The sequence below is a fragment of the Candidatus Neomarinimicrobiota bacterium genome (assembly GCA_021157965.1).
GTDB lineage: Bacteria > Fidelibacterota > Fidelibacteria > Fidelibacterales > Fidelibacteraceae > Fidelibacter.
The window spans coordinates 57672-115342 of sequence record JAGGVO010000012.1; the positions used below are offsets into that span (position 1 = coordinate 57672).

General features: G+C 45.3%; 51 protein-coding genes and 1 tRNA gene (2 of these 52 cut by a window edge). 23 read left to right on the forward strand and 29 right to left on the reverse strand.

Annotation, left to right across the window (positions count from 1 at the left end; all coding sequences use genetic code 11):
* The 6 genes in view from bamD to J7K63_01410 are tightly spaced (at most 5 nt apart) and all read left to right on the forward strand, a layout consistent with a single transcriptional unit that may run on beyond the window.
* A protein-coding gene (bamD, locus tag J7K63_01385) for an outer membrane protein assembly factor BamD (protein MCD6233677.1) crosses the window boundary here: on the forward strand, positions 1–8 show its final stretch. 751 nt of this gene lie to the left of the window's left edge; only the last 8 of its 759 coding nucleotides appear in the window; its start codon lies beyond the left edge, outside the window; its stop codon occupies positions 6–8.
* Between the two features lie 5 nt (positions 9–13).
* Positions 14–601, forward strand: coding sequence for a nicotinate (nicotinamide) nucleotide adenylyltransferase (gene nadD, locus J7K63_01390; protein MCD6233678.1), 588 nt, complete (start codon positions 14–16; stop codon positions 599–601).
* A complete protein-coding gene (locus J7K63_01395; protein ID MCD6233679.1) occupies positions 594–1544 on the forward strand; it encodes a calcium/sodium antiporter in 951 nt (316 codons plus the stop codon). The genes nadD and J7K63_01395 overlap by 8 nt, the downstream gene beginning before the upstream one ends.
* Positions 1541–2284 carry a class I SAM-dependent methyltransferase gene (locus J7K63_01400; GenBank protein ID MCD6233680.1) on the forward strand — a complete coding sequence of 248 codons (744 nt, stop codon included), beginning with the start codon at positions 1541–1543 and terminating at the stop codon, positions 2282–2284. The genes J7K63_01395 and J7K63_01400 overlap by 4 nt, the downstream gene beginning before the upstream one ends.
* On the forward strand, positions 2277–2930 hold the full coding sequence (locus J7K63_01405) for an ATP-binding cassette domain-containing protein (protein ID MCD6233681.1): 654 nt from the start codon (positions 2277–2279) through the stop codon (positions 2928–2930). Before J7K63_01400 ends, J7K63_01405 begins: the two co-directional genes overlap by 8 nt.
* A complete protein-coding gene (locus tag J7K63_01410) occupies positions 2930–3814 on the forward strand; it encodes an ABC transporter permease (GenBank protein MCD6233682.1) in 885 nt (294 codons plus the stop codon). Before J7K63_01405 ends, J7K63_01410 begins: the two co-directional genes overlap by 1 nt.
* Positions 3815–3881: 67 nt before the next feature.
* Here the strand turns inward: J7K63_01410 and J7K63_01415 are convergent, their stop codons facing one another.
* From J7K63_01415 to metH, 11 genes are all read right to left on the reverse strand, one after another.
* On the reverse strand, positions 3882–4154 hold the full coding sequence (locus J7K63_01415; protein ID MCD6233683.1) for a co-chaperone GroES: 273 nt from the start codon (positions 4152–4154) through the stop codon (positions 3882–3884).
* 16 nt (positions 4155–4170) lie between these two features.
* A complete protein-coding gene (locus J7K63_01420; GenBank protein MCD6233684.1) occupies positions 4171–4416 on the reverse strand; it encodes a glutathione S-transferase N-terminal domain-containing protein in 246 nt (81 codons plus the stop codon).
* Positions 4417–4499: 83 nt separating this feature from the next.
* The gene (locus J7K63_01425) at positions 4500–4757 is read right to left on the reverse strand and encodes a hypothetical protein (protein ID MCD6233685.1); all 258 of its coding nucleotides are present in this window, start codon (positions 4755–4757) and stop codon (positions 4500–4502) included.
* Positions 4747–5334 (reverse strand): sigma-70 family RNA polymerase sigma factor, encoded by a 588-nt coding sequence (locus J7K63_01430; protein ID MCD6233686.1) that lies wholly within the window; start codon positions 5332–5334, stop codon positions 4747–4749. The genes J7K63_01425 and J7K63_01430 overlap by 11 nt, the downstream gene beginning before the upstream one ends.
* Before the next feature lie 43 nt (positions 5335–5377).
* Positions 5378–6247, reverse strand: coding sequence for a phosphate butyryltransferase (locus J7K63_01435; GenBank protein ID MCD6233687.1), 870 nt, complete (start codon positions 6245–6247; stop codon positions 5378–5380).
* Positions 6248–6254: 7 nt separating this feature from the next.
* Positions 6255–7307 (reverse strand): butyrate kinase, encoded by a 1053-nt coding sequence (gene buk, locus J7K63_01440; GenBank protein MCD6233688.1) that lies wholly within the window; start codon positions 7305–7307, stop codon positions 6255–6257.
* Positions 7308–7486: 179 nt separating this feature from the next.
* Positions 7487–7903: an OsmC family protein gene (locus J7K63_01445; GenBank protein ID MCD6233689.1), complete on the reverse strand. Its 417-nt coding sequence runs from the start codon at positions 7901–7903 to the stop codon at positions 7487–7489.
* Between the two features lie 13 nt (positions 7904–7916).
* Positions 7917–8567: a thioredoxin family protein gene (locus J7K63_01450; GenBank protein ID MCD6233690.1), complete on the reverse strand. Its 651-nt coding sequence runs from the start codon at positions 8565–8567 to the stop codon at positions 7917–7919.
* A 101-nt stretch (positions 8568–8668) separates the two neighbouring features.
* Positions 8669–10351, reverse strand: a complete 1683-nt coding sequence (locus J7K63_01455; GenBank protein MCD6233691.1) for a D-aminoacylase — start codon at positions 10349–10351, stop codon at positions 8669–8671.
* 2 nt (positions 10352–10353) lie between these two features.
* Complete coding sequence (locus J7K63_01460) at positions 10354–11754, reverse strand: HAMP domain-containing histidine kinase (protein MCD6233692.1); 1401 nt, start codon at positions 11752–11754, stop codon at positions 10354–10356.
* A gap of 371 nt (positions 11755–12125) precedes the next feature.
* On the reverse strand, positions 12126–15512 hold the full coding sequence (metH, locus tag J7K63_01465; GenBank protein MCD6233693.1) for a methionine synthase: 3387 nt from the start codon (positions 15510–15512) through the stop codon (positions 12126–12128).
* Positions 15513–15683: 171 nt separating this feature from the next.
* Here metH and glgP point away from each other — a divergent pair, with 171 nt between their 5' ends.
* From glgP to J7K63_01480, 3 genes are all read left to right on the forward strand, one after another.
* Positions 15684–18233, forward strand: a complete 2550-nt coding sequence (glgP, locus tag J7K63_01470; protein ID MCD6233694.1) for an alpha-glucan family phosphorylase — start codon at positions 15684–15686, stop codon at positions 18231–18233.
* Between the two features lie 180 nt (positions 18234–18413).
* Positions 18414–19583, forward strand: coding sequence for a HAMP domain-containing histidine kinase (locus tag J7K63_01475; GenBank protein MCD6233695.1), 1170 nt, complete (start codon positions 18414–18416; stop codon positions 19581–19583).
* A gap of 2 nt (positions 19584–19585) precedes the next feature.
* Complete coding sequence (locus J7K63_01480) at positions 19586–20800, forward strand: ROK family transcriptional regulator (GenBank protein ID MCD6233696.1); 1215 nt, start codon at positions 19586–19588, stop codon at positions 20798–20800.
* A 276-nt stretch (positions 20801–21076) separates the two neighbouring features.
* On the opposite strand, the gene J7K63_01485 is transcribed toward J7K63_01480, so the two are convergent.
* The 6 genes from J7K63_01485 to J7K63_01510 all read right to left on the reverse strand — a co-directional run bounded on the left by J7K63_01485 (position 21077) and on the right by J7K63_01510 (position 26714).
* On the reverse strand, positions 21077–21490 hold the full coding sequence (locus tag J7K63_01485) for a hydrolase (protein ID MCD6233697.1): 414 nt from the start codon (positions 21488–21490) through the stop codon (positions 21077–21079).
* 100 nt (positions 21491–21590) lie between these two features.
* The gene (locus J7K63_01490; protein ID MCD6233698.1) at positions 21591–22178 is read right to left on the reverse strand and encodes a 3'-5' exonuclease; all 588 of its coding nucleotides are present in this window, start codon (positions 22176–22178) and stop codon (positions 21591–21593) included.
* Between the two features lie 316 nt (positions 22179–22494).
* Positions 22495–23337, reverse strand: a complete 843-nt coding sequence (gene ablB, locus J7K63_01495; GenBank protein MCD6233699.1) for a putative beta-lysine N-acetyltransferase — start codon at positions 23335–23337, stop codon at positions 22495–22497.
* On the reverse strand, positions 23334–24671 hold the full coding sequence (ablA, locus tag J7K63_01500; GenBank protein ID MCD6233700.1) for a lysine 2,3-aminomutase: 1338 nt from the start codon (positions 24669–24671) through the stop codon (positions 23334–23336). Before ablA ends, ablB begins: the two co-directional genes overlap by 4 nt.
* 1009 nt (positions 24672–25680) lie before the next feature.
* Positions 25681–25762, reverse strand: a tRNA-Leu gene (locus tag J7K63_01505).
* A 34-nt stretch (positions 25763–25796) separates the two neighbouring features.
* A complete protein-coding gene (locus J7K63_01510; protein ID MCD6233701.1) occupies positions 25797–26714 on the reverse strand; it encodes an EamA family transporter in 918 nt (305 codons plus the stop codon).
* A 240-nt stretch (positions 26715–26954) separates the two neighbouring features.
* Between J7K63_01510 and mraZ the strand changes: the two genes are divergently transcribed.
* From mraZ to ftsZ, 14 genes are read left to right on the forward strand one after another with little or no spacing between them, the layout of a single operon-like run.
* Positions 26955–27413, forward strand: a complete 459-nt coding sequence (gene mraZ, locus J7K63_01515; protein MCD6233702.1) for a division/cell wall cluster transcriptional repressor MraZ — start codon at positions 26955–26957, stop codon at positions 27411–27413.
* 18 nt (positions 27414–27431) lie between these two features.
* Positions 27432–28358: a 16S rRNA (cytosine(1402)-N(4))-methyltransferase RsmH gene (gene rsmH / locus J7K63_01520; protein ID MCD6233703.1), complete on the forward strand. Its 927-nt coding sequence runs from the start codon at positions 27432–27434 to the stop codon at positions 28356–28358.
* Positions 28355–28687, forward strand: coding sequence for a hypothetical protein (locus J7K63_01525; protein ID MCD6233704.1), 333 nt, complete (start codon positions 28355–28357; stop codon positions 28685–28687). The genes rsmH and J7K63_01525 overlap by 4 nt, the downstream gene beginning before the upstream one ends.
* Positions 28684–30744, forward strand: a complete 2061-nt coding sequence (locus tag J7K63_01530) for a PASTA domain-containing protein (protein ID MCD6233705.1) — start codon at positions 28684–28686, stop codon at positions 30742–30744. The genes J7K63_01525 and J7K63_01530 overlap by 4 nt, the downstream gene beginning before the upstream one ends.
* Positions 30741–32201: a UDP-N-acetylmuramoyl-L-alanyl-D-glutamate--2,6-diaminopimelate ligase gene (locus J7K63_01535; protein ID MCD6233706.1), complete on the forward strand. Its 1461-nt coding sequence runs from the start codon at positions 30741–30743 to the stop codon at positions 32199–32201. The genes J7K63_01530 and J7K63_01535 overlap by 4 nt, the downstream gene beginning before the upstream one ends.
* The gene (gene murF, locus J7K63_01540) at positions 32191–33558 is read left to right on the forward strand and encodes a UDP-N-acetylmuramoyl-tripeptide--D-alanyl-D-alanine ligase (protein MCD6233707.1); all 1368 of its coding nucleotides are present in this window, start codon (positions 32191–32193) and stop codon (positions 33556–33558) included. The genes J7K63_01535 and murF overlap by 11 nt, the downstream gene beginning before the upstream one ends.
* Positions 33555–34658, forward strand: a complete 1104-nt coding sequence (locus tag J7K63_01545) for a phospho-N-acetylmuramoyl-pentapeptide-transferase (GenBank protein ID MCD6233708.1) — start codon at positions 33555–33557, stop codon at positions 34656–34658. The genes murF and J7K63_01545 overlap by 4 nt, the downstream gene beginning before the upstream one ends.
* Before the next feature lie 5 nt (positions 34659–34663).
* The gene (murD, locus tag J7K63_01550) at positions 34664–36010 is read left to right on the forward strand and encodes a UDP-N-acetylmuramoyl-L-alanine--D-glutamate ligase (GenBank protein MCD6233709.1); all 1347 of its coding nucleotides are present in this window, start codon (positions 34664–34666) and stop codon (positions 36008–36010) included.
* Positions 36007–37140, forward strand: a complete 1134-nt coding sequence (locus tag J7K63_01555; protein ID MCD6233710.1) for a cell division protein FtsW — start codon at positions 36007–36009, stop codon at positions 37138–37140. Before murD ends, J7K63_01555 begins: the two co-directional genes overlap by 4 nt.
* A complete protein-coding gene (locus tag J7K63_01560; GenBank protein MCD6233711.1) occupies positions 37067–38263 on the forward strand; it encodes a UDP-N-acetylglucosamine--N-acetylmuramyl-(pentapeptide) pyrophosphoryl-undecaprenol N-acetylglucosamine transferase in 1197 nt (398 codons plus the stop codon). The genes J7K63_01555 and J7K63_01560 overlap by 74 nt, the downstream gene beginning before the upstream one ends.
* Entirely contained in the window at positions 38260–39648 is a 1389-nt protein-coding gene (locus J7K63_01565) for a UDP-N-acetylmuramate--L-alanine ligase (protein ID MCD6233712.1), read from the forward strand. Before J7K63_01560 ends, J7K63_01565 begins: the two co-directional genes overlap by 4 nt.
* Positions 39638–40390, forward strand: a complete 753-nt coding sequence (locus tag J7K63_01570) for an FtsQ-type POTRA domain-containing protein (protein MCD6233713.1) — start codon at positions 39638–39640, stop codon at positions 40388–40390. The genes J7K63_01565 and J7K63_01570 overlap by 11 nt, the downstream gene beginning before the upstream one ends.
* Before the next feature lie 4 nt (positions 40391–40394).
* Positions 40395–41660: a cell division protein FtsA gene (gene ftsA / locus J7K63_01575; GenBank protein ID MCD6233714.1), complete on the forward strand. Its 1266-nt coding sequence runs from the start codon at positions 40395–40397 to the stop codon at positions 41658–41660.
* Positions 41661–41676: 16 nt separating this feature from the next.
* Positions 41677–42894 (forward strand): cell division protein FtsZ, encoded by a 1218-nt coding sequence (gene ftsZ / locus J7K63_01580; GenBank protein ID MCD6233715.1) that lies wholly within the window; start codon positions 41677–41679, stop codon positions 42892–42894.
* A 100-nt stretch (positions 42895–42994) separates the two neighbouring features.
* Here the strand turns inward: ftsZ and J7K63_01585 are convergent, their stop codons facing one another.
* The 12 genes from J7K63_01585 to J7K63_01640 form a co-directional block, all read right to left on the reverse strand.
* Positions 42995–43186: a 50S ribosomal protein L28 gene (locus tag J7K63_01585; protein ID MCD6233716.1), complete on the reverse strand. Its 192-nt coding sequence runs from the start codon at positions 43184–43186 to the stop codon at positions 42995–42997.
* A 55-nt stretch (positions 43187–43241) separates the two neighbouring features.
* Positions 43242–44147 (reverse strand): hypothetical protein, encoded by a 906-nt coding sequence (locus tag J7K63_01590; protein ID MCD6233717.1) that lies wholly within the window; start codon positions 44145–44147, stop codon positions 43242–43244.
* Positions 44148–44170: 23 nt separating this feature from the next.
* A complete protein-coding gene (locus J7K63_01595) occupies positions 44171–45049 on the reverse strand; it encodes a DUF58 domain-containing protein (protein MCD6233718.1) in 879 nt (292 codons plus the stop codon).
* A gap of 3 nt (positions 45050–45052) precedes the next feature.
* Positions 45053–46048, reverse strand: a complete 996-nt coding sequence (locus tag J7K63_01600) for a MoxR family ATPase (protein ID MCD6233719.1) — start codon at positions 46046–46048, stop codon at positions 45053–45055.
* The gene (locus J7K63_01605; protein MCD6233720.1) at positions 46049–46576 is read right to left on the reverse strand and encodes a tetratricopeptide repeat protein; all 528 of its coding nucleotides are present in this window, start codon (positions 46574–46576) and stop codon (positions 46049–46051) included.
* An 84-nt stretch (positions 46577–46660) separates the two neighbouring features.
* A complete protein-coding gene (locus J7K63_01610; GenBank protein MCD6233721.1) occupies positions 46661–48520 on the reverse strand; it encodes a BamA/TamA family outer membrane protein in 1860 nt (619 codons plus the stop codon).
* A gap of 8 nt (positions 48521–48528) precedes the next feature.
* The gene (locus tag J7K63_01615) at positions 48529–52350 is read right to left on the reverse strand and encodes a translocation/assembly module TamB domain-containing protein (protein ID MCD6233722.1); all 3822 of its coding nucleotides are present in this window, start codon (positions 52348–52350) and stop codon (positions 48529–48531) included.
* A 107-nt stretch (positions 52351–52457) separates the two neighbouring features.
* Positions 52458–54383, reverse strand: a complete 1926-nt coding sequence (gene dnaK / locus J7K63_01620) for a molecular chaperone DnaK (protein ID MCD6233723.1) — start codon at positions 54381–54383, stop codon at positions 52458–52460.
* A gap of 117 nt (positions 54384–54500) precedes the next feature.
* On the reverse strand, positions 54501–55601 hold the full coding sequence (locus J7K63_01625; protein ID MCD6233724.1) for an iron-containing alcohol dehydrogenase: 1101 nt from the start codon (positions 55599–55601) through the stop codon (positions 54501–54503).
* On the reverse strand, positions 55592–56299 hold the full coding sequence (locus J7K63_01630) for an ABC transporter ATP-binding protein (protein ID MCD6233725.1): 708 nt from the start codon (positions 56297–56299) through the stop codon (positions 55592–55594). Before J7K63_01630 ends, J7K63_01625 begins: the two co-directional genes overlap by 10 nt.
* 3 nt (positions 56300–56302) lie before the next feature.
* Complete coding sequence (locus J7K63_01635; GenBank protein ID MCD6233726.1) at positions 56303–57520, reverse strand: ABC transporter permease; 1218 nt, start codon at positions 57518–57520, stop codon at positions 56303–56305.
* Positions 57513–57671, reverse strand: partial view of an ABC transporter permease gene (locus tag J7K63_01640; protein ID MCD6233727.1) — the 3' end only. The gene runs 1050 nt beyond the window's last position; only the last 159 of its 1209 coding nucleotides appear in the window; its start codon lies beyond the right edge, outside the window; the stop codon is at positions 57513–57515. Before J7K63_01640 ends, J7K63_01635 begins: the two co-directional genes overlap by 8 nt.

The following is a 57671-nucleotide window of genomic DNA, read 5'->3' on the forward strand; positions in this document are numbered from 1 at the left end:
GGAAGTAAATTCCATGAAACTCTGTTTATACGGCGGATCTTTTGATCCCGTTCATAACGGTCACCTCTTTTATGCCCGTAAGGCTCTGGAGCAACTTGCGCCGGATCAAATGATCCTTATGCCCGTGAACCGCTCTCCTTTTAAAAAGGAAAATCCCGCAGCAGGGAAACACCGGCTGGCAATGCTCAGACGGGCTTTTGCGGAGATGGAAAACGTCCATATCAGCACCTGGGAGCTGGAAAAACCCGGCCCGTCCTATACAATTGACACAGTTTACTATCTTATATCCCTTTATGATGCCGTAGAAAAATTATACATTCTTGCCGGTATGGATCAGATGGCAGCAATTCAAAAATGGAAGGATATCGATAAGATGCTGACTTTGGGCGTATCTTTTGCCGTCTTTCCCAGAAAAGGCTATTCTTTTTCAGATATCCATCCCGATTTTCGTCCCCATTGTGTAACAATTGACGGGCCCGTTGTGGATATCAGCGCCTCTGCCTTGCGGGAGAAAATCCGCAAGGGAGAAAATGTGGCAAATCTGATTCCTGAATCTGTTCTGAACTATATTCAAGAAAACAACCTGTATTCTCATGCCTGAACTTGTCCACCAACTGATACTTTTTGTTATCGGCATCGTGCTGCTCTATTACGGAGCAGATTTCTTGGTCCGTGGCGGAGCCAATATTGCCCGGATTTACGGGGTGAAACCCATGATCATCGGGCTTACCATTGTTGCATTCGGGACATCCATGCCTGAATTCCTGGTTGGAACTGTGGCTTCTATCAAGGGACAGTCGGATATTGCCATCGGCAATGTTGTAGGCAGCAATATTGCCAACATTGCACTGATTCTGGGACTTTCGGCGCTTTTCTCGCCACTGGTGATCCACTATAAGATGATCCGTAAAGAACTCATATTCCTCCTTATATCATCCCTGGTTTTTATATACTTTATTCGGGACGGCGTGAATTTCCGGGAAGGAGTCCTCTTTATATCTATTCTTGTAGGATATACCACTTATCTGGTCTTGCACCCCGAAGAGGTGCCGGTTGTAGAAAAGCTGCCGGAAAAAACGAATTCAATACTGATAAACTTATTCTTCATCATAATCGGTATCACAGGACTTACCTTCGGTTCGGACTGGCTGGTAAGCTCTGCAGTTTACATTGCACAGCTTATTAAAATCCCGGATATCGTCATCGGGATGACCATAGTGGCTGTGGGGACATCCCTTCCGGAACTGGCGGCCAGTGTGATGGCTGCGGTGAAGAAAGAGACAGATATTTCCGTTGGAAATATCATCGGTTCTAATTTATTCAATATGTTTTTTGTCATCGGCGGAATCGGGCTCTTCAAATATGTTCCCGTAAACCCGGTGATATTTACTTTTGAAATCCCGGTCATGCTGGGACTTGTAATTATACTCTTTCCCATGATTATCTTGCGAAAAGGATTAAACCGGTATTGCGGCATTATTCTTTTGCTGATTTATTTTACTTTCAACTTCTATCTTTATATGACCCGGCATCTCTCCCTATGAGCCACCCACTTCATATCATTCCGCCTTACAGCCGGTCTGCAGATTTTTATGACGAGCTCATGGCGGATATTGATTATAAAGGATGGGCGGAGTATTTACTGGATCTTTCAGCGGAACTCAATATTCAAACGGATGCCATCATTGATTTCTCCTGCGGTACGGGCACCCTTTTGCACCACCTGTCCGCCGGGGCCCGGCGAATCCGTGGATTGGATATCTCAAAATCCATGATCCGTCAAGCGAAAGAGAAATACCCTGAAAATGAATGGTTTGTCGGTAATATGATGACAACCTTCATGCCGGACAATTTTACCCTGGGGCTTAATCTCCATGACTCCCTGAATTATATTAAAGACACGGATGTTTTGAAACATTACATCCATCGCATGCAAAAATCTTGTAAACCGGGACAAAGTTTGTTTTTTGATTTTGCTCTGCCGGCTCTGATAAAGCGTTACTTCATCAATCAGGATGAAATAAAAAAAATGGGGAACGGTGACATTGTCCACCGACACCATGACTATTTGGAATCAGAAAATCTTTGCCTTACATATCTGGAAATCACGCACATGGGCCGACAGGTTATTGAAATCCATCAACAGCGGATCTGGCCATTTCATGAATTAAAAGAAATGTTCATTGGATTACCGGGTCAGAATCTCTTATTTTTAGAGGAATTTTCATACCTGGAGGCACATGAACAATCTGAACGCTTACTGGTGGTAATCACCCATGATTGAGTGCAGCAAGCTGACTGTCAATTTCGGAAACGGTGAAGGTATACGGAATATCACAACCCAATTTTACGAGGGGGATTTCACGCTTCTCCTGGGACCTACGGGGTGTGGTAAATCCACCCTGATGCGTGTGATATACATGGATATTCAGCCAACCAAAGGTTATATCAGAATCCGGAACTGGGACAGCCGGAAAATCAGCAAGCGGCAGATTCTGAAACTCCGCCGGGGCATTGGAATTATCTTTCAGGATTTTCGCCTGATTGAAAATCTGAATGTTTTTGAAAATGTGGCTTTGCCCCTGATCATGACCGGTCATTCCCGAAAATCCATCCATGAAAGAGTAAGTGTGATCCTTGACGAAGTGGGCCTTCTGGGAACATGGCGTCAGAAAGCCGGATCTCTGAGCGGCGGTGAGAAACAACGGGTTGCCATCGCCCGGGCAATTGTAAAAAACCCTTTTCTCGTCCTTGCCGACGAACCGACGGGCAATCTGGACCCGGAAGCCGCCAATACCGTTTTTGAATTATTGAAGAAAATAAATGCCCTGGGAACGTCGGTGATCATGGCCACCCATAATTACACCCTCATTGAAGATACGGATTACCGCCGAATTTATATGGAAAATGGAAGTCTGGTGGATTTGTAATGCGCCTATCATTTATTTTGAAACAAACCTTCATCAATTTGTGGACCGCCCGCCTGCCGGCACTGGTAGCAATATTCACTATCGGCATATCTTTGAGCATTGTCATTGGTATGGGACTTCTGGGATACAAGGCCTTTACATCTTTTGATTTATTCCAGGACAAATTTGAAATCGAGGTTTTTTTATATCCCAATCTGAAAAGAGATGAAATCACACGCATTCAGAACGAACTGGCGGAAATCCATCAAATAAAAATGATTAATTACATTTCCAAGGATGAGGCTGCCCGGATTTTCAAGGAAGAGTTCGGGGAGGATATTCATGATATTCTGGACGAAAACCCTCTTCCCCCTTCTTTTCACATTAAGCTCTATAAACAAATGACTCATCCGGATATTGTTGAAAATGTGGCCAAACGCATTTCAGAACTCCGGGGCGTTGATGATGTAAAATATCATAAAGAAATTTTAATCCTGATGGAAAAGTATTTTCGCCTGATGACACTTGTGGGGACAGGAATTATCATTTCCCTGATTATTGCCATGAATATCCTTATCCGAAACACCATTAAACTTTCCGTCTATGCCCGGAGAAAACAGATTGCCATTCTACAACAGTTGGGAGCCGGCGGTTTGTTTATCCGTCTGCCCTATATTTTCGAAGGAATTCTTGAAGGAGCTCTGGGAGGAGCTTTTGCCGGCGTTCTCCTCCATCTTTCCTTTCAGGTTATCAATTTTTCTGTCCAGTATATTTTTGACATTTCCCTGGCCTTTTCACCCTTTATCTGGACCTTTTCCATCAGTGTCGGAGCCCTCATGGGCATGTTCTCCAGCAGTCGGGCTGCCAAAAGCTTCATGTACCTCTTCGCCAGAGAAGACTATTAGTTCAGAACTCAATTCATCATTTAAAAAAAAAGGGTGCTTCAGCACCCTTTTTTTGTTCATCCTAAGATCAGTCCTCTATGATTGCAAGAATATCACTCCGCTGGAGAAGAATATATTCCTTATCATCCAACTTGATCTCTTCTCCCGCATACTTTCCATAGAGCACCTTGTCACCGGGTTTGACGAGTTCTTTCAGCTCTTCGTCTGTCCCCACTTCAATAACGGTCCCCAGATGCTTTTTTTCTTTTGCCGTATCAGGGATGATAATCCCGCTGGCTGTCTTTTCTTCCTGGGGTGCTGTTTCTACAAGCACGCGATCATCAAGTGGTTTGATTTTCATGAATTTCCTCCGACTCTCATGTTTTGAGATTTAACATTTTATTTATTTTCGGTCTGTCAAAACCTACAATGGGTCTGTTGTTTATCCATAACTGGGGCACTCCCTGTTGCCCGCTTTTCCGCATCATATCCTGGGCTGCCTTTGTGTTGCGGCTTACATCCACTTCCTTGAACCGAATCTTCTTCTCCATGAGATACCGCTTCACCTGTTTGCAATAGGTACATGTCGGGGTTGTAAAGACAATCACTCGCTTTTGTTCCATAGCACTCCTACAATCCGGTCCTGTCAAATAGCATGGTATTAACTACAAAATATAACAAGGACCATGTTTTTTTTCAATTTTTTTCACTCCCTGAAATCCTCGAGTTTCAGGACATTTAGAAGCCGCAATTCCATCTCTTCGTCCATATCCTTCTCATTGTCCACTTCACGGTACATTTCAATGGTTTTTTCCACAGAATTGTAGAAGAAATGGCAATCGGGACACTTTTCCAATTCGACGGCAATTTCCTTACAGACTTCTTCATCCATATCCTGGGACAGGCCGAGACAGAGTTTTTCGAAGGGTGTTAACTGTTTTTTTTCGGTTTTTTCATTTTCCATTGAACTGACCTTCCTGAAAATATTTTTGCAGATTCTGTCTGAGATAATAGCGGGCCCTCATCAGGCGGACTTTGACATTGGATTCGGTAAGATCCAGAAGTTTTTGGGTCTCGATGGTGGAAAGGCCCTCCAAATCCCTCAGAATGAAAACGGAGCGGTAAATGGCCGGGAGCTCCTTTACGGCATTGTCAAGCAATTTCCGGAACTCTTCATTGGACATGAGCTTGCGATTGAAAGCCGGCCATTCTGACAGGTGTTGTCCGTGAATCGATTCTATATCCGGATCGGACAAGGACACCATGGCATTCCCCTTGTTCCTGTCCCTGAGTTTCTGAAGAGAAATATTCATGGTGATCCTGTACAGCCAGGTAAAAAACTGGGACCGCCCTTCGAAGGTATGAAGTTTCCGCAGGGCTGTAAGAAAGGTTTCCTGCATCACGTCTTCAGCATCTTCTTTATCCCGCATCATCCGCAAGGCCAGATTGAAAATTTTTTTTTCATACCTCAGGACAAGCCGGGCCTGGGCTTTCCGGTCTCCGTTCTGTGCTTTTTCAATGAGCTCAAGTTCGTTTTCCACATTTCATCCTTTTTAGATGATTTTTATCAGGGAGGTTACAGGCTTATAAAAGGCTTAACACAATAGAGTTTAATTTTGTTTCGGCTGTATCGGAACGGGACAGTACAATCACGGGGACAGACGCATTGAGAATAAGTCCGCCGGCTTTTGCTTTCTCCAGAAAGATCATTTGTTTGATCATAAAATTTGCCGGAGTGATATCGGGAAAAATGATGACATCCACCTTTCCGGAAATTTGTGATTGAATTCCTTTCTTCCGGGCGGCATTTTCGGATAATATGACATCCAATGCAATAGGTCCCTCAGCCAGATATCCCTTTTCCGTATATTCCCGGGCCAGTTCAAAGGCATCGCCTGTAGCCGGGATTTTGGGATTAACTTTTTCAATGACTGCCGCAAAGGCGATTCTGGGCTTACGTCCCAGAACCTTTTCAGCATAAGCAACCGTACTTGCTGTAATCTCTCGTTTGGTTTCCAGATCCGGCGCAATATTTATGCCGCCATCCGCCGCAAAGAGCAGCCGGGGATAAGCCGGTGTGTCGCAAACCGCCACATGGGATAAAACTTTCCCGATCCGGAGGCCTTTTTCCTTGTCCAGAAGAGGTTTCATGAAATCCGCCGTGGGAATATCCCCTTTCATAATCAAATCCCCCCCGCCTCTACGGATATCCTCTACCGCAGCTGCTGCTGCTTCAACCGGCGACAGGGAATGATATACGGCAGAAACCTCCAGCTTGTGCTGTTCCGACTTCTTCTCAATCAGTGCGCGGTTTCCGAAAAGACGCAGTCGGATAAATCCTTGCTCAACTGCCTGTTTGAGCCCTTCAAAAACAGAATCCGCCTCCGGATTCACCACATTGCAGTTTTTTGGTTCCCGGGTTGACACCCGTTGATATAAATCGTTAAATCTCATGATATCCTCACATGTAATCCTGAACAGGAATATCTCCCTTCAGTGCTCTGAATCCTCCGTCTGCCATCGCTTCCAATTCATTCTCCCCGGGGATAATATGAATATTGAACATGGAAAAATGATCCTGTAGCCGACGGGTAATATATAAACAATGGGCCAGGCCACCCGTGATCAATACTGCTTTCACCACAAAGTGACAGGCAGCCAGCATGGCCCCGATTTCCTTTTCTATCTGATAAATCATGGCATCCATAATCAGTTGGGCATATTTATCCCCTTCCTGAATCCGTCTTACCACTTCCCGGGCATCATTGGTCTTTAAATAGCCCTTTAATCCGCACTCCCGGGAGAGATAATGATCCAGCTCTTTCCGTGTATAGTCGCCGGAAAAAGCCAAATCCAGCAAACCACTGATAGGCAACGCCCCTGCCCTTTCCGGTGAAAAAGGTCCCATTCCCAGCAATCCGTCGTTGACATCCCGGATCTTCCCCATTTTCAGGGCACAAATGGAAATACCCCCGCCCAGATGGGCAACTACAAAATTTTCTTTTTCAAGAACTTCCCCATATTCGTCACACCATTTTCTGGCCGTGGCTTTGATATTCAGGGCATGGCTCCGGCTGCGGCGCCTGATCTCGGGGACACCCGATATCCGGGAAATCTCATCGAATTCATCCACACTCACAGGATCGATAATCCACGCCGGAACTTTGTACAATTCTCCGAAATAATGAGCCAACAATCCTCCCAGATTGCTGGCATGGTTGGAATATCTGCATTCCCGGAGATCAGAAAGCAGCTTCGGCGTAATTTTATACACGCCGCCTTCCATGGGCTTCAAAGGGGCACCCCGGCCAACAACGGCGGCCAAATCGGATAAATCGATCTTTTCTAAAAAACGTTTCAGCAAATCCCGACGATAAGCGTATTCCTGCACCACGTTTTTTCGGGCATATTCCTGCTCCACAGGCACGGATATTTCATCTATTTTCCCCTCGGGGGTAAATAAACCCGCTTTTGTGGATGTCGAACCGGGACTGATTGTGAGTATCTTTTTCATAAAAATCTCTCCCCTGATTCAAACATAAGTTGCCTGATTTCTCCTTCCTGTCAAAAAAACAGATTAAGCTTGCAACTGTTCAAATAATATCATTACTCTTCTCTCATTAAATATATATAATATTTTGATAAAAAAGAAAGATTTTCTTTCCCTTCAAGTCATCCTTGTTATGCTTTTGCCTATGGGTTCAGAAGATACTCTGACGTAATCTCCGCTGTTTTACTCAACATGGCATTCACACTGCAATACTTGCTTTCACTGAGTTCGATAGCACGGGCAATGGCCTTGTCGGAAAGTTCATTCCCCCAGAATTTGTAAACCATGTGAATTTTTGTAAAGACTTTGGGATGTTCACCTGCCCGTTCCGCTTCGATATCTATGGCAAATCGGTCATAATTCATACGTTTTTTTCGCAATATGGATAATACATCCATGGCTGTACATCCGCCAAGAGCTTCCAGAACCAGTTCCATGGGACGTGTCCCGGCATTAAAACCATGTAAAGACTCGTCAGCATCAAGAGCAACCCAATGGCCTGAATCGCCCTTTGCCATAAATGTCAAATGATCGGCAAGACCCTGCAATGTTACTTTCATCCGTACCTCCAGATTATTTTTTTAGATTTTGTATGATTGTGTAAATGAACTGTTCTTCCGGCAAAGCGCCTTCGAGATCGAAAAAATGATTGACAATTGTTTTGGGTACCCCCTTGACCCCTGCTTCATTCCCCAGTTCAGGAAATTCCGTCACTTCAATCATATCCGCCCGGATATGAGGATTGAGAAAGGCCATCTTATGAATGAGACGGACAACTGATGAACAATAAGGACAGGTTGGCGTGATATAGGTTTTAATATGAAGGGGCGTTTCAATACGTTTGATCTGTCGGATCAAATCTTCCGTTAACCCTGTCCGTCTCTTGGAAACAACAAGAACCGCCCCCAAAAGGGAATGGAATTCATATCCCCCGGGCATCCCGTAAAACCGGATGCCGGTATCCTTCCGGGATTTGTCCAGGAGAGCAATTGCCGGAACACGCTCAATGCCCAGTTTCCCGATTTCATCGGCATCTTTGTCAATATCGTACACATCTACCCGGATTTTTTTGGAAATTTCTGCAAATTCCATAACTAATTCGCAGGTATCACGACAATACCGGCACAATGTGTCACGTTTTACAAAGATAAGCTGAACCGGGTCTTCCAAGCCGGAAAAATGTGTTCTGAGTGTACGTTTGTCGCTTTCTGAAAAAAATCCCAAAAGTCTTTCCTGAATCTGGTTTTTTAGTGGATACAGAAGTCCCGACGTTACAATGTTGAAAACTAAAGGTTTAATCTGCAAGCTAACAGATTATCTGTAAATCAGCTTTTATGCCTGAGAATTTTCCCGGGATGTTCACCGGTGTGTTTACCTTCCCGGATAACGGGTACACCGCCGACAAAAACATAGGGAATCCCATCGGGATACTGGTGAGGATTCAAATATGTGGCATTATCCTGCACCGTTTCAGGATTAAAGAGAACCAAATCAGCCACATAATTTTCCCGGATGAACCCCCTGTCCGTCAGACCAACTTTCAGAGCGTTCAAGGCAGACATTTTTCTTACGGCTTCCGGAAGGGTAAGCACCTTTTCATCCCGGACAAATTTGGCCAAAACCCGGGGGAATGCCCCATAAGAGCGGGGATGGGGTTTGCCCTTGAAAAGAGGACCATAGGTAGCTCTGACCGAACCGTCCGAGCCGATGCTCACAAACTTCGCCTTGAGAACTTTTTTCAGATTACCTTCTTCCATAGCAAAACCTATGGTTGAAACATCAGCCTTAAAATCAATCAGAAGTTTTCTCACGGTTTCGTAAGGGTTTAATCCCAGGGCAAGGCTGATATCCTGTAATGTCCTGCCTTCAAAATCCTTACCGCCTGTACCCCGGCAGGAGCTGATAAGCACACGCTCCCAGCCGCCGATCCGCTCACCCCGGCCGACGACATAATTTCGGACAAGTTCTTCATTTTCACGGTTTTTTAGTCTTTCAATCATCTCTTCCGTGGTTCCCTGGCGTGCCGAAACCGGCAAAAAGGCCGAAAGTCCCGTAGACCATGCAATATAGGGATAGCGATCAGCGTGGACAGGGATTCCTTCCTGGCGGGCTCTGCTAATCCTGGAAAGCATGGCATCCACTTTGTGCCAGTTATTCTTGTTGCAGGCTTTTAAATGGGATATCTGAAGTGAAACCCCGGCCTGACGGGAGATATTCAGGGCTTCCTCAATGGCTTCTTCCACCCGGTCATCTTCGCTCCGCATGTGAGTGGCGTACAATCCGCCAAATTCAGCCACTGTTTTGGACAAGGCGATGAGCTCCTCTGTATTGGCATAGCTCCCCGGGGCGTATTCCAATCCTGTCGAAAGTCCCAGACTCCCCATCTCAAGTGTATGGGCCAGAACCTTCTTCATGACTTTCAATTCATCGGCTGTGGGAGCCCTGTCGTATGATCCCATCACGGCATTCCGCAAAGTACCATGACCTGTCAGAGTCATGTAATTCACAGATGTCCCGCCCTTTTCAATGGCACTGAAAAAACCATCAAGATCCTTCCAGGATTCATCAAGTTGATACTGCTCCAGGAGTCTTTTTCGCAATTTTTCCACATCCGCCTTCGTCAGGGGAAAAGGGGATGCTCCGCAATTTCCCGAGACGTCCGTTGTAATGCCCTGGCGGATTTTCCCTTCGGCATTGGGATTTACCAGCAATTCAAGATCGGTATGGCTGTGTATATCCACAAATCCCGGGGCTGCCACAAGGTCTTTTCCGTCAATTTCTATATGGGCGGTGGCATTTTTAAGGGATCCTATAGCGATAATTTTTCCATTTCGCAAACCGATATCCGCTGTGTATAAATCTTTCCCTGTTCCATCAGCAATCCGGACATTCCGGATGAGAATATCCAGCCGGGAACGGACAGAACAGCCCAGTGCCAGTCCGCCTGCCGTCAGAAAACTCGTTTTAATAAAATCCCTCCGTGTCCATTGACCAGCTGACCGTTTCATATTCAATCTTCCGCTTTTTTATTCACACTTTTCTGATTTAAAACCTTTTCGGGTTCCGTGATTTTTGGAAAGGTAAAAATGAAACAGGTATTCCACTCCCTACAAGATTCTGTCCTTACCCTTCCTCTGTACCGTAAAGTGATTTTCTGAATAATAAACAAGCCAAGCCCGGAATAGGCTGTTTCACCAAATTCAAAATTTTCGTCAAACACTTTATCCCGAATCTCATCCGGTATGGGCTCCCCGTTATTGGCGACCTTGAAAATCACGGAATCATCGTCTTCTGAAATCTCGAACATCATGTCAGTGGCCTTTCCATGGCGAATTGCATTGGATACAAGATTGTTCAGAAGAAAACCTATCAGGTCATCGGCATAGATATATCCCTGGCCGTGACATATAAAAGACAAGTCTTTATAATCCTTCATCACGCGATAAACGGCCTCTGCCAGGGAAACCGGCCAGAGCTTGTCGGGATCATGCACGATCTTTTCGGCTTTTTTCATCCGGTCAATCATCCGGATGCCACGCTCCGAAGCCTCTGCAATGCTGTCAAGCATCTCTTTATTCGATGTTCTCTTATAAAGGGATGTGGCAGATTTTGTAACGGTAAAGATATTTGCCAAATCATGCAGGAAGATTTTGTACATGTGGTAGAGAAATTCTTTCTGGTTTTCAATAGTTATTTCATAGTTCTTTCTCCGGTTGATTCTCTCAAAAATCAGAAGCACCCCTTGCTGCCGGCCTTCTTTATCTTTCACGGCAGTACTCCGTACTTCAAACCACTCACCAGCATAAAAATCCCCGGAGAAAAAGTCCCCTTGCATACTTTTTGCCAGAAAGTACCGAATGCCGTTTTCAGAATCCGGGATGGCCAGTTCATGGATAGACATGCCCGGTTGAATAGATTGCCGGGTTACACGATGAAAAAAATCCTTTCCCATCTCATTAAAAGCGTCAATTTTCCCATCCTTTTTCAAAAAAACAAATCCGAGTCCCGCCGATTCAAAAAACGCATTTATCTGATCAATCAGCCACATTACGGATTCGTTCTTTTTTATCACTTTACGCTGCAAACCCATAAAATTGTTTTTCAATTCTGAAAAGCGGTTCAAAAGATCCCCTTTATCGGCAGTGCAAATGAGGGCTATGTGATCTTCTGTTTTGACACCAATAAATTGGACGGTTCCGGGTACATCCCTGAGGTTCACATCCCGATTCACCGCAGCTCCATGGCTGCTCACTTCACGGTAAAAGTGGAACAACCTGGTTCTATCTTCAACAAGTTCTTCCAGATTTATCAAATCTTCAGATATCATGCCCTGATCGTTCCGAAGTATTTTCCGAATCTGCCCTGTCTCACTTGTCAGCACTGCAAAATGAATTGTATATTGCTCCTTCATAATTCATAACCATTCTGTTGCCGGCTTTAAAGTCATTCGCGCATTCCGGGCAGTTCAAATTCAATACAAAAGAAAGCCACTTCACTTTTTTTCGATGTATGAATCCCATTCAGGCATAATCTCCCGAATAATATGCTGTCACTGATCTTACTGATTTACCATAATCGTCCGCTGTATGCCGGGACGCACCAAACACTCGCTAATAGAGGTACAAAAGGTTTATCATCCCATACAGAACCTTAAGCTGCCGGACTTTATCCCGGTCTGTATAGATCCCGCTTTCTGATACTTCCCATCGTCATGGAAAAATTCCTTTCCTGTACAAAGTAATAATACTATTTATCATCCTTAAATTCGAGCTCTTTTTATAATTATATATTAAAGTATTTTGCCTTTGGATGGAGCAGAATCAGGGCTGTTGTGGAGCATTCAGGTATCAGTTGATAACCCGATGTCAGGCTGACACCGATTTCAGAAGCCTTAAGGAGTTCGAGAATCATCTTCTGGCTTTCCAGCTCCGGTGCCATGGGATATCCCGGACTGATCCGGATTCCCTGGAAAGTTCCGGGTTTCCGGTGTTTTTCCGCTTTTTGTTTGTCCAGTCCCAGTTCGTGGCGTATCAGGGCATGATTTTCCTCGGCCAGGGCTTCGGTTAATTGCATTAAGAGGCCATGATAGAAAAAATATTCGGCATAATCATGAGATGCGTACAACCGGCGGCTGTAACGGACAGCCTCATTCCCCAGGGTTACACACTGAATGGGCATAAGTCCGTCCTGATGCGGCGAATAATAATCTGCTGCGGACAGGCACTCCCCTGCCTTTTGCCTGGGAAAGGTCAGCTGAAATGATTCGGAACTACCGGGGAGGTGTACTGAAAGTACATCTTCCGATATTTTCCGAACCGGGCAACAGGCATAAACCACCCCGGGACAGAAAGATTCCCGGATTTCATCCCGGCAGAGCATCTCCCGTAAACGTTCTTCCCCTTCCTGTTTCAGAAAAGCTTCGTAATCCTCACGGGACATCTTACCTTTGCGTAATTGCCATTGGAACGTAAACAGGGTTTTGCGATTCAGATAGTTCACAAGCGAGTCAATATCTATCTTTTGTCGGATACGTACTCCATCAAAAGGCGGAGATGGGTAATCATAGAAAGAAATCTCTGCTTTACGGCATCCTTCCTTTTTATATAAAATCTTATCCCCCTTGTCTTTATCCCGGCGGATATTTTTCGCTTCAATCTTTTCATCCAGAGAATTCAGGATAGACAAGCCCTGAAATGCATCGGCGGCATAAAAAACCATTCCCTCATAAACCGGTGCCAGTTCTTCACGCACAAAGGATTCTGTCAGGGCTGCACCTCCAAGCAAAACGGGGATGGTGATATGGTGTTCTTTCAGAACCATCAGAGTGTTTTTCATTTCAAGGGTCGACCGGACCAGGAGTCCGCTCAGTCCAAGGGCATCGGGTTTAATAGTTTGAACAGCATTCAAGACAGCCTCGGGAGACTGTCGGATGCCGATATTGTGGACAATAAAACCGTTATTGGATAAAACCACATCCACCAGATTTTTCCCAATGTCGTGAACATCCCCCCGCACAGTAGCCAGAACTATCGTGCCCTGAATCATTTTTTCGTTTTTATCCATGAAGGGTTTCAGGATATCCACGGCTTTTTTCATGACTGATGCCGATTTCAGGACAAAAGGGAGCTGCATTTTCCCGGATCCGAAAAGCTCACCGATTTCCTTCATGCCCGGTAAAAGGATATCATTGATAATATTCAGGGGGGATTTTTTATCCTTTAATACCATCAACAGCTTTTCCAGTCCGGCGGAATCCCCATGGAGAAGTTTTTTTTGCAGGTTCTCCTCCGGTGTCAACTCAACCTGTGTGGTAAAATCTACATTCGGAATGTTTTCACCGCCTGCCTGAATCAGATGAATCAGGGGGTCTCCGGCTGTAGTATCATTGTAAATCAGTTTGCGGCATAAGGCCAGTAACGATTCGGGGATATCTGAAAGAGGCATGATTTTTCCGGGATGGATGATCGCTGCATGCATTCCTGCCCGGACAGCCTCATAAAGCATCACCGAGTTCAACATGTGCCGGATGCGGGGTTTCAATCCGAAGGAAACATTGCTTACCCCCAGAAGCAAATGTACTTCCGGAAAAGAATCTCTGATATCTTTTACGGCTCTGAGGGTTTCCACCGCCGTATTCCGGTCTGCATCCTCCCCGCTTCCCAGGGTAAATGTAAGGGTGTCAATAAACAAATCCTCTCTGCGGAGTCCGGCCTTTTCCGCCAGAGCAATCATTCGGCCGGCAATGGCACTCTTCCGCTCGGCCGTTTTAGCCATCCCCTCTTCGTCAATCGTCAGGCAAATCAACATGGCTCCGTATCGTTTACAAAGGTTGGCCATGGAAAGGAAAGTCTCTTCCCCGTTTTCCAAGTTGGCCGAATTGACAATGCAACGTCCGGCGCAGTGTTTCAGGGCTGTTTCTATAACCACAGGATCGGTACTGTCAATTTGAAGGGGAAGGCGGCATTCCGTATTCAAACGGCGAAAAAAATACACCGTATCCTTTTTTTCGTCCCGTCCAACGACGGAAAGGGAGACATCCACAACATGGGCGCCTTCCTGTTCCTGAGCGTTCACAATGGACATCATGGCATCCCAGTCTTCCCGAAGTAATGCTTTTCTGAAAGCCCTGGAACCATTGGCGTTAGCCCGTTCACCAATCAGTAGGGGAGCAGGTTTCACACGGATTGCCTGGTTTTGATACAGGGATGAGACGGCAGTCTCGCGGGATATCTTCCGGAAGGGAATCTTCCGGCCGGTTCCCACTTTTTCAGAAATACATCGGATATGACGGGGTGTGGAACCGCAACAACCGCCAACAATGGAAGCACCCATATCCCGGACAAAAACCTCGATTTCCGAAGCCATCGTTTCCGGCTCCAGCTCATAAACAAAGCGTCCCTTTTTGTGAACCGGCAATCCGGCATTGGGCATGGCAAACACTGGAAAAGGGGATAATTCGGCCATCAGGCGCACATGAGAACGCATTCCCACAGGCCCTGTGGCACAATTGAGTCCCAAAGCAGACAGCGGATATGGAGACAAAGCCGTCACCACTGCCGGAATATCAGATCCGGCCAGCATTGTGCCGTTGGATTCAATCGTGACAGAAACAATCAGAGGAATGTCCGGGGCAACATCCAGAATAAGACGTACCAGGGTCTTGACATGAAGCAGATCCTGGGCAGTTTCAATGATCAACAGATCCACACCTCCGTCTGTCAGTCCCAGAATCTGCGGTTTATAGGCTATGTAGATGTCATCGGGACTTACATGATTCAAGGAGGGCATGCGGCTTCCGGGTCCCACCGATCCGGCAACCAGGCAAAAATTCCTCTTGTCCTTCATTGCGTCGACTGCTTTTCGAGCCCGTTTCGCCCCTTCCAGATTCAGTTCGTAGGTCCGGTCATCCAAACCGTGTTCTTTCAAGACAAGGGTATTGGCTCCAAAGGTATTTGTCTCAATAATATGTGCACCGGCATCGAGATACTGCCGGTGAATGGATTCAATGAGATCCGGGCGGGAAACATTCAGAATCTCAGGACATCCTTCGTAACCGGAGTAATCCTCCGGCATCAGGCCGGCATCGTCAATCAGGGTCCCCATGGCTCCATCTATAATACAAACACCCCGGGTAAGATACTCATGAAAGGCTTTTCTGCTGATCGTCATACCACCTCGTTTTCTTTTTTTAATTTACCGTAATCCGGGGAAATGAAAAACAGGCAATCACGGTTCCGGAATCTTTTCTCAGGGTTTCTCTGATATTCACTCATATTTGGGTGATATTTTTCTTGTCACCATCCGTAAACTCCAATAATTTCCCTCGCAAATGGAGGAATCATGAAAAATTTTCGCAGGATAACTGTTCAAAGTTTTGTCCCCGAAGAGCTTCAGGAGCTGAAGCAATTCAGTTACAACTTATGGTGGAGCTGGAAACCCAATGCCCAGAAACTTTTCCGGACATTGGGGAATGAACTCTGGTATGACGTTGAACACAATCCTTTAAAACTTTTAAAATATTTGAGTCAAAACCAGTTCAATACAAAGGCAAACGATCCCGAATTTCTGGACATGATGAAGTCGGTTATGGATGAATTCAATCATTACATGTCCCGGAAGGACACCTGGTTTGACAAGACATACCCTGAAAAAAAGGATTTCCTGGTTGCCTATTTTTCAGCAGAATTCGGCATTCATGAAAGTGTACCGGTTTACTCCGGTGGTTTGGGGATTTTGGCTGGTGACCACTGTAAAAGTGCCAGTGATCTGGGCATTCCCCTGGTTGGTGTGGGAATGATGTACAAACAGGGTTATTTCAACCAACAGATAGATGGGGACGGGAACCAGGAGAATATGTATCCAAGTTATGACTTTGGAGAAATTCCCATACAACTGACCCGGGACGAGAAAGGAAACCCCCGTAAAATTTTCATCAATTTACCCGGCCGGAAAGTTTATGCCCAGATCTGGCGTATGCAGGCCGGGAGGACATCCATCTACCTTTTAGATACGGATATTCAGGAAAACCTGCCGGAAGACCGGATTCTTACATCCCAGCTGTACGGTGGAGATCATGAAATGCGGATCACCCAGGAACTGCTATTGGGTATCGGAGGTGTCCGTGCCTTGCGTTTACTGGGTTATAAGCCCTCTGTCTGGCACATGAATGAGGGGCATTCAGCCTTTCTGGTCCTTGAAAGAGTCCGGGAACTGGTTGACCAGGGCATTGCATTCGATGTGGCCAAAGAAATCGTATCCAGCAACTCCATTTTCACCACCCATACACCTGTTTCGGCAGGACACGATGCCTTCGATGAAGCACTGATGCATAAATATTTTGATCATTGTTTCCAGAATTACGGATTGGACTGGAATACCTTTTTTATGCTGGGGCGGGATGTCAACAAAAACTTCAGCATGACGGTCCTTGCCATGAAGATGGCAAAAAGCTGCAACGGTGTGAGTCGTCTTCACGGTGAGGTAAGCCGCCGTTTGTGGAGTGATGTATGGAAAGATATTCCGTTATGTGAGATTCCCATTACCCATGTGACCAACGGCATCCACACGGAAACCTGGGTCTCCCGGGAATTCAGAAAGCTCTATAATGAATACCTGGGTGACGACTGGATTTTAAGAATAGATGATCCCGAGATGTGGAAAACAGTCAACGACATTCCGGCAGGGCGGATTTGGAATGTTCACAAGACCCGAAAACAGCGTCTTGTGGATGTAGTAAAGCAGCGGATCAGAAACCGGGACCAGCGGAATGGTGTCCCCCAATACATTACAGATCGGGCCCTGGAAAACCTGACGCCCGATGCTCTTTTTGTGGGATTTGCCCGGCGTTTCGCTACCTATAAGCGGGCAACCCTTCTTTTCCGGGATATTGAACGTTTAAAACGCCTTGTGTCCAACCGGGAAAAACCGGTCATCTTTTTCTTTGCCGGGAAAGCCCATCCTGCAGACCGTCCGGGACAAGCTCTGATCAAGGAAATTTACCATATCAGTATGAGTGAACCGTTTCTGGGGAAAATTTTCATCCTGGAAAATTACAATATGACCCTGGCCCGCTATCTTGTTTCAGGAGTGGATATCTGGCTGAATAATCCCCGGCGTCCCCGTGAAGCCAGCGGTACATCCGGTGAAAAGGTCACCGTAAACGGCGGTATCAATTTTTCAGTCCTTGACGGCTGGTGGGTGGAAGGATTCAACGGAAAAAACGGGTGGACCATAGGTGAACCGAAAGAATATGCCAACAACGACATTCAGGACAGTGAGGACAGTGCCAACCTGTATTATACATTGGAGAATGCCATTATTCCCGAATATTTCGAACGCTCAAACGGGGATCCTTATTCGGAAACCTGGGTCCGTCGTATGAAAGAATCCATTCGATCCATAACACCGGTGTACAGCACTCACAGGATGGTGAAGGACTACATGAATAACCTTTATAAACCAGCTTTTGAACACAAGCAACTTCTAACTGTTGACAATTATAAAAAAGCAAAAGAGTTGGTTCATTGGAAGCAGAAAATTTCTAATGCCTGGAAGGATGTCTGGGTTACGGAAATCAACCCGGTTGAAGAATTTATCAATACATTGCACATGCAAATAACCTGTGATGTCATACTGGACGGACTGAATCCCGAAGATGTAAAAGTGGAAGTGTATCTGGTTAAGGAATACCAGGAAAATCAACCGCCCGTATCTGTTGTGGAATTGAAACTTAAGGAAAAAAACACCGAAGGAAGATGCGTTTATTCCGGAACGGTGGAAATTCCAAAAGCAGGGACCTACAGATACAATGTTCGGGTAAGACCCTGGCACAAAGACCTGCTGCACCCCTTTGAAACGGGGATGATCCGCTGGATGCAGATCGTTAGTTAGCTCTCGTCCAATATAAATGATAATCCGGAAACAGAAGTTAATAAAAAAAAACGGCAGGCTGGAAAGCCGCCGTTTTTTATTTTATCCCTGATTCCTAAATCCAATTTTATTTTTATTTTTTTCAATGCTATAAATTTGTATAATTAATATATGACAATACATTAAAAAAGGTTCGCCCTCATGACAAAAAACACTGTCAAGATTCATTATCCATACCGTGAACGGAGCTCGAAAAATGAGCTGAAATTTCAGATATCTCTTTTTGATCAAAAAAATGAGTTTACAAAACCGCTGAACTATATTTTGGAGATTGTCGCGATCTTAAATCAGAACCGGCAGATTGTCTATGCAAACGATAAATTTAAAGCATTAATAAATTCTACGGGCGATTCCAGTGACGTATTTGGATTAAGACCGGGTGAATATTTAAAATGTACCCATGCTATGCATTCAGAGTTTGGATGCGGAACCACGGATTTCTGTAAGTATTGCGGTGCCAACCAGGCGATCAGGAAGTCTTTAGACGGGAAGCACGAGCTACAGACTTGCCGTATCATGCGTGAAGATGGGGGTGCCTGGGAATTACAGATAAGAACCTACCCATTTATTTTTCATGGAGAAAACTTTGTGTTTCTTGCGGCCCTGGATATTAGCCATGAATCCAGACGCCGCGCTCTGGAAAGAGTATTCTTTCACGACTTAAAAAATACAGCCGGCAGCATCCGTGGTTTTACTAAAATGCTTGTGAATGACCGGTTTAAACCTGAAAGAAAAACTGAATTTCGGGAGATCTTACAACGTTTGGGTTACCAATTGATTGATGAAATTGAATCCCAACAGCAAATTCTGGCGGCGGAGGAAAATATATTAGAATGTAATATAGAAGAAATCCATATTCCCGACTTTCTATTCATGTTACGGGAAAATTTTATTCATCTCCCTTTGGCTGAAAACAAAGAAATCAAAATAGACCCTACACCCGATTCGTTTACCATGCAAACCGATAAAACCCTTTTACGGCGGGTACTTGGTAATTGTATAAAAAATGCCCTGGAGGCGGTTTCCAAAGAGGCCGAAATTACACTAACTGCTACCCGGAAAGATGAGCAGGTTTCATTTGCAATACACAATCCCGGGGTAATGCCTGAAGCCGTGAAGCGACAGATATTCCAACGCTCATTTTCCACAAAAGGTCCCGGCAGGGGATTAGGAACTTACAGCATCCGTTTATTCACGAAAAAATATCTAAATGGATCTGTACATTTTACAAGCCAGGAAGATATGGGAACAACTTTTTACATAACACTTCCTCTTTCCCTGAGAGAAGCACGTGAAAAGAATAGGTTGTAAGATTGAATGCTGAACAAAAAGGCCGTCCCAGTTATTTATATCATTTGAATCAATCACGTATATTCAGGCTCATCCGGTCAAGCGGAAAAATTTCCAGGAATCAGCTTGCCCGGAAAACCGGTCTGAGTATCCCCACGATCAGCCGATCCCTTCAGAATCTGAAAAATTTAGAATTGGTTGTTTCTTCCGGAAGCCGGGAATCCGGTAAAAAGGGGGGGCGCCCGCCGCAACTGTTCCATTTCCCGGCCACTCAAAATTATGCTATTGGTATAGATCTTGAGAAAGAGACTTTATCCTGTATCCTGGCGGATATGTCCGGGAAAATCCGGGAGTTTATCACAATGGAAACACCGGCCGGAGCAACGGTGGAGAATGTGAACCAAAGGATCATGCAATGTATCGAGGAGATGCAAAATAAAATACCTTCCAAGGGGCTGTTGAGAGGAGTGGGATTATCGGTTCCGGGACTTGTCAACAGGCAGGAAGGAATCCTCACGTACTCCCACACCTTTGGCTGGAAAGATATTCCCCTGGTCTCCCTTATCCGAAGAACAACCCGTATCCCGGTCTTTTTGGATAATGAGGCGAATCTTCTTTCTCTGGGTGAACTCTGTTTCGGATCAGGAAAAATATATAAAAATTTTATATGTATCGATATCCGTTATGGCATTGGATGCGGTATTGTGTATCAGAACAGGCTGTTGGATATCCCCGGGGAGCTGGGACAAATTTGTTTGGATGACCTTACGGGAGACAAAAAAGGATTGCCACGATTAACACTGGAAGACAGGGCGTCGGATCATGCTGTTCTGCAAAAAGTCGAAGCAATGCTTCAACAGGGAACAACATCCTCATTTCTCAATTCATTTACCGGACCTTTGACACTGGATAAATTCAAAAAGGCGCTGCAAAAAAATGATCAGGCAGCACAGACAATCTTCAATCAGGCCCTGTCAGACTTGGGTATTGCCCTGGCCTTTCTGGTAAATATCTTTCATCCCGAAGCCTTTATTTTTCATGGTCCGTTGACAGAAAATAATCCTTCTTTTTATACACGGTTACGGGAAGTCATTGACCATTGCTCACTCAGTCCGTTTTCTGCGACTCTGGATTTAAAACCCGCCTGTTTTCAGAATATGGGAGGTGCCGTTGGGGCCGTAGCCCTGGTGTTACAAGAACTCCTCAATCTGAACCCTGACTTTTTTTCCAAATCCTGACAAAGATATAACGAATTATATCCCTAAAAGAGAAGTCCCGGTACAAAGACCGGGACCGGGGAGAGAGAGAAGCATGATGAAAGAAAAAAATGACTGTTGCAAAACCGGAAAGAGTGGCATCCGGCACATCATTATCTTTCAACAATTGTAAAGTAAACATTTCACCAGGTATAATACAAGGATATTTTTTTGATTATTCAGGGTTTTTTCAAATTTTATGAATTTTCAAGCAATTTTAAAGAATAATAACAACAAAATATCGAGAAATTCCATTTATTAGCGAAGGTGGTCAAAAATACGTCTTAAAATATTCCGTTTGATATTCTTTTTATACAGGAATTCCATGTCGTAATCTTCCGGATGGAGTAACTGAAGTATCTCGGTCCATGACGGCAATCCACCAATATTTCGGTCATCAATATAAATCTCGGCATTAATTTTTCGACCGATATTTTTTCCCCTGTTTTCTCCGGGATAACTTTCATTTACAGCCCAGAATTCAATACCTTTCTTTTTACAGTATTCCACAGCTTCCGCCAGGCTCTCTCCTGTCCGGTAAGTCCATAAAATAAGTTTGTGTCCCTTCTTCTGTAATATTTTCAGGGATTCAAAAGCATAGGGTATTTCTTTTCCTATCGCCGGATAACGGTGTTCAACCAGTGTCCCGTCAAAATCCACTGCAATGTTCATAGGAACTCCACTTTTTTTCAGAATTTATATAACCCAGATTTATTTCGCAATTACGGTTCAGTCGATATATTAAATCATTTCAATAAACCGACATGATGGGTCACTTGCGTTTTGCAGACAATTTTTGAGCCTGCCTGACAGTTATTTTATCCCAGCCGGGTTGTTTTAGAATCATTTCCAGTATTAAAGCTGCTCCCACAGCATCATAGTAGGCATCATGGGGATGTCCGTTGGGACAGATTTTTCTCACGGCTTCAGTGAGATTCAGCATTTCAAGCAAATATTCCAGGTTATATTTTAGCAGTCCCGGCCACACCTGCCGGCTCAGATTAAGAGTATCTATCCAAATCCCGTCCGAATGGGCAGGGAAGACATTTCCCAAAATTTTTTTTTCTGTTCCCGTATTATGAGCCGCTAAAATCTGATTATCAATAAAAGGGCGTATTTCATGCCATAATTCAACCAGCCGGGGAGAACGTTCCAACAAATGCCGTATACGGGCATGACGGCCAGGAACATAAGGATTAATCGGCCGATCTCCTACGTGCAGAAAACGATTAAGGCTTTTTTCCCGGTTTGCTTTCCCTTTTTCCAGGACTATAAGCCCAATTTGCCAAGGTTCATCCGGGTAATCTGCCACCGACCCCGTTGTTTCAAAATCGAGGACCGTTATGTTGCTTTCTTTCAATAACACTTTTTTTTTTGAGTTTTGAGTTAAGCTTTAAGTTTTGAGTCTTGAGTTCAAAATCATCGGATCATAACCTCTTGAACCCATAAACAGCGAACGAAGTAAGCTCTCACCTCTGAACGTCTCAACCTCTGAACGTCTCAACCTCTCAACGTCTCAACCTCTGAACGTCTCAACCTCTGAACGTCTCAACTTCTCAACGTCTCAACTTCTCAACGTCTCAACCCCTCAACGTCTCAACCTCTGAACGTCTCAACCTCTGAACGTCTCAACCTCTCAACGTCTCAACGTCTCAACGTCTCAACCTCTCAACGTCTCAACCTCTCAACCCCCTATACCACACATTCATACTCTCAATCCCTTTCCCAATTCGTGTATTATTTATCATCGTCCCGCAATATTCATAACCGAGGCGGGAGAAAGTGATATTCATGCCGAAAGACACGGCCCGTGCTATTGTGTAGGCTGTTATAAAGCCCTCTTTCGAACAGAATTTCTCCATTTCCTTCAACAGATGTCTTGCCAGAGAGTGTCCGCGATAATCAGGCAGTGTGGCAAAATCCGTCATTTCTACAAAAGCGTGATCCCGGTACATTTCAGCGGAAGAAGCAGCAATAATCTTTTCTCCATTATGAACCATAAAATATCGGTTGTGTCCCGATTCCATGGATTCCTTCAAAAAACCAGGATTTCCAACAGGAAAGGGGTATTCCGGAAAAATGGCCTGATATACCTTTGCGAGTTCAGGAAGTTCCTTTTCTTCTGCCATCCGAAGGGTAAAACCCTTTTTCAGCGAAACCGGGGCTGGTTTAACCGCTTTTTCCTGAGCCGTTCGAAGTACTTTATTTAAGTGCTCTTCCCGTTTGAGTTTCTTCCGCCGGTCAGAGAGAAAATATCCTAAAAAAAACCCTTTCTCTTTACCGGCGTATAAATCCGGTATCACGGCTTCTGTTAAAAATCCCCTGTCAATAAAAGGCTGGACTGCCTTTTCGGGAATCCTGACAAAAACCTTGGTATAGTGTTTGAGCCGGGCTAATTCAAGCAGGGAATCGGCAATGAATTCAGGATCATCCCCTCCCCATTTCATGAGATAAATCCGGTCATTATATGTCCCGTGCTGAATCAGGGATTTCCCGATATATTCCGTTTTATCCGTCATTGGGCATCCTCTGCCGTTCCATCCTCATCATTCCTTCTGCTGAATCTTTCATTATCCTGTGGGATAAGTGAATAGGTATCATCATCATAAATTAAGAGTTTTTCGATACCGATGAATTTACTTTCATCGGCTTCTTCCAATTTGAGCTGAAGTTTACAATCCTCACAATTTCTGTCACAAAAGACGGGGTTATAACTGTCCGGTTCCTTATAAGAACAGATCACCCCTTCATAATTCCTGAGGACCACCTTATTGGTTCCCCAGGAAATGAGATAATTCGGCATAACAGGGATTTTACCTCCGCCACCGGGGGCATCAATCACATAACGGGGTACAGCAAAACCACTGGTATGACCAATCAGACTTTCAATAATTTCAATGCCTTTACTGACCGGTGTCCGGAAATGGGATAATCCTTCGGACAAGTCGCATTGATAGAGATAATAGGGACGGACCCGGTTTTTGACCAGTTTGTGAACCAATTTGCGCATAATCCTGGGACAGTCGTTAACCCCGGCTAAGAGTACACTCTGATTTCCCAGGGGAAATCCTGCGTCCGCCAACTTATGCAACGCTTCCCGAGCTGAAGCAGTTACCTCCCTGGGGTGGTTAAAATGTGTGTTAATCCATAATGGCTGATGCTTTTTCAACATTGCCACAAGTTCATCCGTGATTCTGTAGGGTAAAACAACCGGAACCCGGGTACCGATACGGATCACTTCAACATGTTCAATCTTTTCCAATTCTGTTAAGATCCAGTCCAGATACGTGTCATTCAGCATAAAAGGATCGCCTCCGGATAAAAGGACATCCCGCACGACGGGTGTATTGGCAATGTAATCAATACCCTTTTGTATCTGGGCACGATTAGGAATAGAATCCACATCCCCTACTTTCCGCTTCCGTGTACAGTGGCGGCAGTACATGGAGCAGGTGTTACTGATATGAAACAAGACCCTGTCAGGATAACGATGAGTAATTCCTTCCACAGGACTGTCCATATCCTCTGCAAGAGGATCGTGCATATCATACTGTTCATGCATTAATTCGGATGGACTGGGGAAGGATTGCATCCACACCGGATCGTATTCCCGATCATCCGTATCAATCAGGGATAGATAGTATGGAGTTATGGATAATGGAAACCGGGTTACTGTTTCATCCAGTTCTTTGCGCTCTTCCGGTGTAAATTTAATTCCCAATAATGTTTCAAATGTATCAATATCCCGAACAGAATGACTGAGCTGCCATTTCCAGTCCTTCCATTTTTTTAATTCAACATTATCCGCAATTTTTCCGGCAAGTTCTTTTTGATGTTCATTGAATATGCTCATTTTTCTTTCCTTCTGAATAAATCCAAAATGTCGCCTGGAAATTTTATTCTAATTGACCTGTTTTTCTTTCAAACCCTATAACACATAAATATAATCATATTTTTCTAAGGATTCAAGGAAAAACCAGCCATTCGTCAGCATTCGGTTTAATGGGTATTTGGATGGTCGGAGCCGCTTGGAAAAAATGTATTTACTATCTCCGTCGTCATAGAAATCCTGAAGAATTGTTTCAACCCGGTACCCGTTTTTCAGATAGAATTCACTTGCTGGATATTGTCATCTGAAATACCAGGAGAAGCATCCTCCCGAAGGGGCTTAAAAATGTATAATCCGGGGATAAAATCCTGGGGAAAAGGGTACGTATAAGCCAACGGTGATGGAAGGCCGGCCAAAGGATTCACTCCAATAAACTCCGGTTCTTCTTCATTATTTCGTACATCAACTTCTCCTCCGTCCCGGCATTCCAGAAGACTCCAGGCTTTCAGTGCCAGTTCGGAGCAGGTTATAAATATACTTTCTTCGGGAATTCTGTAACGGACAAAATCCTTAAAATTCTTTTTTTCACCAGGCCGTAAACTTCGCCGGTTGCATCCGGCAAAAACAAATTTCCATAACGGCAGGAAAATACAAAGGGCACTTAATAATAAAAACTCAGAGTGAATGAACAGGTTTATTTCGTATATAAAAAGGAAGAATTCCCGGATAATCCAGTTGAAAGTTAAAGTTCAACAGTCATAAACACCAAATATGCACTATTTTACTAATATATCATTTTAAATATTATTTTGCCTGTAAACTCAAGCCGGGTTATTTTATCCCTGGGGGTGCATTAACATTACCTTTTTCATATATTATAATCTACATCCCCGACACAAAACGTTCTTATCAACGTCATTCCTAAATGCGACACCACACTACACACTCAAAACTCTAACTCTGCACTCTCACGGTTACCGGGCAGGCTGCTGAAAACAGACGTATCGAGGTACAGCACTCATAACTTCTTTTGTACAGCCGGGGAGACTTGAACTCCCATGCCTTACGGCACCAGATCCTAAGTCTGGCGTGTCTGCCAATTCCACCACGGCTGCAAATCGTGGGAATTTAAGGGATTTCAGACAGGTGTCAAATTGATTTCCCCGTTTCGGAAGGGGGAATGGCCGGAGGCGGAGCACAGGAATTCCGACTGGCAAGGAGAATACCTCCGCCGATAAACAGCATCCCAAGAATAGTATTTATTTTGAGTGTTTCATAGCCTACAAGCACACTGATAAGCACTGTTGTGGGAGGCTGGGCTGAAACCATGAGCCCAAGGTGAGAAGCATCCAGATGTCTAAGAATATAATAATATAATATGTATGAAATGCCACTTGTAAAGAGACCCATATACAAAATACCAAGAATTGCCAGAAGAGAAACATTGCTCCACGGCACCGCCAAAACCCGGGGGAGTCCCAACGGTGTATAGACAAGCATGGCGCCGGCTAAAACCAGGTAAGTAATTTTAATGGGACCATACTTTTGAACCATTGATTTCCCAAATGCCGTATAGGATGCCCAACTCAGGGTTGCTCCCAGAATAATCACATCACCAATAAAGATTTCCCGGTTAAAAACAAAAAGACTTATCCCTACAACAATACCCACGCCGGTGATTGCCAAAAGAGCAGACAGGACCTTTCTTTTTTCAGGGTGCCCTTTTCCCGAGAGCCAGTCCATAAACATGACCCAAACGGATGTTGTGGCATAAATGAGGGATATATGGCTCGGTACTGTATGTTTCAGGGAAAGGATAAAAAGGTTCTGGTTCAGAAGAATCCCTGTGCCCATCAGGAAAAGAAGGAGTTTCCAGTCTTTCCAGTCAATAACCACCCGTTCTCTCCGGATATGAAGAATAACCCATAAAACAAGAAATGCCAGAATGTACCGAAGGTAGACAACAGCAAAGGAATCCAACTCCACGGCTGCCTGTTTGCCCGCAATGGTTGTAAAGGATGCTAAAAACGTCATCCCTGCTGTTGCAAGAATTACCCGTGTTTTCATGGTGTGAAATTACAAAACACAGGGACAGAAACACAGAAGCCAATCACAATTTATGTTTTGGCCCATATTTATAGTTATCATACGATATCTTTCAAGCTTAATTAATAGTCTTATTAAATAGTAAAAAGAATACTCAATTTTTTTCTTGATTTAATTCAAGCCATTGTGTATCATTGTGTGAGAAAGTGGGTGATTTTCCCTTAATGTGGGTTGAGAGTTCCAAAAGAGGGTAAACGGCAAATGCATATTGATTTTATCGGGCAATATCCTTATACCGTTGATTCAAAGAATCGAATCAACATACCCTCACGGTTCCGGAAAAAATTATCGGAAACCGGCATTTCCACCATGGTCATTACACGGGGTATGGACGACCCCTGCATTCTGGTCTATCCAGAGCCTTTCTGGCAGGATATGATCCGTAAACTCAGCGAAAAGCTGTCATCAATTAAACAGACACACCGGCTCTTCCTCCGTCAGATCACACGTTTTGCCGCTGAATGTCCCCTGGATTCACAGGGCCGCATCATTCTCACACCGGCACTGATGGAATATGCAGGCATTACCCGTGACATCATGATTGTCGGGACTCTCAATAAGATCGAGCTCTGGGATCCCGCAACCCTTGAGTCCTTCGAACAAAGTCACTCTCTGTCTGAAGAAGATTTTACAACGTTAGCGAACGACATCCTGCTTTAAGCCGGAGGTGACATCTCAATGACTGATTTCGGACACATCCCTGTCCTGCTACATGATTCCATGAATCTTTTAATCACTTTACCAAAGGGGATTTATGTTGATGCCACATCCGGACTGGGAGGTCATACTGAAGAAATGGCAAAACGACTATCCCCGCAGGCACGTCTCATCGCCTTTGATGTGGATCCCGATGCCCTGGCCATCAGTTCGGAAAAACTGAAAAAATATTCAAATATTGAATTTATACAACGTAATTTCCGCTATATCAAAGTGGAATTGACGCGTTTGGAAGCCCTGCCTGTTCAGGGCATTCTCTTTGATCTGGGTTTATCGAGTCTGGAGATTGACAATCCTGCAAAGGGTTTTAGTTTCACACAGGAAGGTCCTCTGGATATGCGGATGGATCCGTCCCTTCCCGAAAGTGCTGCCCATTTAATCAATACGGCAACAGAAAAAAGGTTAAAAGAGATCATCCGGGCATACGGAGAAGAGCGCTTTGCAGGCAGGATAGCACGGATGATTGAAGAGGCAAGGGAAAAAGTCCCTTTTAAAACAACCCGGGACCTGGAATTGGTTGTACGACAGGCTGTTCACGGCCCTTATCAGGTAAAATCCCTCGCCCGTGTATTTCAGGCCTTTCGTATCGCCGTGAACAGAGAACTGGAAGCTCTGGAAAAAGCACTGCCGGATGCCTTCGAGTGTCTTGCCCCGGGAGGCAGACTGGTGGTTATTGCATATCATTCTCTGGAAGACCGCCTGGTCAAGACCTATTTTAAAGACCTTTGCACTGATTGTGTGTGTCCCCCTGAGCAGCCGGTCTGCACCTGCAACCATGTTCAAAAAGCCCGGTTTATCCAAAAAAAGGCTCTGACACCCACAGAAGATGAAATCAGGGCAAATCCACGAAGTCGAAGTGCCCGTCTGAGGTGTATCGAAAAGTTATGACATCGCGAAAACGTCAAAAGAAAGTACAAAAGCAAAGCAGACAATCTGTATCAGCCTTTGTAGGAAGCTGGAGCTTTTTACTGAGTCTTGCCTTTCTGATTCTGACAGTCTGGCCTCTTATGCATCTCTTCCTGATGAACGAAATCAAAGAAGCCCAATACCGTATTGATGCAATCAGAAATAACATCACCCGGATCCAGCAGAGCATCATTGAAATCGACAGTGAGATAGCCCGCCTGTCCCGGGCAGACAGAATTAAACAAATTGCCGTACACCAGTTGGGCATGGTGGATTCCCAGCCCACAGTTGATGTGATAGAGGTGGAATGAAGGGCGAAATAGACACACGAAAGCAATTTTGGGCCCGTTCCTGTTTCATTGCCGTTTTCGTGATTGGCACATTTTTCGTAATTCTGCTGAAATTGGTTGAAATTCAACTGATGGATATCTACAACTACCGGGATCTTGCCGAATCTCAGGCCACGAAGAAGAATATCATTATTCCGGAAAGAGGAATCATCTTCGACAGAAAAAACAGAATTTTGGCTAACAGTTCTATCGAATATTCCATCGGTGCCCGATATATTGATATTACCAATCCCGATGAGACTTTCAGAAAACTTGGAAAGTATTTGAATACACCGGCTTCTGAGATCGCTTCCCTTTTCAAAAACAAACGAAAATACTACATCATCCGGGAGAATATTCCCCTTTCCCTGGCATCCGATATGATAAAAGAGGATTTTCACGGGATCCGTTTCGAAAAAAAGCTGAGCCGTGTTTATCCTTATGAAGACACGGGAGGTCAGGTATTGGGATATGTTGACTGGGACAACAGGGGTGCCACCGGAATCGAAAAAATCTTTGATGAATCCCTCCGGGGCGAAAAAGGATGGGAACAGGTTCAATATGACCGGAAAGGACGCCGGGTATCAGCCTCAGGGCTCAACGGCCAGGCCAAGAAAGATGGTGGTAATGTATTCCTGACCATTGATGTGGATTATCAGGCCATTCTTGAGGAAGAAATCCAAAAAGCTGTCCTTGAGAATGGTGCGCATCATGGTATGGGCATTTTGGTAAATCCCAACACGGGTGAAATTTTGGGTATGGCGTCGTGGCCGAATTTTAATCCTAACAATGCAACGGCTTTCCCGGTGGAAAACCGGAAAAATCGGGTGATCTCTGATTCCTTTGAACCGGGATCCGTTTATAAGATTGTCGCAGCTGCCGCAGCTCTGGAAACAGGTATTTTCAACCGGCAGAGTCTGATTTATTGTGAGGGGGGAAAATGGGAACTCCTGGGGAGGACCATTCATGACACTAAGGACAGTGAGTGGATGAGTTTTGAAGATGTCATTATTCATTCATCCAACATTGGTATCGGCAAAATAGCCCGGCAGGAAGGTGATGAGGCTTTGTATCAAATGTCCAAAAATCTCGGTTTCGGTGAACAGACAGGCTTGTTTCCCGGATTGGAGGTCCAGGGCAAACTCAGCCCCGTATCGGAGTGGGAAAAAATTTCCTCATCCCAGGTGGCCATGGGGCACTATGTCACAACAACCCTCCTCCAGCTGGCCATGGCTTATAGTGCTATTGCCAACAACGGACTGTTGCTCCAACCCTTTATTGTCCGCTCGGCTTATTCCCCGGACCGGGAACTCCTGGTTTCCGGTGAAATAGAAGTCATCCGCCGGGCCATGTCTGAATCCACTGCTTCCACCCTGAGGGATATCCTTGAGAAAACCGTTACGGAGGGAACCGGCAGAAATGCCTATATCCCGGGGTACCGTGTTGCAGGAAAAACCGGCACAGCCCAGAAAGTGATTGACGGAACCTATTCTCAACGGCAGTATGTTTCATCCTTCATCGGCTTTTTTCCGGCGAACAAACCGGTACTTGTGTGCGGAATCACTCTGGACAGCCCGGATTACGGCAAACACTGGGGAGGAACCTGTGCGGCACCGGCCGTTAGACATGTCTTTACCCGGATTATTAACACCACAGATTTTAACAACCTCTATGACTGGGTTCAGCCTGAAGAAAAACCTATTGCAAAAAATCCATCCACAGATTACTCTCTACCCTATCAATTCTCGGCCAGTCTGGGCACAGGTGAAAAAAATTCCCAAAAAAACAGCGGCACGGCTCCGGTTTCCTCTGTTCGGAGCATTACCCAAATGGAAAGTTCATCAGACATGGAAATCCTTGTTCGGGTTCCCGATATCAGAAATATGAGTATTAAGAATGCCCAGCATATTTTGTCGAAACTTTCTCTGAATTATGAAATTAAAGGATCAGATAAAATTATCGTCGATCAGGATCCCCTTCCGGGTGAATCCCTGGCACGCGGCAGTGTATGTCTTTTAATCACGGGAAAAAAGAAATGAAACTCCGTGAATTGCTGAACATTGCAGGAATAAAAGCACCTGCTTCCCCCTTAAATCCGGAAATTACGGGAATCGAATATGATTCCAGACAGGTCCGGACAAGGAATCTGTTTGTTGCTATTCGGGGATATAAAACCGACGGACACAAATATATTGAGCAGGCAATTCGTAAAGGTGCCTCTGCCGTGGTGTGCGAAACAGATTATACCACCCATGACCTGCCGGTCATCACTGTTCCTAACAGCCGCAAAGCCCTGGCTCGGCTATCCCAGGCATTTTACAAGACCACAACTCTCCCCTTTCATCTGACAGGTATAACAGGGACAAACGGTAAAACCACCTTGACACTTCTTTTACGGGAACTGGAAAAACAGGCCGGATTCAAAACTGCCGTATCCGGCACGCTGGGATTTCAGTCCGACTTTATGAATGGAAAATTCAGCGAAAGAACCACGCCGGAAAGCCGGGATCTGCACAAAATGTTTCACACCTGCAGACAGGCCGGAGTTCAGTCTTTGATCATGGAAGTATCCAGCATTGCTTTGGAATTATCCCGGGTGGAAAATATTACATTTGATACGGCGATCTTTACGAACCTGACTCAGGACCATCTGGATTTTCATGGGAGTATGGACCGGTATTTTGCGGCAAAAATCCGTCTTTTTTCCCAGTTGTCTCCCGAAGGGACCGCTATCATCAATATCGATGATCCATACGGGCACCAGTTGTTCACGTCCCTCAACCATAAAAAAAGAAGTTGTTCCCTTCAAAATCCCCTTGCAGATTATCATTTTTCTGAGTATCACTTATCCGCCGGTGGATTAAAAGGCATCATTAACACACCGGATCATCGTCTGTCCATTGAAGCACCACTGATCGGTGTATTTAATGCCATGAATATCCTTCAGGCCATAGCTGCCTGGCTGGAGCGCCACCCGGATATCCGGCCTGAAAGCCTGGATCTGAAAAGGCTCCCGGCAATTCCGGGACGAATGGATATTGTCCGGACAGCACAACACGGGACTGTGATCATTGATTTTGCCCATACGACTGATGCCATCGATAAAATTTTAAAATCGGTCCGGGATATCCCCCATAAAAGGCTGATTGTCCTTTTTGGATGCGGCGGTGACCGTGACAAGTCGAAACGGCCTGCCATGGGACGGGTTGCAGAGCAGTATGCAGATCAGATTGTCCTGACCAATGATAATCCCCGGAGTGAAAATTCCGATGCCATCATTGAAGACATTCTGAAGGGGATGACAAAATTTGAGAACCTGATCATCGAAACTGACAGACAAAAGGCGATCCATCAGGTACTGACCGTTGGAAAACCCCGGGATCTGATCCTCATTCTGGGAAAAGGGGCCGAGGAGGTCATGGAAATCGGAGAAGATAAGATACCCTTCAACGATAAAGATATTGTATTAAAGTGGATGCAAAAGCATGAAATTTGAACATATTGCCCGGGACCAGCGGTTTACACTGCACCGGATCAATGCAAAAGAATTCACTCGGCTCTCCATTGATACCCGAGAAATCAATCCCGGGGATTTATTTTGTGCCCTGAAAGGGGAAAAGACCGACGGACACGAATTTGTAGATGAGGCAATAAACAAAGGTGCCGTTGCCGCCATGGTATCAGAAAAGGCGGTCCGGCAAAAACCTGCCCTGAAAAATTATCCACTCGTTATATGTGCCAATACATATCAGGGACTTCAGGAGCTGGCGCAAGTCCACGCAACCCATCTTTCCACAAAAATCATAGCCGTGACAGGTAGCGCCGGGAAAACTTCCACACGGCAACTCATTGCTCATGTACTATCCGGGGCATACGAAATTTCCCAGTCCCGAAAAAATTTCAACAACGAAATCGGCGTGCCAATATCTGTCCTTGATATTCGTCCTGAGACAGATTATGCCGTATTGGAGATGGGCGCCGGGCATGTGGGAGATATCACAAAACTGTGCAGAATCATTCGCCCGGATTATGCACTGATAACCTCTATTTCTGAAGCACACATCGAAGGATTCGGCTCTTTGAAAAACGTACAGAAAGGGAAATTCGAACTGTTTGACAATACCCGGGAAGATGGAACCCTTTTCATCAACCTGGATGATCCGTTGATAGCCCAATATCCCGATACAGATAAAAAACGCATCACCTACAGCATGAAAAGAGACGCAGCCGTCACATTGCAAATATTCGATATTGATTCTCTGGGGCGATATATCCTCGATTTTCAGGGGACTCAAATCTATCTCCATTCTCTAGGATTTGGTTCGGCTCAGAATGCTCTTGCCGCCTGTGCCGTAGCGCAGACCCTGGATATCCCCATCACTCAGATTAAACGGAAACTTGAAGAATTTGAACCCCCTGCAGGCCGGGGAAATATTATTAATCAGGACGGGATAACCCTGGTCAATGACACTTACAATGCCAACCCCCTGTCGGTATCCATGGCCATAAAAACCATGCATGAAATGAAACCCCGGGGCAAACGGATCTTTGTTTTAGGGGACATGCTGGAAATGGGTGGTCTCAGCCGTCTGAGCCATGAAAATATTGGTGCTCAAATCGCATCCTCTCAGATAGACTACCTCTTCTGTTATGGTCCGGAAACACTGCAAACCGTGAAGACTGCCCGGATGCTGGACATGACCAACGCCATTCATTTTGATACCCTTGAATCCCTGATCAACACCCTTAAAACCCTCCAGAAAGAAGGGGATGTTATTTATGTGAAAGGATCCCGGGGCATGACCATGGAACGGGTCATCAATCATTTAACAAAGCGGGGGAATCAATTATGATATATCTCTTCCTCTATCCATTGAAAAAATATGTGACCTGGTTGAATGTCCTGGGATATATCTCATTCCGGAGCACCGCCGCGGCACTTACAGCTCTCTTTATCGCATTTATTCTGGGGCCTTATCTCATCCGGGTTTTAAAAAAGCACAACATCGGCGAAACAATCCGTCAAAACGGTCCCACCTCCCACCTTCAGAAATCCGGAACACCGACTATGGGCGGACTCTTGATTCACGTCTCTGTGATCATTCCCGTGCTTCTCTGGGGGGATATAACAAATCATTATATCCAGATACTCCTGATAACTCTTGTCTGGACCGGATTACTGGGCTTTATCGACGATTATTTAAAAGTGTATAAAAAACTTAAAAAAGGACTGATTGCCAGATATAAACTGACAGGTCAGCTGTTGCTGGGATTGACTATTGGATCGTACCTCTATTTTTTTTCTGAGAATCCTGAGATCTCTTCGGCCATTACCATTCCCTTTTTAAAGGATATTATCATCCCCCTCGGCATTTTTTACATTCTTTTTGTAACCCTGGTAATCACCGGCTCTTCCAATGCCGTAAACCTTACAGACGGACTGGACGGATTGGCAACGGGTTTGCTGGGTATCACAACCATGGTTTTCGCCGCTATCAGTTATATCACCGGCCGTGTAGATTTCAGCTCTTACCTGCATATCCTCTACATACCGGGAGCAGGAGAAATCACGATATTTCTGGCGGCAATGCTGGGGGGATTTGTTGGTTTTCTCTGGTATAATGCCAAACCTGCAGAGATATTCATGGGGGATACCGGCTCCCTGACCTACGGTGCCCTGATCGGCACGATTGCCGTCCTTCTCAAACAGGAGCTCCTCCTTTTCCTGGTGGGCGGTGTCTTTGTAATAGAAGCCATAAGTGTCATAATACAAGTGACATTTTTTAAATATACAGCAAAGAAGTATGGAGTTGGGCGAAGGGTTTTCAGAATGGCCCCTCTGCACCATCACTTTGAATTGAAGGGATGGGATGAAAGCAAGGTGGTTATCCGTTTCTGGATACTGGGAATCATGTTTGCCCTGATGAGTCTTGTCACATTTAAAATACGGTGAGAGTTATGATCTATGTAGAAGGAAAAAAAGTTGTTGTCCTGGGAGCTCAGCGAAGCGGACTGGCTGCCGCGCGTCTCTTGTCTTCCCAGGGCTCGGAAGTCATTGTCAGCGAAAGCAATCCGGATCTGGAAACACCGGAGCTGGTGAGCAAACTTAAAAAATGGGGCGTTGATTACGAATTTGGAGAACATTCCGATCAAATTTTCGATGCCAATTTTGCCGTCATCAGTCCGGGCATTCCAACCAGGGCTAAAATTGCCGATCAGCTTCGCTGGAACAATGTACCCGTTGTATCGGAAATTGAAGTCGCTTTCTGGTTTGCCGACACACCCACCATTGCCATAACCGGGTCAAACGGCAAAACAACCACAACAGAACTGACGGCAGATATTCTAAATAAATCAGGACTGGATGCCGTTGCCTGCGGGAATAACGGTTACCCCTTTTCCGAAGCGATCTACCAATCCCTGCAACATAACCGCCATCCCATTTATGTTGTGGAAGTCAGCAGTTTTCAACTGGAAAATATTCAACTTTTCTCGCCACATACCGCCGTCCTCCTGAATCTGACACCGGATCATTTGGACCGCTACCGTTCATTTGAAGATTACATCCAGGCGAAAATGAATATCTTCAATCACCAATCCCGTGAGCGTTATGCCGTTCTGAATATTGATGATCCCAATATAGTAAAATATACCAATGTAAAAGCCAGGGTCATTCCTGTATCTATGAACAAGCATACTGAGCGGATTGCAGATTTTGAAAACGGTTTCTTCAATTTTAAAATCAAAAATGTCCCCTATCAGATTGAAGAATCCAAAATTCTTTTGCCGGGGCTCCATAACAAATACAATATCATGAGTGCTTTTTCAGCAGCCGCATCGTTTCTCGAATCTTCTGCCGGAGTCACGGAATCCCTGACCACATTTAAGGGGGTTCCTCACAGACTTCAATATGTGGATTCGAAGAATAACATTCTGTTTTACAATGATTCCAAATCGACCAACGTGGATTCAGTAATTGTGGCTCTGAAAAGTTTCAACCAACCGGTCCACCTGATCCTGGGAGGCCGGGACAAAGGAATCCCCTTTACCCCTCTGAACGATCAACTTGAACAGATTAAGCACCTGTATACCATCGGGGAAGCAGCAGATATCATCGCTTTTGAACTGGATGCGAAAAATATCACAGAATGTAAAACTCTGGACAAAGCCGTTGAAAAAGCGTATGAGAATGCCGAACCCGGCGATATTGTCCTTCTTTCTCCCGGTTGTTCCTCTTTTGATCAGTTTAAAAATTTTGAGGAACGTGGTGAATATTTTATGAAGGTGGTCAAAAAACTCAAATGAATGGTAGAACCGCAACATATCCCGGATATGTCCTGCTCCTGAAACTGTCTCTGGCACTTTTGGTGCTGCTGGGAACTATTATGCTCTTTTCCGCCAGCAGCCAGATCTCTTTGGAGCGCTATGGGAACAGCAATGCCTACTTTCTCCATCACCTCCAGCGGCTTTTTATGGCAGTCCTTTTGGGGATAGCCTGTTACCTGATCGATTACCGGACTTTCAGAAAACACATCCGGCTGATCTATATTTTGACCATCGCAGCTGTTATCCTGCCCTTTATCCAAAATATGATCAGCGGTCGGTCTGATCCTGCACGGTGGATCCGGACCGGGGTTTTGACCATCCAAACGGCGGAGATTCTGCGTTTTACCCTGATCATCTATCTTGCAACCTACCTTTCAAGCCGGAAAGAAGAAATCATTTCCTATAAACAGGGACTTTTGCCTGCTTTGATCACCTTGGGCATTCCCATTTTGCTGATTGCTCTGGCACCGGATTTTTCCACTGCTGTTATTCTGCTCCTCATCACCTGTATTGTTCTTTATGTGGGTGGTATCCCCCTGAAACACCTTTTAGTAACCACTTTCCCCATTTTATTGGGTGCCTTTGTTTATGTCCGGATTTCCGACTACCGCTGGAACCGTGTTCTCGTGTATCTCGGAAAAGAATCCAATATATCCGGCAGCTCCTATCAGATCAACCAATCACTGATCAGTCTGGCAAACGGCCGGCTGACAGGTACAGGGCTCGGTAAAAGCATGCTGAAAAATCTGTACCTTCCTGAAGCTCATACGGACTTTATCTATTCCATCATCGGGGAAGAATGGGGCTTTCTGGGGGCCGGATTCTTCATCCTGCTCTTTGTTTTCATCTTTATCAGCCTGATTCGCCTTTCCATGGATGTCCGGGATATGTACGGAAAATATATCGTTTTTGGTATCAACATATCATTTGTCCTTTATGCCTTGTTTAACATGGGAGTGACGGTGGGACTTTTTCCTGTTACCGGTTTACCCATGCCTTTTGTGAGCTATTCGGGCTCACAACTTCTCGTCAACGGTGCTTTACTGGGCATTTTATTTCGAATTATCAGGGAGACATTTAACTCTGAAACAGTTTACAAAACATATTAAAGTCCTGATTACAGGTGGAGGAACTGGAGGACATTATTTTCCGGCGCTTGCCATCGCCCGGAAATTGAAAGGTGTTCTGATACAACAATATCCCGGTTTTGACATCCAATTTTTCTATATCGGGTCATCTCTGGGCATTGAAGCACAAAGAAAGGAAAAGGGACTCTTTCACCGGGAATATTACATTCCCATAAAAGGGTTTGCCCGCTCCCTTTACAAAGGGGCTATTCTGAACAACCTGAAATTTCCTTTCCGTCTGCTTAAATCGATCTGGATAGTAAAACGTATCTTCAAATCGGTAAATCCGGATATAGTGATTGCCACAGGCGGCTATGTTTCCGGTGTTCCGGGGTGGGAAGCCATACAGAGAAGAATCCCTCTGTATATTCAGGAACAGAATGCCTGGCCGGGAATTACAACAAAAATTCTTGTAAAACATGCACGCATGCTTTTCTATGCTTATGAGGATATCCTCCCCCACCTTCATATCCCTCCCGGTGCCCGCCTGATCCAAACCCCGAATCCGGTTCGCAGCACCCTGCAATTGACAGACAAGCCATCGGCATTGAAAAAATGGGCTCTTAAAGGGAACCGGAAAACTCTTTTTATCTTCGGCGGATCCCAGGGTTCACGAAGTATTAACCAGCATGTATCCAAATATGCAGAAACATGGGTACGGGACTTACCGCTTCAGCTGCTGTGGCAAACAGGGCCCCTTCACTACGATACGGTCCGGAATATCCTCCGGAACAGGGATCATATCCACCTGCACCCGTTCATTGAGGATATGGGGACAGCTTACTCCGCCGCCGATCTCATCATTTGCCGGGCCGGTGCACTGACCCTTACCGAACTGGAATACGTAAAAAAGCCGGCAGTTCTCATCCCCCTCCCCTCTTCCGCTGCCGATCATCAGTTCCACAATGCTAAAGCCCTTGAAAAAAGGGGTATTGCCGTTGTTATTACCGAAAATCAATTTGATGAGGGAACATTGGATACAACGGTCCGGAATCTGATTACCAAACCGGAGACACTGGAGAATTTGAAAAATCATTTCCCTGAAACCGTTGAAGACGGGCTTTCCAAAATCGTGCAAAGTATTATTGAGGATATACCTTTTTGAAAACACTTTTCGGACATATTGAGCGAATTCACATCATCGGGATCGGTGGTATCGGCATGAGCAGTATTGCTGAATTCCTTGTCTCACGGGGATTTAAAATCAGCGGATCCGATACCAATGCATCACCTATCACAGCCCGGTTGAAAGACAAGGGCATTGATGTATATACAGGACATTCGGCACAGAATATCCAAAATGCCCAACTGGTTGTCTACAGCAGTGCCGTCCCTAAAGACAATCCGGAAATCGAAGAGGCAAAAAAACGCCATCTGCCGGTTATTAAAAGACCTGCCCTGCTCCGGGAAATTCTAAAGCTGAACCATCTTTCCGTCGGTGTAGCAGGAACCCACGGAAAAACCAGTACATCCTCTATGTTGGTCTCAGTGTTAACCCGGGCAGGCCTTGATCCGACGGCTATCATTGGTGGCATCGATAAAGGCAGCCATTCGAATTCCCGTATTGGTAAGAGTTCATGGCTTGTGATTGAAGCGGATGAATATGACCGTACATTTCTGGCCCTTGAACCGGCCATGGGTATCGTCACATCCATAGATTCGGATCATCTTGATATCTACCGGGACCTGCAGGATATCCGTGATGCATTTCTGCAATACTGCAACGCTATTCCTTTTTGGGGAAAGGTTATATTGTGTCTGGATGATCCCAATATCCGGCAAATACTCCCTGATGTAACGGCCCCACACGCTACGTACGGATTCCACACGGATGCCGATTTCAGAATAAATCAATACACTTTCCATCATGGACAATCCCAATTTACCCTGAAACACAGAGAAAAAGAATACGGCCCTTTTTCGATGCCTGTCCCCGGCAGACATTTTGCGCAAAATGCAGCAGCCGTTGCATCTCTGGCTTTATGGGCAGGTTTGAGGGTGCCGGATATCCAGGGGGGATTGGCCGCGTATCAGGGTGTGGAACGCCGTTTTGATTTGAAGGGAATGATTCGCGGTGTACCCTTTATCGATGATTATGCCCACCATCCGGAAGAAATCAGACAAACACTGAAAGCAGTCCGGGAGCAATGGCCTGACCGGCAAATACTTGCCATCTTTCAGCCCCATTTATTTTCACGAACCCGGGATTTTGCCGGGGATTTCGGAAGGGCTTTGTCGGAAAGTGATAAAGTGGTTGTCACCGGCATTTATCCGGCACGGGAAAAAGCCATCCCGGGAATCAGTGGCCGGCTGATAAGCAACAATGTCCGTAAACCGGTGAAATATATTGAGGATATCAGAAACCTTAACAGCGAGATACAAGAGATCCTTGAACCGGATATGGTGGTAATTGCCATGGGAGCGGGGAATATTACAACCTATTTTGAAAAACTGGTAAAATACCTGGATAAAAAAATTCATGAGTTCTGACAAACAGAAAAAAACGGAAATCCCGTATATCATGACCTTTATTGTCATGATTCTCCTGGTATCAGTCTCTATTCTCTATGCCCGGTATCAGAATATATTCAGTCTGAACAAGATTATTGTTTCAGGTAATTATGAATTGACGGAAAAGGAGGTTATTTATATTACAGGATTGACTCTGGGTGAAAATCTTTTATCCATTCCGGTACTTGAGATCACAGAACGTCTGGAACAGGAGCCGTATATCCGGCAGGCCATGGTCTACAAGCGGCTTCCTGATTGTCTGGTCATTCAGGTCCGGGAACGGATACCCATATTACTGATGACCATGGAGGAGCAATATTCAGTTGACAATCAGGGGATTCTTCTTCCGGCACCGCGAAGCAACCGGGATATCCCCGTTCTGACAGGCATCCCCTCCCTTATTGTCACTGAATTCGGGAGTACAGTGTTGCATCCCCAGATTCGTCAGGGTATTGGAATCATGAGCCTGATCCGGAAAAAATACCCGGAAATCAACATCCTTGTGCAAGAACTCCACTGGGACGAAAAGGATCACTGCTGGATTTTAAAGCCGGGAAAAGGACGGACCCGGATCTACATGGGAAATACCGATTTAAAGAGGAAGATCAAAATACTGGAAGCTTTTATAGAACAACGTGAACTAACGCCCTCGCGAATTCAACAACTGGCTAAAATTGATCTCCGGTACGATAAACAGGTAATTGTAAAACCAAAAAGGTGAATACATGTCTCATCCCATTATAACGACAGGACTTGATATCGGAACAACCAAAATTTGTGCGATGATTGGTCAGTATGATCCGGAGGAAAAGAAATATCAGATCCTTGGCATGGGACAATCTTTGTCTCATGGACTCAAACGGGGTGTAGTCATTGATATTGAAGAAACCAAGCAATCCATTATAAAAGCCCTTGCGGAAGCAGAGAAACACTCGGGAATTACCATTTCTTCCGTCTCAATTGGTATTGCCGGAGATCATATACGCAGTCTGGATTCCACATCCACCGTGGCCATCAGCCATAAAAACAACGGTCCGGACACATCCTCCCCGGTGGATCAGAGCGATATCAGCAGGGCACTGGACTCGGTTAAAAACATAAATCTGGGTGTAGACCGGGAGATTATCCATATAATCCCCCAGGAATACATTGTCGATGATCAGATGGGAGTCAAAAACCCTATTCAGATGTCCGGTTCACGTCTGACGGTGAATGCCCATATCGTCACGGCAGCCATCAATAATGTAAAAAACCTGGTCCGGAGCGTACAGTCCACAGGTCTGAATGTGGAAAACATTGTGCTGGAGCCCCTTGCTTCATCCCGGGCCATTTTGTCGGAGGATCAGAAAGAACTTGGGGTAGCTCTTGTGGATATTGGCGGCGGGACAACAGATATAACCGTTTTTAAAAACAGTTTTGTAAAACACACCGGTGTCATCGGCTATGGGGGTTCCATCGTCACCAAGGATATTGCATCCATCATTCAGACCTCTTTCCAGGAGGCGGAACGCATTAAAAAATCCCATGCCTGGGCATCATCAGAATTGGCAGAAAAGTCCGGGATAGAAGAACTGACCGTTGCATCTCTCAGTGACAACCGGGAGATACGACTCAATTCTCTTCAACTGTCCCAATATGTGGAAGCACGCGTTGAAGAAATTCTTTTCATGGTCCGGGAGAAAATCTGTCAGTTTACTGACATCAAATCCCTTCATGCGGGTATTGTTTTTACCGGTGGCGGAGCCAGGTTGAAAGGACTGTGTCAGGTCAGTGAGAAAATATTCCATGTACCGGCCCAAATCGGCTATCCCATCCGTATGCCGGGACTGGAAAACACGGAATACGGACCGGAATATTCAACTGTCATCGGCCTGATGCACTGGAACGACAAAAACAAAAAAGATTTAATTCCGACAGGTAAGGACAGTGATTCTACCGTGTGGGGAAAACTCAAGAAATTATTTTCTGATATTGCAAAAAACCTATTTTAAGCCCGAGGAGTTTGTTATGCTGATAACATACGATGAAAGTCTCGATCAGAGTGCAAAGATTAAAGTTGTCGGTGTTGGCGGTGCCGGAGGAAATGCCATCAACCGGATGATCAGGAATCACATGAAAGGTGTGGAATTCATTGCCGTGAACACAGATGCCCAGGCATTGAACAGTAATCTGGCAGACATTAAGCTGCAGATCGGTCGTGAATACACACGCGGACTTGGAGCCGGAGCGGTTTCGGACACAGGTCAAAAAGCAGCAGAAGAAAGCAAGGAGATGCTTGCAAAAGTCCTGGAAGGCGCTGATCTGGTGTTCATTACAGCCGGTATGGGCGGCGGGACCGGGACAGGTGCCGCGCCTGTGATTGCCGAAATATCCCGGGATCTGGGGGCCCTGACGGTGGGAATCGTCACAAAGCCCTTCCTTTTTGAAGGTCCTTCCCGCATGAAACGGGCAGATGAAGGCATCATGGAATTGAAAAAATATGTGGACACACTGATTGTTATTAAAAACCAAAAACTTCTGGAAATCGTAAACACCGATACGGTTATCGACGAAGCGCTGTACACGGCTGATTCCATACTGAACCAGGCTACCAGCGGGATTTCCGATTTAATCACCCAAACCGGGATCATCAACCTGGATTTTGCCGATATAAAAACCATTATGCAAAACATGGGGAATGCTGTCGTTGGCACTGCAGAAGCCAGCGGCCCGTCCAGAGCTGTTATGGCAGCATCCATGGCCATATCCAGTCCTCTTTTGGATAATGTTAGCATCAAAGGGGCTAAAGGCATTCTGATTAACTTCACCGGCGGCCCCGATATGAAACTCTCCGAAATTCATGAAGCCTCGGAAATCATCCACCAGGAAGCAGGGGAGGAATCCGATGCAAATATCATTTTTGGTATGATTGTAGACGAAAATCTTTCAGATATTATCCGCGTAACCGTCATTGCCACCGGATTCGACAAGGAAACAGCCTTTCAAAAGACAGAAAATTCCCCGGCTGAACCACCTAAATCCTTTATCCGACCTGTCACTCCGCAAAATATGCAGACCGATATCATGAATAAAGAAGAAACAGATAAAAAGGAAACAAAAAAAGAAACAGAAACCCATTCCACGGAAAAAGTCCAGGCAGAATTATTTGCCAATTTCGGATCCGGTGACCTCGATGATCTGGATACACCCGCCTGGATCAGAAGGCAAAAATATTCATCCAACTAGTTTACCCGTGAACCGGTGAAAATCCGGTTACTCTCACCCCCCCAAAAAAAAGGCTCCGTTCGGAGCCTTTTTTGTCATAAACCTTTTTACCTGTGCCGGATCAGATTGCTTTTGTTACCCGGTTTGATTTTAAACAGGTAGTGCACACTTTTAAACGTTTTACCGTTCCATTCATATTAACCCGAACCTTCTGAAGATTGGGTTCCCAACGACGACGTGTTTTATTATGGGAATGACTTACGTTGTTCCCGTAAACCGGTCCTTTACCACAGATATCACATACTTTGGACATAGCCGACTCCATTTTTCGTTTTAGCTAAATAATATCAAAAAATTAAAGCAGTAAATCAAGGAGATTTCTCAGTTTCCCCGGAAAGTTTAGAGGAATTCCCGGTCATTTCCACCTTTTCGCACCATTCCCGGGCTTGTTTCAAATCTTTCAGGCCCTGTTCCACAGAGGATTCAAGGCGGGCAAATTTTACTAAATCACTATATCTGATCAAATCGGTCATTTTATCGGTCCATATATGAGCAATTTCTTTTTTCAGTACCGGAACCAGATCAGCCGTCGGCAGGTCAATGATATGGAGGTAAAAGGATCGTTCAATATATCTTTTGAGAATTGCCGTAAGTTCCATGTAAAAGGTTTTCCACTCCCCTTTTTCAAGGTAAGATTTCTTTTCAAGGGCCAGGAAGGACTGTTTCGCTTCATCAAAGGGATTGATTGGCGCTTCACTCTTTCGGCCTTCAAGAATCCGTGTCCTGTGCCGGTAGAGTATTCCAATGATTGAGAGAATCAGGAGAATCAGAAGAATGAGAAGAATAACTTTTTGTCGTGTTGTGAATATGGGAACAGGCAGGGGTTCATATACTTCCGGTGGTGATTGAACCTTCTGAAGGGTGGAAAGGATTTTAATCCGGATCGAATCACTGCACAGTGTTTTGAAAGATTTCTCAGTGGTATCCTGAATTTTGAATTCAACTGCAGGAATTACCTGATAGCCTGTATCGAAAGCAGCAACCTGAACAGTAAAAATCCGGGTATACTGTGCTTCATCAAAACGGGTATCGGAAGACTGGGTAAGAATTCTGAAATCCGGGATTACCTCTTCAAAACGGGGAGACAGAATCCTGGCCTGGTCAGGCAGGGTTATGGAATAGGTTATAGTGAATACATCCCCGATATAGCCACTGTCCGGTTCAACATGGGTTGATACATTCTGGGCCCATAAACCTGAAAAAAAACAAAGCATTCCGCATAACCAACAAACAGGCTTCAATGAAATAACTTCCCTCTCATTCTGAAAAAATTTGCTAAAGGCTCCAAATAAGACTGATCGGTGTGGAGTGTAATAAGATCGGCTTTTGCGTTTTTAGCCATTTTATCCAGCTGCCGGGAGCGTTCCGCAAAGTCCAGGGTATACTGTTCACGGATATTTTTGTCCCCCGTATCGACAATCAACTCTTCCCCGCTTTCAGGATCCATAAATGTGATGAGCCCCAGATCAGGCAATGCCCTGTCAATCGGGTCAACCACATGCAGGAGAATGACGTCGTGTTTATTGGCCAGGGGTTTCAGTGACTGGTTGAAGTCCAGGTCGTAAAAATCACTGACTACAAAAATAACGCTTTTTTTCCGGGCAACTCTGAAAAGGTACTGGAGTGAACCGTTAATATCCGTTTTACCCGCCCGGTGTTCCCCAAACAGAATTTCCCGGACAACCCGCATGGCGTTGGATTTCCCTTTCCGGGGGGGAATGTACTTTTCAATCCGGTCGTTAAAACTGATCATGCCCACTTTATCACCATTCCGTATGGCAGAAAAAGAGAGCACGCTGCATACTTCAGCAGCCAGTTCACTTTTAAATTGTTCTGCTGTTCCAAACTGGGTGGATGAAGAAATATCGACAGCAAAATAGACCGTCAACTCACGTTCTTCATTCATAATCCTTACATAAGGATGTGAATAACGGGCCGTCACATTCCAGTCTATCCGGCGAATATCGTCACCGATCTGATATTCACGGACCTCGGAGAATTCCATCCCCTGGCCACGAAAAACAGACTTATACTCCCCGGCAAAGACCTCATTAACAACACGCCGGGTCTGAATTTCAATTTGTCTGACTTTCCTGAGTATTTCTGAGGACAGCATAGATCAGGGGACGGGAATCACTTCGAAAATATTACGAATCATGTCTTCCACGGTTATTTCTTCCGCTTCCGCCTCGAATGAGGGGATTATCCGGTGACGTAAAACATCGGCACCCAGTTCACGGATATCCTCCGGTGTAACGTATCCCCGGTGATCCAGGAATGCATTGGCTTTGGCCGCATTCACCAGATTAATGGATGCCCGGGGTGAAGCACCGAAATCAATGAGAGGTTTTAAATTATCCAGGCCGTACTCTTCCGGGTAACGGGTGGCGAATACAAGATCCGTTACATACTTGTGAATCTTTTCATCCACATAAATTCCCCGGACTACTTCTTTGGCTTTCATAATTTGTTCGGGAGTGACAACAGCCTTTACAATCTTCGGCAATTGATTGCCGGTCATCAGACTCAGAATTTTCATCTCCTCTTCTTTTGAAGGATAAGTCACCCGGATTTTCAGCATGAACCGGTCTACCTGAGCTTCAGGAAGCGGATAGGTCCCTTCCTGTTCAATAGGATTCTGTGTTGCCAGAACCAGAAAGGGTTCATCCAGCTTGTATGTGTTGTCGCCAATGGTAACCTGTCTTTCCTGCATGGCTTCCAGAAGGGCAGACTGGACTTTGGCAGGGGAACGGTTGATTTCATCGGCCAGAATAATATTTGCAAATATCGGTCCTTTTTTCACCTCAAATGCAGATGATTTCTGATTGTAAATCAAGGTCCCGATCAAATCGGCCGGCAGAAGATCCGGCGTAAATTGTATCCGGTGAAAGAGGGTATTGATGCTCCGGGCAAGGGAATTTACCGTAAGGGTTTTGGCCAGACCGGGGACTCCTTCCAGAAGGATATGTCCATCAGCGAGTAAACCCGTCAACAAACGGCGGATCATCATATCCTGACCGACAATCACCTTCTGTAATTCCGTCAGGATATCTTCAATAAACGCACTTTCTTTCTGAATTTGTTTGTTCAGCAACTGAATATTGAAATCCATCATTTACTTCCTGTCAGGATTTTGGGCTCTTTGAGGGGCATCTTTCTCATTGAGAATGGGCTTTAACTGGGGAATGTTATCCAACGGCTTCCCTAAATTCTCAATCTCAAACGTTACCGCCATACTCAACTCATGATCCGGATAGGCTTTCAGAAAATCTTCGTAAACCTTCCTCGCTTCATCCAGGCGGTCTGTATTATTGGCAAGAAGAAAACCGGCCATAAAACGTGCTTTCGGACCAAATTCCGTATCGGGATACTTGTCAGCCGTGTAAATAAAAGCATTAACGGCATCATCAATTTTCTGTCGTTTATTCATGTGAATTTCCGCAATACGGTAAGCACTTTCCGCTGCTTTTTCATGATCCGGATATTTTTTAATCAACCCTTCAAGATCTTGTATGGCTTCATCATACTTATTTTGCGTCAGGTTAACTTCTGCATCTTCAAGCAATTGATCCGGGCTGCGCCTGTCACAGGAGGCTGCAATCAAAAGTAACAGCGTCAACATGATGGGTAGTGTTTTTCTCATAATTTACCTCTCACTCGTATTAGTCCTTTGAACATCACCGTTTTATAGTTTGAAGTCCGTTAATTGTTCCGAATATTAACGAAATCAAAAAGCAAATAAAAGAGCGATAATAAAGTGTTTCTCAGGCTGATCCCAAGGCTGAAATCTGCCTTTGGGGTCCGCGATAACAAAGGGGAATTCAAATCGGACGGGACCGATAAATGTGGAATAGGTGATGCCGGGACCAGCACTAACATAAAACCGGTCCGGATTCCACAATCCATGATATGTTTCATGTAAATGTCCCGCATCTGCAAAAAATTCCAGGCCGAAATTCCAGGGGAGGTTAACTCTGAGTTCCACACTTGCCAGGGCTTTGGCATAATCAGCAAAAACAATCAAGCCGTCCGGTGTTTCAAATTCCCGGCCGATGGACTGAGACCATCCCCTCACGGTGGTTTCAGTTCCCATCCGGTACATGACAACCAAAGGTGGTTTGTCCGCCTGATTATCAATAAATCCCGTTTCCACCCGGACTGCCAGGACAAGTCTTTCAAAAACAGGCAGATATCTGCTGATGGAAATATCCCACTGATAATAATCCGTCGGACTTCCTGAAATACCCTTGACCCATTGAAAATCCCCTCCGATATTCCACCCCTTTCGCGGAAAAAGGAAATTGTCCCTGTTGTCAAAACGGATCTGCCAGTTCAAACGACGCTGAATTTCACTTTTATCTTCAGACAGGATACTTTCAACACTCCGAAGGGAGAAACTGGCAATGGTATTGAGTTTTCGCTCCAACTTCCATAGCGATGAGACTTCCACACCGGCAGTAATCAGCTCGTCATTTTCATCAATATTCCGGGTAAAGGGAGAATAGACATCCTTGTTGTAATAGACTTTCACGGTTGTGGGGAAACGCATGGATAAAATCCGGGGACGGGTATACGACAGATCGACACCATAGGAAGGTGTACTTTTTCTGAAAAAGTTTCCCTGATCCCATACAATACCAAAATTTCCCTTGGCCTGGATTCGTCTTGCCCGGTGGAAAAGATTTTTATGCAACCAATCCACCTGGGTAAAAAGATAAGTCTGATTCAACTCCGCAATCCGTCCCTGCCGGACACCGATATTTGCGTCCCAGCGCCTTGGCAGAGATTCGGACACGCGAATTCTCAATCCCACTGTCAGACTGTCCGGATTCCGGTTCACCGGGATGATATTCACGCTGTTAAAAGCCCCCAATTCAAAAATGTGCAGGCGACTTTTTTTAATATCCTCCAGATCGAAGATATCTCCCGGTTCCACCAGGATTTCCTTCCGGATGGTTTTTTCAAGGACCGATTTATTGCCGGTGATTTCAATTTTATCCACGGAATACACCGCATCCTCGTCGATGAGCAAACTGATATCCATCCGGACATCCTCCCGGATCTGCTCCTCAATCGCCACAAAAGGGCGTCCCCGTGAAGCATATTCATCCTGAATCAACTGAAGTCCCCGCTGGTATTCAAAGGGCTTGAAGGGATCACCGGGTTTGATTTTCATCAGGGACAAGATCTCTTCGTCAGAGATCAGAGTATTTCCTCTCACCTCAAAGGTATTTACATAAAAGCGGGGCCCTTCGTGTATTTCAATGGTAATATTTACCTGGTTTCGGTCCGTCAGCGCCAGGGAATCTGAAATCCGGCACTGTAAAAATCCTTCGGCAATATAGTTACGCTGAATTTCCTCAAGATCCCTGTTCAACACACGCCGATTAAATAGCCGCCGTTTTCTGAATAATCCATCGGACTGAATGGAGATCATCCGGTTTAAATCCCGGTCGCTGAAAAACTCATGTCCGCTGAATTCCACACGGGCTACCGGTTTGTCCTGGTACCGGAAGTCGGAAGGATACAATGATCCCGGCAGGATGCACATCAAAAGAACAAGTATGACGGAATAGTGTCGGTTCACGTAATCCTCTAATACTGAAAGCGAATCCGGTATGAAAAGGAAACACTCTCGTCGTCGGCTTCACCAATAATGGAGAAATTCCGGTTCAGTCTGTATTCCAATTCAATACTTCTGTTTGCGTTTTCATTGCTTAAAGCCTGTTCATAACTCAAATACAAATTCTTCCCGATACGCCGTTCCAGCAAAATCGTCAGACTATCCAGATTGGGATTTTCAAAAAGGGAACCCTGGGATTTCAGGTCCACCCGATCAAATCCTCCCCATTCGCTGGCTGTGCGTTCAAGTTCTTTTTCAAAAATAGTCTCGAGGTAACTCTGGGCAGCCCCTGCCACAAACTGACCACTTCCGACAGTCCCTGTTGTCAACAATTGGATGATTTCAGCCTGTGAGGTAAATATGTTTTTCTCATCCGTAAGTTCAATAGAGGGTTTATCAATATCTCCCATCAGGGTAGCAATCACCTGGTTTGAGCCGTCCAGGACCGGTGTAACAGCCCGGAAATTCAATGTAATGTTGTTGGCATAGGGATCAAAGGTGATTTCACCTGATTCAATATCGAAAATGGCGCTGTAGTAGTAAAACTTTCCCGAACGGACGGACAGGTTGCCGGCCAGGAGCTGCGGTTCCTCAGCCCGCTTTTCCAATACAATGTCGCCTTCCAGTTCGGCGTCAATCAACTCATTCCGTAAAAAGACATTGCCGTCCATAGGTATTTCGAGGATATATTCAAAGACACGTTTCCGCTTTTGTCGGATTCTGTTTTGGTCCGGCCGTTTAAAATCAAAGTTCAACACCCCTTCCCTTGCGGCGTAAATCCCCTCGGCCCTGATGGTATCCCGGCCCTGAATGGTGATATCCCCATCCCCGATCAGATCGATACGGCTATTCAAACTCCGGATATAAATTTCCTTTCCCCTCAAGCGTAAATCCAGTTCGGGATTAAAGATATTCTGGATATTGATCCGGCCCGTCATGGAAACATTTCGGTTTTTAGCCACATCCCTGTTCAGGTTAAAAAGATGGGGATCGTCTTTTTCCAAATTTCCCTTGAGATTCACATCAATGGTATTGTCATGCACAAGAAAGCTTCCCTGTACATTCCGGACCGGATTTAAGAGATTTTTGATAGTCAGATTGCTTTTTTCCAGAAGAAGCTGACCGTTGAGTGACGGTTTCAAAGGAGAACCGCTGAGCTCAAGCTCCGTAATAAAGTCCCCCTGCGATCCTTCCACTACCCGAATCATGGGTTCCAGGTAGGTCAAACTGCTGTCTCTTCCTACCAGGCGGATTGATACACTGTCTTGGGGATTAACCCGGCGGGAGACAGGCTGCAAGCTCAAATCCACAGGATAGAAACCACTTAAAGAATAACTGCCGGATTTGCTGATCAGAGCAAAATTTTGTATAGAAATCATTTGATTTTCATACTCCAACCGGGACTGAATCCTGTCAAAAGCGAATCCATTCAGACGAAAATCCTCCAGAGTAAGATTTAAAAGAAATTCCGGATCCCGGTAGGATCCACCAGCTGTCATAATCCCATTGGCTACACCGTCAATCTCCTGTATGGTCTTGTGGAGTGATGAGAATATTCCGGTGGAAAACTGATTGACCTCCATGGTTAAAGTAAAGGGATCATTCCGGGGAAAATTCAACAGCAGGCTGTCTTCATAGGTAAGATAGAGGGGAAATTGTCCGAAAAGGTTAATATAATCCCGCGGATTTTGAGCAATGTCGGCTTTTTCAAGTATCAGGAGTGAATCCCTGTAGGTAAAATCCGCCGAAAGGTTTTCAAAGTGATATTGACCATAGATAAAATCTTTTACTTCTCCTTTAAAATGAAGGATCGGAGCCTGTTGATTGCCTGATAGGCGAAGTTGAAAATCCATCATACCATCGGCATCGATTTTTCGGGTCCCCACTGACAGCAATTCAGACAAATCCAGAGATTCACCCTGGAGATTGACAAGGAACCGGCGGGACATATCCCACGAGCCTTCCCCTTTGAGGATTCCTTCATTAAATTGCATCGTTACAGGCGAAACATGCACCTGATTCTGCCTGAGATTTATATTAACGGGGGATTGAAGAAAGAGATTGTTTCCCCGGAGATTCGCGGCAAATTCCTGAATAATCAGCAGACTGTCCAGTGTGAGTTTCCCGATAAACTCCATCCGGTTCTCATCTGTATTGAGTGAAAACGAACTGATCAGGACCGTATCATTCTTAAATTCAAGGAACGTGCCGCCATTATTGATAGTATAGGGGGGAATTTCAAGCCCGGTCAAATCCATATAGAGATTGCCTGAGGGATGATTCATGACCTTGCCGACAGACGCCGCCCCCCGGGCCCGTGAAATTCGATAATGATTCAGAGAGGCTTCATTGATAAGATAAATAGCTGATATGTCGGGGTTGGCCACGTGTCCCTGCAGGCGTCCCTGGATCCTTGCATCCCCAAGCTCAAGCAGGTCCGAGGAATTCAATTCATACCGGAAATCATTGGCTGTCATATCAAAGCGGAGATCCAATGTGGACAAGGAATCAATATGTCCTCTGAGATCCAAATGCAGACCCGGAAGGCGTATCCTCGTTGTATCCACAAAAACAAGTCTTTGATTCTGATAGAGGACCTGACCTTCAATAGCATCTATTGAAAGCTCATTTTTATAATCACCTGATAATCCATAATGAATCATCAGTGAATCCGGGAAACGACCTGAAGCCGTAACATCACCGGCAGCGGTCATATCGGCAAAGGGAGATTCCTTAGGAAAGGCTATCCGGTCAATATGGCCATCAAGACTAAGGGCACCATGATCAAAACTTAAATCCCGTATCATGGCATCGAGATGTGTGTTTTTAAAAGTCACATGACGGAGTTCTGCCCTGTCATGCAGAAGGCGGATACTTCCTTCACACTGGCGCAGAATATCGTGAGCCAGCAAACCCTGAATGGAAAAATTTCCCCGCAAATGATCCCGGTTCCCGGAAAAATCCACGAGAATATCCAGCACATCATCGGGATACGATTCAAACCGGGGGATCCACCGGGAAGGATGAAACTGCTGTATAAGGACTTCTCCTTTGAAGGGAAGAGCCTGAACAGGCTGGAGTTTTCCAGAGAGATTAATCTTCATCTCGTCCAGCCAGGCAGAGAGATTATGAATCTTGACAAGTCCTTCCGAAGCGGTCACCGAAAATTTCAGGCTGTCTACAGTCAGCTTTTTTTCAGGAATCATAAACGAAAGGAAACGGACATCCAGCCGGGTTCTCGGACCCCGTGTATTGACAGCAAAGACACCGGAAATATCCCGTATTTGAAGTTCTTCACCATCTGCCTGAGAGCGAATCATCTGACCTTGATGAATTAAGAGGGTATTGATTTTGAGCGCAGGAAATTCATCAAGTATTTTCATCAGGGCACCGGTAATATTTTCATCAGCCTGGTGGGAAAGAGCCGGACCCGATTTCAATACCGGGTTGACGAGACTCAGCGTATCGATAGTGCGGGTCATGGCCAGGAAAACTATATTTTTATAGGAGACCGATACCTGGTCAGCATTAAAAGCAAAAGCCTGTTCATTATTTAGAATTTGGAGGGAGTCGGCATAAATAGCCCGGTTAAAATTCCCTTCAACGGCCCCAATCAGAAACTCTGCATTCAGATGTTGTTTCAGCTGCCGGGTCATATACCCTGAGAGCGGTTTGAACCAAAACCTGGGATTGAAGAGAACAACCACAAAAAGCCCCAGTAAAAAAACCAGGATAAAAGGAATAATAGTTTTCGGAGGATAATGATGGGGATGGTGGGTTTTGTTCTGTTTCATACCGTTTCTTTTTTATCAATGTAAGCTAAAGAAAATGGGAATAATTGTAAACAAAAAGGGCGGTTAAACCGCCCTTTTCACCGTATAATCGGTTGATTTATGGTCTCTTATTTTTGATCGTCCACAACTTCAAAGTCCGCATCTTCCACGGATTCTTCAGAACCGTTTCCGCCGGAACTCTTTTCACCTTCGGCCGGTTCGGCACCTGCAGCACCCTGGGCACTTTCCTGTTGACGGGCATGCTGATAGAGTTTCTCGGATATTTTCATCATTTTCTGTGTCACATCATCAATTTTGCTCTTCAAAAGATCCGGATCGCTGCTGTCTTTGACTTTTTCAAGTTCATTCAGAGCTTCCTCAACCGGCTTCTTTTCATCCTCCGTCAGTTTGTCACCCAGTTCGTCAAATTGCTTCCGGGTCTGGTAGATAAGTGTATCTGCCTGATTCCTTAGTTCAACCACTTTCTTCCATTTTTCATCTTCCGCTGCGTGCGCATCTGCTTCCCGCTTCATTTTCTCGATTTCCTGTTCCGTCAGTCCGCTTGAGGCTTCAATCCGGATATTCTGTTCTTTACCGGTGGCTTTATCTTTAGCTGAAACATTCAGAATACCATTGGCATCGATATCGAATGTCACTTCGATTTGAGGAATACCACGGGGAGCCGGCGGGATGCCGTCCAGAATAAAACGTCCCAGAGTCTTATTATAGGCTGCCTGTGAACGTTCACCCTGAAGGACATGGATTTCCACAGTGGACTGATTGTCGGCAGCTGTGCTGAATATTTCTGATTTCTTCGTGGGGATGGTTGTATTCCGCTCAATCAGTTTTGTAAAGACACCACCCAGTGTTTCAATACCGAGAGAGAGAGGTGTAACATCCAGAAGAAGGACATCTTTCACGTCACCCTGAAGCACACCACCCTGAATGGCAGCTCCGATAGCCACCACTTCATCCGGGTTCACAGATTTATTAGGTTCCTTATTGAAAATGGATTTCACCATTTCCTGCACGGCTGGGATTCTTGTGGACCCACCAACGAGAATCACTTCATCAATATCACTTTTGGATAACCCTGCATCTTTCAGGGCATTTATACAGGGTTCCTTTGTCCGCTGAACCAGTTCAGAGGTGAGCTGTTCGAACTTAGCACGGCTTAATGAAATATTCAGGTGCTTGGGACCTGTATTATCTGCCGTCAGATAGGGCAGATTGATTTCTGTCTGCATGGACGAAGAGAGCTCAATCTTAGCTTTTTCAGCTGCTTCTTTCAGTCTCTGCATTGCCATGGGATCTTTCGAAATGTCGATCCCTTCCTGTTTCTTGAACTCTGATACGAGATAATCGATAAGTTTCTGGTCGAAGTCATCACCACCCAGGTGAGTATCTCCGTTTGTGGATTTTACTTCAAAAACCCCGTCGCCAATTTCCAGGATGGAAATGTCAAAGGTTCCACCCCCTAAGTCAAAGACGGCAACTTTTTCTTCCTTTTTCCGATCCAGTCCGTAAGCCAGTGCCGCAGCCGTCGGTTCATTGATAATCCGTTTCACTTCAAGTCCGGCAATTTTACCGGCGTCCTTTGTAGCCTGCCGCTGGGAATCATTAAAATAGGCCGGCACGGTAATGACCGCTTCCGTCACTTTTTCACCCAGATATTCTTCGGCAATCTGTTTCATTTTCTGCAGGACCATGGCACTGATTTCCGGTGGTGAAAATAACTTGTCTTCCACCCGGACACGGACATCATCATTGGGGCCTTTCTCAACCTTAAAAGGAACTTCATGAATTTCAGTCCCCACTTCCTGGTACCGTCGCCCCATGAAACGTTTTATGGAAAAGATGGTGTTTGCCGGGTTTGTAATCGCCTGCCGTTTGGCTGAAGCACCCACCAGCCTTTCACCATTTTTTTTAAACGCAACCACTGAAGGGGTGGTCCGTCCGCCCTCAGCATTTACCAATACTTTCGGCTCGCCACCTTCCATGATTGCAACACATGAATTTGTGGTCCCAAGGTCAATTCCAATCATTTTACCCATATCTATCTCCTGTTTTTTTGTTTTCACATTTTTCCATTCAATCTTATAGCAACAATTCCCGTGCCACAAGACTAAATTGCCATTTTGACTATAATATATGTCAATTTGTCGTTACTCTTAGAAAAGGGTCCGGTAGAGTGCTTCGATATCCGACTGATTGACAGAAAGGGGATTATTTGCCATGTTCCGCGCACTCATGACTTCCCTGGCCATGTCCGGGATACTTTCTTCTGATATGGAAAGGGATTCCGTCAATTCAAAGAGAGACAGCCAGTCATTGAGCCTGTCACCAAGAGAAATGGTATCGGAGCCGAACACCCGGTGTAATGCATCTTTCACAGCCGGATAATAAAGTCGGTATATGGCAGAGAGAACCAATCCGTTTGCCCGTCCATGGCTTACACCGTAACGGACTGTCAGAGGATAGCCGATGGCATGCTGAAGTGTTGTGCCGGTCTGAGCGATAACAATTCCGCCCCAAAGAGAAGCCATCATCAAACGGGATCTGGCTTCCAGATTGTTTCCATCCTCAATGGCTTTATCAAGCCATTGCATAATATCCAAAACGCCCTGACGAATCAGGGGATATAAGATCACATTTCTTTTGGTGGAAAAAACGCCCTCTAACAGGTGACTCAGGGCATCCAGTCCTGTATCCCGTGTGACGACAGGCGGTACAGTTATGGTGTAAGCAGGATCGCAAAAAGAAACACGGGGAAACACGGCATCGTGACCAAATCCGGCCTTTTTACCGTTTTCTTCATCAGTCAGCACGCTGAAGGGTGTGGCTTCCGTACCGGTCCCGGAGGTCAGGGGCACTGTCACCAGAGGTAAAGCTCCCTGAATACGCCGGACATCATACACGTCACGTGCTTTCATTTTATTGAAAACCGCCACAGCCACAGCTTTGGCTGCATCCACCGGGCTCCCTCCGCCGATGCCAACAATAAAATCACATTTTTCCCGTTTGCACAGATCCACTGCTTTCTGAACCGTTTTAACCAGAGGATTTTCAGTCACCTCATTGAAATGGATAAAGGAAACACCGGACTTTTTCAGCACTGTTTTCATATCCTCCAGTGCCCCGCTCTTTTCAGCAGAATGGCGACCAGTGACAATCAGGGCTTTTTGTCCCAGTTCACTTATGGAATATGTATTTTCTTTCAGACAGTTCCGACCCCAGAAAAGGCGGACCGGCATATAAGAATTCATAAGCATGAAACCAATTCTCCTTTTTTTTCAATCAGGGTTGCATCTTTCAACAGGTATTGCCTTGAAGCAATGGCACCGATGGATTCATCGTGGGTTACTAAAAAGAAACACTGCTTAAAATCCCGGTTGATTTTTTGAAAAAGGTTCAGTACCTGATTTCCGGTTTCCCGGTCCAGATTGCCTGTAGGTTCATCGGCAAAAATGATATCCGGTCGGGCGATCAATGCCCTGCAAATGGCTGCCCGTTGCTTTTCACCTCCGGAAATTTCCGCCGGAAAATGATCCCGCCTTTCGACAATACCCAGGTAATCCATAAGTTCAAGCGCCTTTTTCAAAGCATGTGTCCGTGATTCTCCGGCAATCATAAGGGGCATGGCCACATTTTCACAAATGGAAAATTCAGGCAGGAGATAGTGGAACTGAAAAACAAACCCGATATGTTTCCGTCTAAATTCCGCCAGTTCGGATTCCTTCAAACAAACCGTATCGATCCCGTGAATCAAAACATGTCCCGTATCCGGCGCGTCCATCGTTCCCAGTATATTTAAAAATGTGGATTTCCCCGAACCGGACACTCCCATGAGGGAGACGAAATCGCCGGGGTAAAGCTTTAAGGATACATCATCCAGAATGAGAAGGGTATCTGATCCGGATCGGTAGGTTTTCCGAATGCCATAGGCATTCAATATGTGTTTTTCCGTCATAGGCTACATCTTTACTTTAATTGAATCCAGGGGTTTTAATTTGACGGACTGCCGCGCAGGCAGGAGTCCGGCAAGTGATATGATGGCAATCAGCACCAGAATAGTTAAAATCACATCCGGCAGCATAACCCGGACGGGGAGATAGGTGATGAAATATACATCCTGGGGTAGTTTAATAAAGGGACGGAACTGTTGCCAAAGCAAAAGGGGCAGGGAACCCAAAAGGCCGATCAGCATGCCAATACCTCCGGTAATCCAGGACAATATAAAATAGATCCTGAAGGCATCTTTATCCTGGAGTCCCATACTTTTTAAAATGCCGATTTCCCACTTTTTCTCCAGCAGAAGCATGATCAGGGAGCTGACAAGATTGAATCCTGCCAGGAGAATAATCAGATTCAGGACAAGGAACGTCCCTTTTTTCTCCATTTCCATGGCGGCAAAGAGTTCACGGTGTTCCTCCTGCCAGGGAATGCAGGGAATGTTATCCGGTAACAGAGCAGAAATCTTCTCCCGGGCATCCGGATCTTCAGAGCGGACATATATCTCATGCCATCCGGGATCATCAAGAAAATATTGCATATCCTGAAGATGGATCAGTCCAAGCATATCATCATAATTAAAGACATTCACGTCAAAAGTGTTTTTCAAAACAGCTTTTAAAATCGGGGCGGAAAAACTTTCGATATCGATGGGACTGATGAGTGTCACCGTATCTCCAATCGTCACGCCCAGGTCATAAGCCAGGCCGCTTCCCAGAATAATTTCAGGAAAATCGGTTCGGGTAATATCATCCGTCAAAAAACCTTTATAAGCGAGGTAAGGACTCATTCTCATCATGGTATCGAAAGTTTTCGGGTGGATTCCTTTCAATTGAATAAGGCGCTGTTTCGTTCCGGAAGCGATCACTTTCCGGTTCATCACCGGCATAAAAGTGTCTTCAGGAAACTGATGTTCCAGATCTTTCAACAATTCCTCTTGTTCTTCAGCCGTCAGGCTCCGGACATGAATTTTCAGATCCGGTTCCATATCACGGGTCCTCTGGGTAATCACTCCCTTAAAACCATTCAAAACGCTCATGGACACGAGAATCGCCATGGTTCCGACGGCTACTCCTACCAGTGTGATCAGGGAGGTAGCAGAAGCCATCCCCACCTTTCGGCGGGTTCTGAAATAACGAAAGGCAATGAGAAAATCTGTTTTCAGGGATTGCTTATTCATATCGCAATATTTCTACCGGTTTCACGGCTGATGCTTTCGCCGCCGGATAAAAAGATGAAACAAGGGCCAAAACAATGGCAGTGCCCATGACAATCAGAGCAATAAGGGGATTGATGGAAACAGGCACACGATCAATGAAGTAGACATCGGA

Coding starts and splice junctions, on each gene's coding strand:
- nadD (MCD6233678.1), top strand. CDS start 14: ATGAAACTCTGTTTATACGGCGGATCTTTTGATCCCGTTCATAACGGT.
- J7K63_01395 (MCD6233679.1), top strand. CDS start 594: ATGCCTGAACTTGTCCACCAACTGATACTTTTTGTTATCGGCATCGTG.
- J7K63_01400 (MCD6233680.1), top strand. CDS start 1,541: ATGAGCCACCCACTTCATATCATTCCGCCTTACAGCCGGTCTGCAGAT.
- J7K63_01405 (MCD6233681.1), top strand. CDS start 2,277: ATGATTGAGTGCAGCAAGCTGACTGTCAATTTCGGAAACGGTGAAGGT.
- J7K63_01410 (MCD6233682.1), top strand. CDS start 2,930: ATGCGCCTATCATTTATTTTGAAACAAACCTTCATCAATTTGTGGACC.
- J7K63_01415 (MCD6233683.1), bottom strand. CDS start 4,154: ATGAAAATCAAACCACTTGATGATCGCGTGCTTGTAGAAACAGCACCC.
- J7K63_01420 (MCD6233684.1), bottom strand. CDS start 4,416: ATGGAACAAAAGCGAGTGATTGTCTTTACAACCCCGACATGTACCTAT.
- J7K63_01425 (MCD6233685.1), bottom strand. CDS start 4,757: ATGGAAAATGAAAAAACCGAAAAAAAACAGTTAACACCCTTCGAAAAA.
- J7K63_01435 (MCD6233687.1), bottom strand. CDS start 6,247: ATGAGATTTAACGATTTATATCAACGGGTGTCAACCCGGGAACCAAAA.
- buk (MCD6233688.1), bottom strand. CDS start 7,307: ATGAAAAAGATACTCACAATCAGTCCCGGTTCGACATCCACAAAAGCG.
- J7K63_01445 (MCD6233689.1), bottom strand. CDS start 7,903: ATGAAAGTAACATTGCAGGGTCTTGCCGATCATTTGACATTTATGGCA.
- J7K63_01455 (MCD6233691.1), bottom strand. CDS start 10,351: ATGAAACGGTCAGCTGGTCAATGGACACGGAGGGATTTTATTAAAACG.
- J7K63_01460 (MCD6233692.1), bottom strand. CDS start 11,754: ATGAAGGAGCAATATACAATTCATTTTGCAGTGCTGACAAGTGAGACA.
- metH (MCD6233693.1), bottom strand. CDS start 15,512: ATGACGATCAGCAGAAAAGCCTTTCATGAGTATCTTACCCGGGGTGTT.
- glgP (MCD6233694.1), top strand. CDS start 15,684: ATGAAAAATTTTCGCAGGATAACTGTTCAAAGTTTTGTCCCCGAAGAG.
- J7K63_01475 (MCD6233695.1), top strand. CDS start 18,414: ATGACAAAAAACACTGTCAAGATTCATTATCCATACCGTGAACGGAGC.
- J7K63_01485 (MCD6233697.1), bottom strand. CDS start 21,490: ATGAACATTGCAGTGGATTTTGACGGGACACTGGTTGAACACCGTTAT.
- ablB (MCD6233699.1), bottom strand. CDS start 23,337: ATGACGGATAAAACGGAATATATCGGGAAATCCCTGATTCAGCACGGG.
- ablA (MCD6233700.1), bottom strand. CDS start 24,671: ATGAGCATATTCAATGAACATCAAAAAGAACTTGCCGGAAAAATTGCG.
- J7K63_01510 (MCD6233701.1), bottom strand. CDS start 26,714: ATGAAAACACGGGTAATTCTTGCAACAGCAGGGATGACGTTTTTAGCA.
- mraZ (MCD6233702.1), top strand. CDS start 26,955: ATGCATATTGATTTTATCGGGCAATATCCTTATACCGTTGATTCAAAG.
- rsmH (MCD6233703.1), top strand. CDS start 27,432: ATGACTGATTTCGGACACATCCCTGTCCTGCTACATGATTCCATGAAT.
- J7K63_01525 (MCD6233704.1), top strand. CDS start 28,355: ATGACATCGCGAAAACGTCAAAAGAAAGTACAAAAGCAAAGCAGACAA.
- J7K63_01530 (MCD6233705.1), top strand. CDS start 28,684: ATGAAGGGCGAAATAGACACACGAAAGCAATTTTGGGCCCGTTCCTGT.
- J7K63_01535 (MCD6233706.1), top strand. CDS start 30,741: ATGAAACTCCGTGAATTGCTGAACATTGCAGGAATAAAAGCACCTGCT.
- murF (MCD6233707.1), top strand. CDS start 32,191: ATGAAATTTGAACATATTGCCCGGGACCAGCGGTTTACACTGCACCGG.
- J7K63_01545 (MCD6233708.1), top strand. CDS start 33,555: ATGATATATCTCTTCCTCTATCCATTGAAAAAATATGTGACCTGGTTG.
- murD (MCD6233709.1), top strand. CDS start 34,664: ATGATCTATGTAGAAGGAAAAAAAGTTGTTGTCCTGGGAGCTCAGCGA.
- J7K63_01555 (MCD6233710.1), top strand. CDS start 36,007: ATGAATGGTAGAACCGCAACATATCCCGGATATGTCCTGCTCCTGAAA.
- J7K63_01570 (MCD6233713.1), top strand. CDS start 39,638: ATGAGTTCTGACAAACAGAAAAAAACGGAAATCCCGTATATCATGACC.
- ftsA (MCD6233714.1), top strand. CDS start 40,395: ATGTCTCATCCCATTATAACGACAGGACTTGATATCGGAACAACCAAA.
- ftsZ (MCD6233715.1), top strand. CDS start 41,677: ATGCTGATAACATACGATGAAAGTCTCGATCAGAGTGCAAAGATTAAA.
- J7K63_01585 (MCD6233716.1), bottom strand. CDS start 43,186: ATGTCCAAAGTATGTGATATCTGTGGTAAAGGACCGGTTTACGGGAAC.
- J7K63_01590 (MCD6233717.1), bottom strand. CDS start 44,147: ATGCTTTGTTTTTTTTCAGGTTTATGGGCCCAGAATGTATCAACCCAT.
- J7K63_01595 (MCD6233718.1), bottom strand. CDS start 45,049: ATGCTGTCCTCAGAAATACTCAGGAAAGTCAGACAAATTGAAATTCAG.
- J7K63_01600 (MCD6233719.1), bottom strand. CDS start 46,048: ATGATGGATTTCAATATTCAGTTGCTGAACAAACAAATTCAGAAAGAA.
- J7K63_01605 (MCD6233720.1), bottom strand. CDS start 46,576: ATGAGAAAAACACTACCCATCATGTTGACGCTGTTACTTTTGATTGCA.
- J7K63_01615 (MCD6233722.1), bottom strand. CDS start 52,350: ATGAAACAGAACAAAACCCACCATCCCCATCATTATCCTCCGAAAACT.
- dnaK (MCD6233723.1), bottom strand. CDS start 54,383: ATGGGTAAAATGATTGGAATTGACCTTGGGACCACAAATTCATGTGTT.
- J7K63_01625 (MCD6233724.1), bottom strand. CDS start 55,601: ATGCTTATGAATTCTTATATGCCGGTCCGCCTTTTCTGGGGTCGGAAC.
- J7K63_01630 (MCD6233725.1), bottom strand. CDS start 56,299: ATGACGGAAAAACACATATTGAATGCCTATGGCATTCGGAAAACCTAC.
- J7K63_01635 (MCD6233726.1), bottom strand. CDS start 57,520: ATGAATAAGCAATCCCTGAAAACAGATTTTCTCATTGCCTTTCGTTAT.